At 36.4% G+C, this 57,671-nt stretch carries 56 protein-coding genes (1 of these 56 running past the window's edge); 11 read left to right on the plus strand and 45 right to left on the minus strand.

Features of this window, described 5'->3' with window-relative positions:
- Positions 1 to 20 precede the first annotated feature (20 nt).
- The 4 genes from ACQV18_RS06845 to rplM all read right to left on the minus strand — a co-directional run bounded on the left by ACQV18_RS06845 (position 21) and on the right by rplM (position 1,641).
- Entirely contained in the window at positions 21 to 161 is a 141-nt protein-coding gene (locus ACQV18_RS06845) for a hypothetical protein (RefSeq protein ID WP_428892789.1), read from the minus strand.
- A 153-nt stretch (positions 162 to 314) separates the two neighbouring features.
- The gene (locus tag ACQV18_RS06850) at positions 315 to 668 is read right to left on the minus strand and encodes a DUF5684 domain-containing protein (protein WP_428874019.1); all 354 of its coding nucleotides are present in this window, start codon (positions 666 to 668) and stop codon (positions 315 to 317) included.
- 125 nt (positions 669 to 793) lie between these two features.
- Complete coding sequence (gene rpsI / locus ACQV18_RS06855; RefSeq protein ID WP_090289633.1) at positions 794 to 1,186, minus strand: 30S ribosomal protein S9; 393 nt, start codon at positions 1,184 to 1,186, stop codon at positions 794 to 796.
- A gap of 11 nt (positions 1,187 to 1,197) precedes the next feature.
- Positions 1,198 to 1,641: a 50S ribosomal protein L13 gene (rplM, locus tag ACQV18_RS06860; RefSeq protein WP_090289634.1), complete on the minus strand. Its 444-nt coding sequence runs from the start codon at positions 1,639 to 1,641 to the stop codon at positions 1,198 to 1,200.
- A gap of 207 nt (positions 1,642 to 1,848) precedes the next feature.
- Between rplM and ACQV18_RS06865 the strand changes: the two genes are divergently transcribed.
- From ACQV18_RS06865 to ACQV18_RS06875, 3 genes are all read left to right on the plus strand, one after another.
- Complete coding sequence (locus ACQV18_RS06865; protein ID WP_428892790.1) at positions 1,849 to 2,379, plus strand: 3H domain-containing protein; 531 nt, start codon at positions 1,849 to 1,851, stop codon at positions 2,377 to 2,379.
- Between the two features lie 68 nt (positions 2,380 to 2,447).
- Positions 2,448 to 3,011, plus strand: coding sequence for a hypothetical protein (locus ACQV18_RS06870; protein WP_428874016.1), 564 nt, complete (start codon positions 2,448 to 2,450; stop codon positions 3,009 to 3,011).
- 95 nt (positions 3,012 to 3,106) lie between these two features.
- Positions 3,107 to 4,369, plus strand: a complete 1,263-nt coding sequence (locus tag ACQV18_RS06875) for an NAD(P)/FAD-dependent oxidoreductase (protein ID WP_428892791.1) — start codon at positions 3,107 to 3,109, stop codon at positions 4,367 to 4,369.
- A 73-nt stretch (positions 4,370 to 4,442) separates the two neighbouring features.
- Here ACQV18_RS06875 and ACQV18_RS06880 read toward each other — a convergent pair whose 3' ends face one another.
- Positions 4,443 to 6,389 (minus strand): LysM peptidoglycan-binding domain-containing protein, encoded by a 1,947-nt coding sequence (locus tag ACQV18_RS06880; protein ID WP_428892792.1) that lies wholly within the window; start codon positions 6,387 to 6,389, stop codon positions 4,443 to 4,445.
- Between the two features lie 288 nt (positions 6,390 to 6,677).
- On the opposite strand from ACQV18_RS06880, the gene ACQV18_RS06885 reads away from it, so the two are divergent.
- Positions 6,678 to 7,193, plus strand: a complete 516-nt coding sequence (locus tag ACQV18_RS06885) for a hypothetical protein (protein ID WP_428874012.1) — start codon at positions 6,678 to 6,680, stop codon at positions 7,191 to 7,193.
- Between the two features lie 69 nt (positions 7,194 to 7,262).
- On the opposite strand, the gene ACQV18_RS06890 is transcribed toward ACQV18_RS06885, so the two are convergent.
- The 7 genes from ACQV18_RS06890 to ACQV18_RS06920 all read right to left on the minus strand — a co-directional run bounded on the left by ACQV18_RS06890 (position 7,263) and on the right by ACQV18_RS06920 (position 14,440).
- Positions 7,263 to 8,048: a tyrosine-protein phosphatase gene (locus ACQV18_RS06890; protein WP_428876468.1), complete on the minus strand. Its 786-nt coding sequence runs from the start codon at positions 8,046 to 8,048 to the stop codon at positions 7,263 to 7,265.
- A gap of 5 nt (positions 8,049 to 8,053) precedes the next feature.
- Positions 8,054 to 8,812 carry a CpsD/CapB family tyrosine-protein kinase gene (locus ACQV18_RS06895; protein ID WP_428874009.1) on the minus strand — a complete coding sequence of 253 codons (759 nt, stop codon included), beginning with the start codon at positions 8,810 to 8,812 and terminating at the stop codon, positions 8,054 to 8,056.
- 1 nt (position 8,813) lies between these two features.
- Entirely contained in the window at positions 8,814 to 9,560 is a 747-nt protein-coding gene (locus ACQV18_RS06900) for a YveK family protein (protein WP_428876469.1), read from the minus strand.
- Between the two features lies 1 nt (position 9,561).
- Positions 9,562 to 11,442, minus strand: coding sequence for a polysaccharide biosynthesis protein (locus ACQV18_RS06905; protein WP_428892793.1), 1,881 nt, complete (start codon positions 11,440 to 11,442; stop codon positions 9,562 to 9,564).
- A 237-nt stretch (positions 11,443 to 11,679) separates the two neighbouring features.
- Positions 11,680 to 13,296, minus strand: coding sequence for a chaperonin GroEL (gene groL, locus ACQV18_RS06910; protein ID WP_428874006.1), 1,617 nt, complete (start codon positions 13,294 to 13,296; stop codon positions 11,680 to 11,682).
- Between the two features lie 51 nt (positions 13,297 to 13,347).
- Positions 13,348 to 13,614 (minus strand): co-chaperone GroES, encoded by a 267-nt coding sequence (locus tag ACQV18_RS06915; protein ID WP_428874005.1) that lies wholly within the window; start codon positions 13,612 to 13,614, stop codon positions 13,348 to 13,350.
- 175 nt (positions 13,615 to 13,789) lie between these two features.
- On the minus strand, positions 13,790 to 14,440 hold the full coding sequence (locus ACQV18_RS06920; protein WP_428874003.1) for a redox-sensing transcriptional repressor Rex: 651 nt from the start codon (positions 14,438 to 14,440) through the stop codon (positions 13,790 to 13,792).
- Between the two features lie 214 nt (positions 14,441 to 14,654).
- On the opposite strand from ACQV18_RS06920, the gene ACQV18_RS06925 reads away from it, so the two are divergent.
- Positions 14,655 to 16,625, plus strand: coding sequence for an ABC-F family ATP-binding cassette domain-containing protein (locus ACQV18_RS06925; RefSeq protein WP_428892795.1), 1,971 nt, complete (start codon positions 14,655 to 14,657; stop codon positions 16,623 to 16,625).
- A gap of 40 nt (positions 16,626 to 16,665) precedes the next feature.
- On the opposite strand, the gene tsaD is transcribed toward ACQV18_RS06925, so the two are convergent.
- From tsaD to lepB, 6 genes are all read right to left on the minus strand, one after another.
- Positions 16,666 to 17,688, minus strand: coding sequence for a tRNA (adenosine(37)-N6)-threonylcarbamoyltransferase complex transferase subunit TsaD (tsaD, locus tag ACQV18_RS06930; protein ID WP_428875133.1), 1,023 nt, complete (start codon positions 17,686 to 17,688; stop codon positions 16,666 to 16,668).
- A gap of 12 nt (positions 17,689 to 17,700) precedes the next feature.
- A complete protein-coding gene (gene rimI / locus ACQV18_RS06935; protein WP_428892796.1) occupies positions 17,701 to 18,144 on the minus strand; it encodes a ribosomal protein S18-alanine N-acetyltransferase in 444 nt (147 codons plus the stop codon).
- A 12-nt stretch (positions 18,145 to 18,156) separates the two neighbouring features.
- Entirely contained in the window at positions 18,157 to 18,741 is a 585-nt protein-coding gene (locus ACQV18_RS06940) for a GNAT family N-acetyltransferase (RefSeq protein ID WP_428892797.1), read from the minus strand.
- Positions 18,725 to 19,501 carry a tRNA (adenosine(37)-N6)-threonylcarbamoyltransferase complex dimerization subunit type 1 TsaB gene (gene tsaB / locus ACQV18_RS06945; RefSeq protein WP_428876474.1) on the minus strand — a complete coding sequence of 259 codons (777 nt, stop codon included), beginning with the start codon at positions 19,499 to 19,501 and terminating at the stop codon, positions 18,725 to 18,727. The genes ACQV18_RS06940 and tsaB overlap by 17 nt, the downstream gene beginning before the upstream one ends.
- A 31-nt stretch (positions 19,502 to 19,532) precedes the next feature.
- Complete coding sequence (proS, locus tag ACQV18_RS06950; RefSeq protein ID WP_428892798.1) at positions 19,533 to 20,990, minus strand: proline--tRNA ligase; 1,458 nt, start codon at positions 20,988 to 20,990, stop codon at positions 19,533 to 19,535.
- 265 nt (positions 20,991 to 21,255) lie between these two features.
- The gene (gene lepB, locus ACQV18_RS06955; protein ID WP_428875128.1) at positions 21,256 to 21,873 is read right to left on the minus strand and encodes a signal peptidase I; all 618 of its coding nucleotides are present in this window, start codon (positions 21,871 to 21,873) and stop codon (positions 21,256 to 21,258) included.
- A 211-nt stretch (positions 21,874 to 22,084) separates the two neighbouring features.
- Between lepB and ACQV18_RS06960 the strand changes: the two genes are divergently transcribed.
- Positions 22,085 to 22,840, plus strand: a complete 756-nt coding sequence (locus ACQV18_RS06960; RefSeq protein WP_428892800.1) for a class A sortase — start codon at positions 22,085 to 22,087, stop codon at positions 22,838 to 22,840.
- Between the two features lie 54 nt (positions 22,841 to 22,894).
- On the opposite strand, the gene ACQV18_RS06965 is transcribed toward ACQV18_RS06960, so the two are convergent.
- The 3 genes from ACQV18_RS06965 to ACQV18_RS06975 form a co-directional block, all read right to left on the minus strand.
- Entirely contained in the window at positions 22,895 to 23,377 is a 483-nt protein-coding gene (locus tag ACQV18_RS06965; protein ID WP_428873993.1) for an LURP-one-related/scramblase family protein, read from the minus strand.
- A gap of 125 nt (positions 23,378 to 23,502) precedes the next feature.
- Positions 23,503 to 24,159 (minus strand): phosphate signaling complex protein PhoU, encoded by a 657-nt coding sequence (phoU, locus tag ACQV18_RS06970; RefSeq protein ID WP_428873991.1) that lies wholly within the window; start codon positions 24,157 to 24,159, stop codon positions 23,503 to 23,505.
- Positions 24,160 to 24,295: 136 nt separating this feature from the next.
- Positions 24,296 to 25,504 (minus strand): LysM peptidoglycan-binding domain-containing protein, encoded by a 1,209-nt coding sequence (locus ACQV18_RS06975; protein WP_428892801.1) that lies wholly within the window; start codon positions 25,502 to 25,504, stop codon positions 24,296 to 24,298.
- A gap of 217 nt (positions 25,505 to 25,721) precedes the next feature.
- On the opposite strand from ACQV18_RS06975, the gene ACQV18_RS06980 reads away from it, so the two are divergent.
- A complete protein-coding gene (locus ACQV18_RS06980; RefSeq protein ID WP_428892803.1) occupies positions 25,722 to 27,734 on the plus strand; it encodes an acyltransferase family protein in 2,013 nt (670 codons plus the stop codon).
- 46 nt (positions 27,735 to 27,780) lie between these two features.
- Here ACQV18_RS06980 and rlmH read toward each other — a convergent pair whose 3' ends face one another.
- The 11 genes from rlmH to ACQV18_RS07035 form a co-directional block, all read right to left on the minus strand.
- A complete protein-coding gene (gene rlmH, locus ACQV18_RS06985) occupies positions 27,781 to 28,260 on the minus strand; it encodes a 23S rRNA (pseudouridine(1915)-N(3))-methyltransferase RlmH (RefSeq protein ID WP_428874024.1) in 480 nt (159 codons plus the stop codon).
- 103 nt (positions 28,261 to 28,363) lie between these two features.
- A complete protein-coding gene (locus tag ACQV18_RS06990; RefSeq protein WP_428873988.1) occupies positions 28,364 to 29,656 on the minus strand; it encodes a S1C family serine protease in 1,293 nt (430 codons plus the stop codon).
- Positions 29,657 to 29,771: 115 nt separating this feature from the next.
- Positions 29,772 to 30,662 carry an MBL fold metallo-hydrolase gene (locus ACQV18_RS06995; RefSeq protein ID WP_428873987.1) on the minus strand — a complete coding sequence of 297 codons (891 nt, stop codon included), beginning with the start codon at positions 30,660 to 30,662 and terminating at the stop codon, positions 29,772 to 29,774.
- Between the two features lie 34 nt (positions 30,663 to 30,696).
- Entirely contained in the window at positions 30,697 to 32,616 is a 1,920-nt protein-coding gene (locus ACQV18_RS07000) for a DUF2207 family protein (RefSeq protein ID WP_428892804.1), read from the minus strand.
- 19 nt (positions 32,617 to 32,635) lie between these two features.
- Positions 32,636 to 34,432 carry a DUF2207 family protein gene (locus ACQV18_RS07005; RefSeq protein ID WP_428892806.1) on the minus strand — a complete coding sequence of 599 codons (1,797 nt, stop codon included), beginning with the start codon at positions 34,430 to 34,432 and terminating at the stop codon, positions 32,636 to 32,638.
- Positions 34,433 to 34,563: 131 nt separating this feature from the next.
- Positions 34,564 to 35,451, minus strand: coding sequence for a two-component system regulatory protein YycI (gene yycI / locus ACQV18_RS07010; protein WP_428873984.1), 888 nt, complete (start codon positions 35,449 to 35,451; stop codon positions 34,564 to 34,566).
- Between the two features lie 26 nt (positions 35,452 to 35,477).
- Entirely contained in the window at positions 35,478 to 36,902 is a 1,425-nt protein-coding gene (locus ACQV18_RS07015; protein ID WP_428892807.1) for a two-component system activity regulator YycH, read from the minus strand.
- Positions 36,902 to 38,752, minus strand: a complete 1,851-nt coding sequence (locus ACQV18_RS07020; protein WP_428873981.1) for an ATP-binding protein — start codon at positions 38,750 to 38,752, stop codon at positions 36,902 to 36,904. The genes ACQV18_RS07015 and ACQV18_RS07020 overlap by 1 nt, the downstream gene beginning before the upstream one ends.
- Positions 38,753 to 38,763: 11 nt before the next feature.
- Complete coding sequence (gene yycF / locus ACQV18_RS07025) at positions 38,764 to 39,468, minus strand: response regulator YycF (RefSeq protein WP_428873980.1); 705 nt, start codon at positions 39,466 to 39,468, stop codon at positions 38,764 to 38,766.
- A 150-nt stretch (positions 39,469 to 39,618) separates the two neighbouring features.
- A complete protein-coding gene (locus tag ACQV18_RS07030; RefSeq protein WP_428873979.1) occupies positions 39,619 to 40,302 on the minus strand; it encodes an O-methyltransferase in 684 nt (227 codons plus the stop codon).
- Between the two features lie 70 nt (positions 40,303 to 40,372).
- On the minus strand, positions 40,373 to 41,770 hold the full coding sequence (locus ACQV18_RS07035; RefSeq protein WP_428874023.1) for a hemolysin family protein: 1,398 nt from the start codon (positions 41,768 to 41,770) through the stop codon (positions 40,373 to 40,375).
- A gap of 212 nt (positions 41,771 to 41,982) precedes the next feature.
- On the opposite strand from ACQV18_RS07035, the gene cbpA reads away from it, so the two are divergent.
- The gene (gene cbpA, locus ACQV18_RS07040) at positions 41,983 to 42,615 is read left to right on the plus strand and encodes a cyclic di-AMP binding protein CbpA (RefSeq protein ID WP_428875121.1); all 633 of its coding nucleotides are present in this window, start codon (positions 41,983 to 41,985) and stop codon (positions 42,613 to 42,615) included.
- A gap of 54 nt (positions 42,616 to 42,669) precedes the next feature.
- Here cbpA and ACQV18_RS07045 read toward each other — a convergent pair whose 3' ends face one another.
- From ACQV18_RS07045 to ACQV18_RS07085, 9 genes are all read right to left on the minus strand, one after another.
- Positions 42,670 to 43,299, minus strand: coding sequence for an MBL fold metallo-hydrolase (locus ACQV18_RS07045; protein WP_428875120.1), 630 nt, complete (start codon positions 43,297 to 43,299; stop codon positions 42,670 to 42,672).
- A 9-nt stretch (positions 43,300 to 43,308) separates the two neighbouring features.
- Positions 43,309 to 44,523, minus strand: a complete 1,215-nt coding sequence (gene alr, locus ACQV18_RS07050; RefSeq protein WP_428873976.1) for an alanine racemase — start codon at positions 44,521 to 44,523, stop codon at positions 43,309 to 43,311.
- Positions 44,524 to 44,534: 11 nt separating this feature from the next.
- The gene (gene acpS, locus ACQV18_RS07055; RefSeq protein ID WP_428873975.1) at positions 44,535 to 44,927 is read right to left on the minus strand and encodes a holo-ACP synthase; all 393 of its coding nucleotides are present in this window, start codon (positions 44,925 to 44,927) and stop codon (positions 44,535 to 44,537) included.
- Between the two features lie 16 nt (positions 44,928 to 44,943).
- Positions 44,944 to 46,410: a DEAD/DEAH box helicase gene (locus ACQV18_RS07060; protein WP_428873974.1), complete on the minus strand. Its 1,467-nt coding sequence runs from the start codon at positions 46,408 to 46,410 to the stop codon at positions 44,944 to 44,946.
- A gap of 105 nt (positions 46,411 to 46,515) precedes the next feature.
- Positions 46,516 to 47,922, minus strand: a complete 1,407-nt coding sequence (locus tag ACQV18_RS07065; protein ID WP_428892808.1) for a UDP-N-acetylmuramoyl-tripeptide--D-alanyl-D-alanine ligase — start codon at positions 47,920 to 47,922, stop codon at positions 46,516 to 46,518.
- A gap of 11 nt (positions 47,923 to 47,933) precedes the next feature.
- On the minus strand, positions 47,934 to 49,019 hold the full coding sequence (locus ACQV18_RS07070; RefSeq protein ID WP_428891891.1) for a D-alanine--D-alanine ligase: 1,086 nt from the start codon (positions 49,017 to 49,019) through the stop codon (positions 47,934 to 47,936).
- Positions 49,016 to 49,798 (minus strand): hypothetical protein, encoded by a 783-nt coding sequence (locus tag ACQV18_RS07075; RefSeq protein WP_428876574.1) that lies wholly within the window; start codon positions 49,796 to 49,798, stop codon positions 49,016 to 49,018. Before ACQV18_RS07075 ends, ACQV18_RS07070 begins: the two co-directional genes overlap by 4 nt.
- Before the next feature lie 93 nt (positions 49,799 to 49,891).
- On the minus strand, positions 49,892 to 50,452 hold the full coding sequence (locus ACQV18_RS07080) for a LemA family protein (protein WP_428873969.1): 561 nt from the start codon (positions 50,450 to 50,452) through the stop codon (positions 49,892 to 49,894).
- 125 nt (positions 50,453 to 50,577) lie between these two features.
- Positions 50,578 to 51,285, minus strand: a complete 708-nt coding sequence (locus ACQV18_RS07085; protein ID WP_428875116.1) for a glucosamine-6-phosphate deaminase — start codon at positions 51,283 to 51,285, stop codon at positions 50,578 to 50,580.
- Between the two features lie 183 nt (positions 51,286 to 51,468).
- Here ACQV18_RS07085 and ACQV18_RS07090 point away from each other — a divergent pair, with 183 nt between their 5' ends.
- Entirely contained in the window at positions 51,469 to 52,173 is a 705-nt protein-coding gene (locus ACQV18_RS07090; RefSeq protein ID WP_428892809.1) for a hypothetical protein, read from the plus strand.
- 348 nt (positions 52,174 to 52,521) lie between these two features.
- On the plus strand, positions 52,522 to 53,331 hold the full coding sequence (locus tag ACQV18_RS07095; protein WP_428873965.1) for a helix-turn-helix domain-containing protein: 810 nt from the start codon (positions 52,522 to 52,524) through the stop codon (positions 53,329 to 53,331).
- A 46-nt stretch (positions 53,332 to 53,377) separates the two neighbouring features.
- Here ACQV18_RS07095 and glmM read toward each other — a convergent pair whose 3' ends face one another.
- The 4 genes from glmM to yidD form a co-directional block, all read right to left on the minus strand.
- Positions 53,378 to 54,733: a phosphoglucosamine mutase gene (glmM, locus tag ACQV18_RS07100; RefSeq protein ID WP_428892810.1), complete on the minus strand. Its 1,356-nt coding sequence runs from the start codon at positions 54,731 to 54,733 to the stop codon at positions 53,378 to 53,380.
- Positions 54,734 to 54,790: 57 nt separating this feature from the next.
- A complete protein-coding gene (locus ACQV18_RS07105) occupies positions 54,791 to 55,762 on the minus strand; it encodes a CdaR family protein (RefSeq protein ID WP_428875112.1) in 972 nt (323 codons plus the stop codon).
- Positions 55,755 to 56,618 carry a diadenylate cyclase CdaA gene (gene cdaA, locus ACQV18_RS07110; protein WP_428873962.1) on the minus strand — a complete coding sequence of 288 codons (864 nt, stop codon included), beginning with the start codon at positions 56,616 to 56,618 and terminating at the stop codon, positions 55,755 to 55,757. The genes ACQV18_RS07105 and cdaA overlap by 8 nt, the downstream gene beginning before the upstream one ends.
- A gap of 62 nt (positions 56,619 to 56,680) precedes the next feature.
- Positions 56,681 to 56,926 (minus strand): membrane protein insertion efficiency factor YidD, encoded by a 246-nt coding sequence (gene yidD / locus ACQV18_RS07115; RefSeq protein WP_428873961.1) that lies wholly within the window; start codon positions 56,924 to 56,926, stop codon positions 56,681 to 56,683.
- A gap of 80 nt (positions 56,927 to 57,006) precedes the next feature.
- On the opposite strand from yidD, the gene ACQV18_RS07120 reads away from it, so the two are divergent.
- Positions 57,007 to 57,671 carry the 5' portion of a M24 family metallopeptidase gene (locus tag ACQV18_RS07120; RefSeq protein WP_428892812.1) on the plus strand. 418 nt of this gene lie beyond the right edge of the window, so the window shows 665 of its 1,083 coding nt (coding positions 1-665); it begins with the start codon at positions 57,007 to 57,009; its stop codon lies off the right edge, out of view.

Consider the following 57,671-nt stretch of genomic DNA (forward strand, 5'->3'; position numbering starts at 1 on the left):
GAAGTAACCAGTCGGTTACCTCACCTACTCATCAACCCTATTTGACAAAGAGCCAAGATTTTTCTCAGAAGATGGTCTTCAAGAACGAGTTCTTCAAGGGCATGAAAAGCGATCTGATTACGTGCTTCAAATATTTTACTATCGGCATTAACTGACATCATGGAAATCACCCATTTTCTTTTTATTATACATAAAAAAGCCCTCTAAATCACTATAAGTTGTGATCTAGAGGGTTTTATCTACATACTGATATCTCCCTAACGGAAGATGTTTAAGTATAAATGATATTCATATAATAAAAATAGGTGCATCATTTATTTACGTTTTGGTCCCAAATATTCTGAATCATCAAAGCCTAAAATTACTGAAAAAAGTGGGAATCCGAAAAGAAGCCCGAGACCATATCCAACACCCTTTCCAAACACTTTTGCTAAGTCTAAACAAAACATGATGATAAAATAGATATTTGCTAGCGGAACTAATAGCCATAACACTTTCCATCCATTACCGTATACAATTTTAAATTGAATATATAGTTGATAAATAGGGATCAGTGACTTCCACCCAGCTTCACCAGCCTTTTCAAAAAGTTTCCACATACCTACAATAAAAATAATTACAAATACCATGTATAGTATACTTGAAAAACCGTCTGACATATTTCCCATTTACTCACTCTCCTTCTTATATTTTTTAAGTATACTATATAAAATTAAAAATAACAAATAAAATTTAAAAACAAAAAACACCTTCCAATAAAGGAAAGTGTCTTGAAACGTTGATATAATAACGATTAACGTTTTGAGAATTGTGAAGCTTTACGAGCTTTCTTAAGACCTGGTTTCTTACGTTCTACCATACGAGGGTCACGTGTTAGAAGTCCAGCTGATTTTAATGCAGGACGGAAGTCTGGATCGACGTTTAATAGTGCACGTGCGATTCCGTGACGAATGGCACCTGATTGACCAGAGAAGCCTCCACCTTTTACGTTCACAATAACATCGTAAGATCCTAAAGTTTCAGTAGCGTTGAATGGTTGGTTGATTACTTCGTGTAAGTGAGCAAATGGAATGTATTCTTCCAAAGGCTTCCCATTCACAGTGAATTCACCAGTTCCTGGTACTAAGCGTACGCGTGCTGATGAGTTTTTACGACGACCTGTTCCTAAGTATTGTACTGTAGCCATTTAATCCCTCCTTATATTAATGTATTGATGTCTAATTCTTTAGGTTGTTGAGCGGCATGGTTATGCTCTGAACCTTCATAGACAAAAAGTTTAGTGAATTGTTTACGACCTAAACGATTATCTGGTAACATTCCTTTTACTGACCGTTCGATTAAGCGTGTAGGTTTCTTGTCGCGCATTTCACCTGCTGTAGTGACACGCATTCCACCAGGATGTCCTGAGTAGTTATAATATTTCTTGTCTGTCGCTTTTTTACCCGTTAAGGCAATTTTTTCAGCGTTAATTACGATTACAAAGTCACCCGTATCCACGTGTGGGGTATAGGTGGGTTTATTTTTTCCGCGTAAGATTGATGCAACAACAGTTGAAAGGCGTCCCAATGGGATGTCTGTGGCATCTAATAATACCCAGTTGCGTTCAACTTCGTTCTTTTTAGCCATATATGTTTGACGCACGTTGTTTTCCTCCAATATTTGTCTAGTTGTTTACGGTTACGATGAGTTTCCGGGGCTCATGTGTGGGGTAAACAATACCGTCCATTATTATATTCCTTATTAACCCCTAATGTCAAGCGATTTTCTCACACTGCTTCAAATTTATTTTGCTTTCGATCAACAGTCATTTGCCTTCGTGGTATAATCATTTCAAAGGAAGTGAAATTTATGAAAGCTCAAGAAAGACGCCAAGCCATTTTAGCATTCTTAAAAGAACAAAGCGAAGCGATAACGGCCAATGAGTTAGCTAGTCGTTATCAAGTCAGTCGTCAGATAATTGTTGGAGATATTGCTTTATTACGTGCCCATCATAAAGTAGAAATTTTAGCCACTAATCAAGGATATTTAATTCCTTCTTCCCCGATTAACAATACTGCTACTAAGGGGTATACGGGGGTGATTGTTTGTCGTCATGATGATAGTCAAATGCGGCTAGAGTTAGAAACAATATTAGCCTATCAAGGTAAAGTACTTGATGTGCAAATAGAGCATCCGGTTTATGGTTTATTGTCTGCTACCCTTCATATTCATTCGCAAGCTGATCTTGAAGCCTTTCTAGAACGTATGGCAACTTATGAAGGTGAAATGTTAGCATCCTTAACGGATGGTATTCATTCACATACCATACAGGTGCCTAGTCTAAAAGAATTTAAGCTAATCGAAAATGCTTTGTCACAAGAAAAAATCCTCTATGTATAGACAGGTGTCTTGACACCATTATAGATTGTTGTTAAACTGCTTTTATAGTAAATTTTTTGGAGGTTCTTATGTCTCAAACTACTCGCTTATCTAAAACACGCCAATTGACGTTCGCTAGCTTACTCACAGCAATTGGTATTATCATACCAATGGTTATGCCACTTAAAATTGTGATTCCTCCTGCTTCTTATACTTTGGCTAGTCATGTGGCAATTTTTATGGCCATGTTTATTTCGCCTTTTACAGCTGTTTTAGTAAGTTTAGGTACTAGTCTGGGATTTCAATTAGCTGGCTTTCCTATGATTATTGTTGCAAGAGCTGCTTCGCACGTTGTATTTGCTTTTGTTGGCGCTAAAATGCTTCAACAAAAACCGCAATGGTTAGCAACAAGTCGCAATAAATGGACGTTTTCTTTCATCATCAACTTAATTCATGCAGTTGCTGAAGTATTCGTCGTCTATGTGATCACCCAAGTAGGTTTTAGCCAAGCCAGTGAAAACTTCTTATATGTTTTAATTGTTCTAGTGGGTGGAGGAACTCTTATCCACGGCATGGTTGATTATTTCTTAAGTGATTATTTCGCTAAACAATTAGCAACACGAGCTAAAATTCCTGTCTATCCAATGGTATAGTAAATTCTATATACTAAAAGGCAAGTGGAAACACTTTGCCTTTTATTTTTTTCCTATGATACAATCAAAACAAATGCCTAGCGAGGAGGAAAATGATGAATCGCCCTGATGTTATTGTTATTGGTGGAGGCACTAGCGGAATGATGGCAGCAATCCACGCTGGCATGAATGGCGCGCGTGTGCTGTTACTTGAAAAAAATTATAAATTAGGACGCAAATTAATTCTTACCGGAGGAGGCCGCTGTAATGTCACCAATCGTTCACCTCGTGAAGTATTCATTGACCATATTCCAGGTAATGGTAAGTTTCTTTATTCTGTATTAGAACAATTTGATTCACAAGATATAATCGATTTTTTTCAAACACGAGGTGTTCGCTTAAAAGAAGAAGATCATGGGCGGATGTTTCCCATTTCGAACTCTGCTCGCACCATTCGCGACTGTTTAATTAATGAGATGAGACATTATGCCATTGAAGTAATTGCTGGTGAACCTGTTGAAGAAGTTCTGTATAATCAAGAAACAGCTTCTGTTAGAGGTGTTCAAACCAGCAAAGCGACATATACTGCCAAAGCTGTCATCTTGGCCTCAGGCGGCAAGGCCTATCCTCGCACCGGTTCGACGGGAGATGGCTATCGGTGGGCCAAAGACGCTGGTCACAGTTTGACGGATTTTTATGCCACTGAAGTCCCCTTATTATCCAACGATTCCTTTATTCAAGACAAGTCATTACAAGGTATTTCATTGAGGGACGTTAATGTCAAAGTACTAGATAAAAAAGGGGAAACAATTGTTTCCCATCAAATGGATATGATTTTTACCCACTTTGGTTATTCAGGACCAGCTATTTTAAGATGCTCCGGCCATGTCAATTTATACCTTAAAGAAAGCCAAGAAAAAATTGCGAATCTAACCATTGATCTTATCCCATATATTTCATATGAAGAGCTCAAGAAACTGGCAGAAGAACAAAGAGAAAAGCAAGTTGATAACATTCTGCGCCAATGGTTACCTGACAAACTAAATGGCTTGATTCAAAAACAAGTAGGAATCCAAGAAAAGTCAGCTTATAAGCAAGTCAACCATTCTATTCAAGAAGCGCTGTGGAAACGAGTCAAAGCTTTTCCACTCACTGTTTATGGCAGTCAACCACTTGAAAAAGGTTTTGTAACGGGTGGAGGGGTTAACTTAAAAGAAATCACCCCTCAAACCATGGCGTCTAAATTAATGAAAGGCCTCTATTTCTGTGGTGAAATCATTGACATTAATGGATATACAGGTGGCTATAACATTACAGCTGCTTTTGCAACAGGTGCTGTTTCTGGACAACACGCGGCTTGGTTCAGTCTTTCTTCGTAAAGAGTTTATATTTTTCATTGCAATAAAAAACATCGCAGCCAAGGCTTGCGATGTTTTTTGTCTTTATCTATTTTTATTCAGCACTTGTTTCTTCAGTTCTCTCAGCGTCGCTATCCTTATCTTCATCTTCTAATTCAAAAGCTTTCGGATTCGATACAATTAACACGCCATTTACAACCATTGATTCAGCTGGTAAATCGTTCCACTGTCTCAATTGGTCAATACTTACTTCATACTTGTCTGCTAAAACTTCGAGTGTCTCGCCAGGAGCTACTTGATGGTAGTCTACCCATGGATTAGTGACAGCAATTTCTTCACCAATATAGACCACGTTGTCAAGTAAACCGTTCCATTCACGAAGCGCTTCAACCGAAACTTCGAATTGATTCGCTATACTTTCTAAGGAATCTTCTTCAGTCACCTTATAAATACTCGGTGCCTTTTCAGGATGGGAAAGGGTTAATTCTGTTCCTTGCTCAATTTCTTTACCTTCTTCTAATTCGCTCCATTCAATAATTTGAGCTTCTGTTACTGGGTAAACCTCTAATAAGTCTTGAATTCTTTCGTCTTCCATTAAAGTATGCTTAATTGGATAAATTTCTTCTAATGGGCGAGCTTGTTTAAAGACTGTAATCGCTTGGCTTGGATCCTTCAAGTAAAGAATATCTCCTACTTCAATCGCATCATTTAAGAGGCCGTTCCATTGGCGTAAATCATTTTCATTAATGTCATTAGCCTTTGCAATATCAGCCAATTTTTCCCCTTCAGTCACTTCATGAGTCGGCAAGTCAATACTTTCAGGATCTAGCGCCTTGGTTCTCGGATCAGTGAGTTTATCTTCATCTTTTTGTAAAGTTTTAGGTTTGCGAATATTCACTTCGCGCGGCTCCTTTTTAAGAGTCTTTGGTTTTTCATTATTAATACCTAGCCCATCGCTTTGTGGTTGAGAATCACTGGATGTATCTGGCGTGGTGGTTAATTGATTACCTGTTGAGTTATTAGAAGTTGTGTTAGTTTGACTTGGTACATAATTGGAGCCTGAGCTTGGTAAATAAATCACTTCACCAGGGTAGATCATGGTATCTGTTCGACCATTAAAAGCCATCAGTTGACGGCCAGTCATACCATAGGCTTGAGCAATAGTATCAAAGTTGTCCCCCGCCACAACCGTGTAAGCATTGGATGAGTAAGACGGTTGACTTGGACGGTTGGGATTTGTAAGATCAGTTGATCCGTTAGATGTTACTGCTAGTTTATCTCCCGGATAGATTAAATCTGAAACTAAGCCGTTCCATGCCACTAACTGATTAACAGTCACACCATATCTTAAAGAAATGGTATAAAGGCTATCGCCTTTATTAACAACATACGAACCTTGATTGTTGGATCCTTGATTAGATCCCCCAGGTGTTACAGAAGTAGTTCCTCCATCAGCTACTGCTAATAAGTCCCCTACATCAATAAAGTCGGAGGACAGCCCGTTCATAGCTTTTAACTGACTAACCGTTAAGCCGTAGGCATTAGCAATTTTATAAAGACTGTCGCCTTTTTGAACCACATAAGTGGCTGGATCTTCTTTCACTACCGGTGGCTGACTTGGTTGATCTGTTGTATTTGAACCATTTAAAGCTAACCGATCACCTACATCTATATAGTTACCTGTGAGACCATTAAAAGATCGTAATTGATCGACGGATAAACCGAATTTATTTGCAATGGAATAGAGGGTATCCCCTTTTTTTACGACATAATAACCTGCCTCCTCTTGATTACTACTTTTGTCTCCTCCATCCATACTCACAATCAATTGAGCACCTATATCGATAGTTGTACTTGATAAGCCATTTAAAGCCATTAAGTCTTGTTCAGACAAACCATATTTACGAGCTATGCTATAAATCGTATCGCCTTTTTCGACCACATGGGTGGTATTGGCTGATGCTTGAGTCAAGCCCATTAAAGTGATAACAGACAAGCAAATAGCCGATTTATTGATCAGCTGTTGAATTGTTTTCTTCATCTATGAGAACCCCCTTTTTTAATAGTTTTGTTTAGTAACTATAGTATAACATGCCCCAATAAGCAGGCAAAGTTATTCTAGCGGAAATCATTTTAGATTCATACTTTTGTCATTAATTATTAACACGACAGTAAGATTATCTATTCAATTTATTATTTTTTTATATGAATCCTTATGCTATATAAAATTTTATATAAGTGGCTATTTTGGTTCGCCTTTCTATTGAAATAAGAATTACTATATGGTATTTTCAACTTGTTTGATAAATATTTTTTGGTGGTGATATTCTTGTCGTTAAATTTTAAGATAAGTATTAAAGTTGCTCCGTGTCATCGTCATTATTTTGCATTTCTTCATCAAGCGCTAAGTAAAGCTCATTACCTCCCATCTCATTATTCAATTATCCCCATACTCTTATGCGACTTAAGTTCAGCCCATATCAATGTTAATACTCTAATCATTGATAGCAACGGAGATTTTTGGTACTCCAACCAATCCTTAGAACAAATTTCACACAATATACTCCAAGACCAACACCTCTTCATTCCTTTTAATAGTTGTTTAGATAGCCTTCTTTGGCTCAATTTACGCTATTGCTCCTATTTTAATACACTCGAAGATCATACTAATCGACAAACGGTTATCAAATACGGCTTCTTCTACTATCAATTAAATACTGATCGTAACTTATCTTTTATCTATCCCTTATCCATTCGATACCAAGCTTTATCTTTTAATAGCAATCGCCCTCATAACCCTCCTTCTATCTACTCTTTTAATCGCTTTGTAGATTTCAGCCTATAAATAGGCATAAACTTTTTAGTTAGAAAATAAAAAAACTTGATTGTCGCTACTAAACGACAATCAAGTTTTTTAAAAGAGTCCAAAGAATCTTTTTTTCTTTTTTCTTATTGATTTTGAGTGTTTAGCTTCTAACTTATGAATGGGATCTCCGTTAAAGATATCCCGAGCATTTTGTAAGAAGTAGTCGACCTTTGCCTGACCAAAATCTTGTTCTAGTTGATTAAATGCAGCCTTCATATTAAATGGTCGAAAATCCACATGGTGGACGTCAGAAGCAATAACATGTGCTAAATTAAGTTCAAGCATTTCTCTTGCTGTTTTTTGAAATTTTTCACCATATAAGCCCACATAAGAAGAAGAAGTGATTTGTGATAAACATCCCATCTGAATTAAGTCATATAAATCCTCATAATTTTCAGCTAATTGATGATTTCTTTCTGGATGCGCAATTAAAGGTGTTATTCCCATATCAATTAACTGCAATAACATTTTAGGCGCAAATTCTGGGACTTTAACAGTTGGAAATTCAATCAAATAATATTTATCCGATCCATCTAGAGATAATAAATCACCATTATAATAATCTTCCATAAATTGCTTGGTTAAGCGTATTTCTTGACCGGGATACACTTTAACTTGTAGGCCAGCTCTTTCGTAATCAGCAGATAATTTGTCCGTAAATTTTATAACATCCTCTTTATGATTAATAAATTGACCATTACGATGGTGGGGGGTTAAAACAATATGTTGGACCCCTTCTTCTTGACCCATTTTAGCTAGGTGAATAGAATCTTCTAGCGTTTGCGCCCCATCGTCTACTCCGGGTATAAGATGTGAATGTAAATCAACAATCATTTTTATTACTCACCCTTGCTATCTTTTTCGGAATCATGACCGTAACCATAACCATAATATGAATAATAGCCTGATCCTTCTTCACGCGGAACACCATTCATAACATATCCTAAAATATTCGCATTGACATTATCTAAGATTTCTTTCGCTTGGCGTACTTCCTCACGACGAACATAGCCATAACGTAATACCATCAAAATACCATCCACACGTGTTGCTAAAATTTGTGGATCAGCCACAGCAGTAATAGGTGGCGTATCATAGATTATCAAATCAAAATATTGATTCAACTCATGCATAATGGATGTCATACGAGCTGAACCGAGTAATTCTGAAGGGTTCGGCGGAATAGGTCCACACGGCAATAAGTAAAGACCTGTTTCGGGATTATGTTGAACTACCTGATTAAATTTGACCTCAGGATTGGCAATTAAGGTTGACAGTCCTTCTTTATTATCGATTCTAAAAGTTCGATGAAGGGTTGGCTTACGCATATCCGCATCAACAATCAAAACCTTTTTCTCTGTTTGAGCCATAACAACCGCTAAGTTTGCTGAAACGGTCGACTTGCCTTCAGCCGGAATACAAGAAGAAATTAGTAAACTCTTAAGCTTCCGATCGACTTGAGCAAATTCAATATTCGTACGGATGGCACGGAATTGCTCCGCATTAATAGATTGAGGAGATGTATAAGTAATTAAAGAGGTTCCAAATTCTTGATCTTTTAATAATTTGCTTTCTTTTTTCTTTCGAGTATTAAACATGCTAAACCTTCTTTCTAGTCCGTTTTTGTGATTTACTACTTGCTATACGAGAACTTTTCATTTCTTTATTTGAAAGTTGATAAATATGTCCTAAATCATTCATTCCTAGACTTGCCATAAATTCATCATCTTTGACGGTTGTGTCAGAAATTTCGGATAATAAAATAATTAAGATGGCAATCGCCAGACCCATTAGGGCCCCAATAATTGAATAAATTGGCAAACTAGGAGAAACTCGGTTTGGGTTAAAAGAAGCTGGAGAAAGAATAAAAATGTTGGTATCTTCTCCCCCATAAATATCGCTGACTGTTTCTTCAAAAACTGTAATCACATTATAAAGAACATTTTGAGCAGCTTGAGGAGACTCAAGCTGAACGGAAACATAAAAAGCTTGTGAGTTTGGTGATTGTTCCACCGTAATAGCATCTTTTAAATCTCCTACCGAATAAGCCTTATTGGCATCATCGCTCACTCGATTAAGAACACTGTCACCCGTGATAATATCGCGGTAAGTATTAATCAACTGTGAGTTAGCTTGTAATTCACTGTATTGGATAGGCGATTGTCCCATTCGCTCTTCTGATTGATTCACTAAAAGCTGAGCCGTTGAGCGGTAATTAGGTGTTACAAATAAAATCATAAAAGCAATCGCCAAAATGATCCCTAAGAGAATTAAACTAAATATTTTAAAAGCATGCTTAGTAAATAATTTCCATAAATCTTTTAAGCTAATTTCTTCTTGTTGCATGTTAACCTCCGTATTGTGTGCTATCATTAGCAAATTTTATTATCTTTTCTTTCATAATTTTAGGCTGATGAACCGCCTCTTTCAAACTTTCGACAAATTCCAAAGTCTCTTGTAGTGGAATTGGTACAACTTTTCCAACAAATATTTGATCATTTAATTGATTTTCAACAAGTTCTGATCCGGTCAATAATTCTTCATAAAGCTTCTCACCTGGTCGAATACCTGACTCTCGAATACCGATTTCTTCAACTGTATGCCCGGAAAGGAGAATCATTTTCTTGGCTAAATCAAGAATTTTAACAGGTTCCCCCATGTCAAGGATAAAAACTTCACCATCTTGGGCAAAAGTTCCAGCAAAAACAACTAATTGGCTGGCTTCTGGAATAGTCATAAAATAGCGAATCATTCTAAAATCTGTAACTAACACAGGACCTCCAGCGGCTATTTGCTTTTTAAAAGCAGGAACAACACTGCCTCGACTGCCCAGTACATTTCCAAAACGAACTGCACAATAAAGGGATGCTGACTGCTTGTTCATGCCAGTGATAATTAACTCAGCTACTCGTTTAGTCGCTCCCATAATATTAGGGGGATTGACCGCTTTATCCGTAGATATCATTACCATTTTAGACACTCTAGCTTGATCGACAGCTCGTGCGACATTGTATGTGCCCAAAATATTATTTTTATAAGCTTCGACCGGGTTAGCTTCCATTAAAGGTACGTGTTTGTGAGCAGCCGCGTGATAGATAATATCAGGTTGATATTCTTTAAATATTTCTAATAGACGGTCATAGTCTTGGATATCCGCAATAACCGGAATATATTGAATCATACGTTCGTTATAAGTTTTAATCATTTCATGATAGATAAGATAGATAGAATTCTCCCCATGCCCTAATAAAATAACTTTTGCTGGATTATGTTTAGAAATTTGACGGGTTATTTCAGATCCGATAGACCCTCCTGCTCCCGTTATTAGAATGGTTTTCCCTTCTAATTCCTTTCTCATAGCAATTTCGTCTAGTTCGATTTCCTGACGGCCCAAAAGGTCTGAAATCTTAATTTCACGCATGGATTCTTTTGGTTGATGGATTCCTAATAAAACGTCTTCAACTTTTGGCATATTATAGACGCGCACACCTAATTCGTTACAATAACGAAGTATCTCTTCATATTTTTCTGGTTTCAGGGAAGGAATAGCAATGACAGCTTTTACGATATTGTACTGCTTAGTTAATTCCGTAAGTTGTTCTAAGCCCCCTACTACCTCGACGCCTCCTATGTTCATACCAATTTTAGAGTGGTCTTCATCTAGGATAGCAACCACTTTTTCGTTTCTTGGATGACGTTGGTAAGCATTCATAAAAAGTGATCCACCGTCTCCTGCTCCAATTAATACAATATTTTCTCTATTTTTGTTATCGATATTAGTGACTCTGTTTTTAGTGTGATAAATATATTGCCATAATATTCGTAAAGCACTGATTGCAACTCCTGCTAGACCTGCTACTATAATTAAATAGCGAAAAGAGAGCCATTTAAGCACTGTAGATAAAATCAACCCAGAAACTAAATTGGCAAAAATAACAATTAAAAATAAAAGCGAAAAGTCGACCATAGTCGCATAGCGCTTTATACGTGAATCGACTTTAAAATGCTTAGAGACTGCATAATATAAACCAAAGGACAATAATAAATGTCCCACATAAAACTGCATTGGGACTTTGAATATACCTAAAAAAATGACTAAAGCAACAATTGTTGCTAGACAAAAAGCTAAAAGGTCACTGACTGCCCATATCAATCGTTTGTGGGCAAAAGGTAGGTTTTCTACCCATTGAACGAAACGAAGTGATAACATCTCTTGGTTTCTTAACATGCTTTCATTCCTCACTATAATCTATTAGCTATATAGAACATTATCTTTCTCTAGTACGTCCTAATTTTGATAGCCATATTATCTCTATCATTTTACCGATATTATTAGGCACTTTCAATGTGTTTAAGGACAAATTTCATTAAAACTATCTAATTATAGTCAGGAAAATAAAAAGAGCAAACGATTTAAGGTTAAAACCACCTTAAATCGTTTGCCTAATCAATTTATTTAATTGACTTACATCATACCCATACCTGGTTGGGCAGGCATTTCAGGTTCGTCTTTAGGAATTTCAGCTACGACAGCTTCAGTTGTTAATAATAAAGCTGCTACTGATGCAGCATTTTGTAAGGCTGAACGAGTTACCTTAGTTGGATCAACAATACCAGATTGAATCATATCTTCAAACTGATCCGTTGTTGCATTATAGCCTGTTCCTTCTTTTGAAGAAATAATTTTATTGACGATCACTGAGCCTTCACGACCTGCATTTTCAGCAATTTGACGAACAGGTTCTTCTAAAGCACGAACCACAATCTTCACCCCAGTTGCTTCATCATCAGTTTCTGTTTCTGTGGCAGCTACTTGATCTTTAATGATTAAGTAAGCTGCTCCTCCACCCGCTACGATTCCCTCTTCAACAGCAGCGCGAGTGGCATTTAATGCATCTTCAATACGTAATTTAACTTCTTTTTGTTCGGTTTCAGTTGCTGCTCCGACTTTAATGACTGCTACACCACCAGCTAATTTGGCTAAACGTTCTTGTAATTTTTCTTTGTCATAGCTTGAAGTAGTTTCTTCTGCTTGGTGACGAATTAAAGCTACACGTTCTTTAATAGCTTCGGATGAACCAGCACCTTCAACAATCGTTGTGTCATCTTTAGTCACAGTCACTTTTCCAGCTGAACCTAAGTGGTCGATGGTTGCATCTTTTAATTCAAAGCCTAATTCTTCAGAAATTACAGTAGCTCCAGTAAGAATCGCAACATCTTCTAACATCGCTTTACGACGGTCTCCAAATCCTGGTGCTTTAACTGCAGCTACATTTAAAGTTCCGCGTAATTTATTTAAAACTAAAGTTGGTAAAGCTTCCCCTTCAACATCTTCAGCAATAATCAATAACGGACGGCCAGATTGCATTACTGCTTCTAATACTGGAAGCGCATCTTGAATGTTAGAAATCTTGCGGTCTGTAATTAAGATATATGGATTTTCTAAATCTGAAATCATTTTTTCATTATCGGTTACCATATATTGTGATAAGTAACCACGATCGAATTGCATACCTTCTACAACTGATAATTCAGTCTCAATGGTTTGAGAATCTTCAATAGTGATTACACCATCGTTGCCGACTTTTTCCATAGCATCAGCAATCAATTCGCCAACCTTTTGGTCTCCTGATGATACAGCTGCTACTTGTGCAATCGCTTCTTTAGAAGATACAGGTTGTGATAATTCTTTTAAAGCTGCTACAGCTGTCTTAGTTGCTTTATCAATTCCACGACGAATACCAACTGGGTTAGCACCTGCTGTAACGTTCTTCATTCCTTCACGTGCAATTGCTTGAGTTAAAACAGTGGCAGTCGTTGTTCCGTCTCCAGCTATATCATTGGTTTTTGAAGCTACTTCTTGCACTAATTGAGCACCCATATTTTCATAACGGTCTTCCAATTCTATTTCACGCGCAATGGTTACCCCGTCGTTTGTAATAAGTGGAGATCCGTAAGTCTTATCTAAGACAACGTTACGTCCCTTAGGGCCCATTGTTGTTTTAACCGTATCTGCTAATAAGTCTACCCCGCGCAATAAAGCTGCACGTGCGTCTTCTGAGAATTTCAATTCTTTTGCCATTTATACCGCTCCTTTATATCTTTTTCTATTGAGTTCTTTATTAAATATCTTTTATTCAATAATTGCTAAAGCTTCTTTTAATTCGATAATAATAAATTTTTCACCTTGGTCTTCAATCTCGGTCGCTGAATAAGATTTATAGATAACTTGATCGCCAACTTTAATTCCGTCTTCTGATTCTATTTCAGGACCAACCGATACTACTTCACCAATTTGTTGTTTTTCTTGAGCAGAGCTAGGTAACACAAAGCCGCTTGCTGTTGTTTCTTCGACTTCCTTTGGTTTTAGAACAATACGTTTTGCTAAAGGTTTCAACATGAAAATCCCTCCAAATTTTATTATTTAGCACTCTGTTGATATAAGTGCTAATCACAATTAATATATTAGACCATCTTTGATTAAAAAGCAAGAAATAGATATAAAAATCTCATTATTTTTTCCTAAAACCATAAAAAAACTTCTCACTATAAATAGTAAGAAGTCCAATCATTTTCTATTCTCTTGCTAACTGATCAGCAATTTCTTCTTGGTTAATGAAATAAATCAAGGTCTGCAGTTCATTGGTTAAATCAACATTTTGTACGCGAACACTTTCAGGTACTTCAAAACGTAATGGGGTAAAGTTCAAAACTCCCTTTATACCAGCAGCTATTAATCGTTCCATTATTTCGTCTGCATATTCTTGAGGAACAGTTAAGATAGCCACATCGATTGCTTGGATTTCTAATTGCTCTTCTAACTCATCAATCGAATAGATAGGAATGCCCGAATGGACAGTTCCAATCAAATCAGGATTGACATCAAAACCGGCACCAATTCTGACATTATTAGATTTTCTAAAGTTATAGTTTAATAAGGCATTCCCTAATGATCCAACTCCGATCAAGGCAGTGGTTGTTAGACGATCTTGATTGAGTGTCTTCCCAAAAAACTGAAGCAAATATTCCACATCATAACCATAGCCTCTTTTCCCAAGGGCTCCAAAATAAGAAAAATCACGCCGAATGGTCGCACTGTCAACTTTAACAGCATCACTGAGTTCGGTTGATGAAATGCGCGTCTTACCAGCATTGTATAAGTATCGCAAATAACGATGATAAATTGGCAAACGCTTGGCCGTCGCTCGTGGGATTTCTTTCACCATTCTACTTCCTCCGTTCATCCTAACTTTCACTTGTTTGTGTGTTTTCTCACAATTTGATAAGTCTAGTATATCATCAAACGAAGATAATGCCAATCAGTAGAGAGTCTTTTTTTAAAAAAATTCACAAACTTTTTAAAAAGCCAGTTGAATCGAAACTAGTGAGAGTTTAATAAGCGTGCTATAATGGGAGTGATTGAACAAAGGGGGATGGCCCGTGATTTTACTACAAGCAAACAATATCAGTCGTCGTTTTGCCGATGTGACTTTATACGAAGACGTTAACTTTTCGATTCAAGAACGTGACCGAATTGCATTGGTCGGACGTAACGGAACGGGTAAGTCGACTCTAATTAAACAAATCATTGGTGATGAACCCATCAATGATGGTCAATTTAGTCGTGCTAAAAAGCTAAACATCGGTTACTTAGAACAACATATAGCAGTAGATTCTCTTTTAACTGTTTGGGATGAAATGCTGTCTCTTTTTTCTAAAAAATTAGTTATGAGAGACCAAGCCCAAGAAATTGCTGACAAACTAGCGAATCTAGCTGATCAAGGTGATACTCAATCTATTTTATATCAAGAGACCTTGGCCCAATATGATCAAATTCAAATGGAATTACAAGCAAAAAATGTCTATCAAATCGAATCTACTATTCGAACTGTTCTTCATGGGTTTGGTTTTTATCCGGAGGATTATGATCAACCTATTCAAAGTCTATCCGGAGGCCAAAAGACTCGTATCGCCTTAGCCAGACTCTTATTACAAGACTATGACTTATTAATTCTGGATGAGCCTACCAACCATTTAGACATGCAGACTTTAAGCTGGTTAGAAAAGTTTTTAACCACCTATCAAGGCGCACTTTTAATCGTTTCTCACGATCGCTATTTTTTAGATAAAGTCGCAACTCAAATCTATGAAATTCGCGACCACCATCTACATCATTATCAAGGTAATTATTCTTTTTATGTCCAAGAAAAAGCAGCTCGCATGGAACACGCTCAAAAACAATATCTCAAACAGCAAGCTGAGATTAATCGTTTAGAAGAATTTGTCCAAAAAAACATTGCCCGTGCTTCCACTACTAAAAGAGCCCAAAGCCGACGCAAACAGTTAGAAAAGATGGACCGCATTGAAGCACCTAAACAAGATGCTAAGGCTCCTCGTATTCAATTTTCAATTGCCAAAGAATCGGGTGAAAAAGTTATTCAGGCAGAAAATTTGAGTATTGGTTATTCTCCTACAGATGTTCTTTGTCAAAACATCAACCTTGACCTGACCAAGCAAAATGCTATCGCTATTGTTGGTCCTAATGGAATTGGGAAAACAACTCTTCTAAAAACTCTTTTAGGCTATCTTCCAGTTATCGATGGTACAATTAAGAAGGGAACCAATGTCCAAATTGGCTACTACGACCAAAACGTCAACCATCTGTCTGGCGACGTTACCGTACTCGAGACCCTTTGGCGTGCTCATGATACAACAGATGAGTGGAAAATCCGTTCCATTTTAGGCTCTTTTCTTTTTAGTGGAGAAACGGTGGAAAAGAAAGTCAGTCTGCTCAGTGGTGGTGAAAAAGCTCGTTTAGCCTTAGCTCTTTTAGCGGCTGATCACGATAATACCCTATTGTTGGATGAGCCAACCAACCACTTAGATATTGATTCGAAAGAAGTCTTAGAAGAAGCACTCATTAACTTTAACGGAACGCTGCTATTTGTTTCTCATGATCGTTACTTTATTAATCGGATTGCTACTCATGTTTTAGAAATAGCTGCTGACAAGAGCCAGCTTTATCTTGGCGATTATGATTACTATTTAGCTAAAAAAGAAGAAATTGAAGCCTTTGAAGCAGCTGAGGAAAATAAGAATGGGCAAAAAGAAGAACTTATCTCTGCTGGTCAGCTGTCTTATGAAGAAAATAAAAAAATAAAAAGTGAACTAAGAAGACTACAGAAATTAGCAGACGAAGCTTGGACTGATAACGAAGCTATTGAAGAAATGATCGAAAAAGATAAAGAAATGATGCTTGAAGCAGCAAATGCTAACGATCATCAAGCATTAATTGCTATTGATCAGAAAATAAAAGAAAAGCAAGAAACTAGTAATCAGTTAGTTACACAATGGGAAGAATACAGTCTGGCTATTGAAGACTATCTTGAAAAATACCCCGATTTAAAATAAATTTAAAAACACACACTGAAAATTTCAGTGTGTGTGTTCTTTATAGAGTCATAGCTGGTCTGGCATTGGCTGCTAAATCCGTATATTCTTCCTTTAATAACTTTGGATAGGCAGCTGCTCCAATCATGGCTGCATTATCTCCGCATAATGCTAAAGGTGGAATTAAAAGTTCTACATTAGGGTAGTGAGCTTCGAACAGGCTTTGTATGCTTGCTCTCAATTCACTATTGGCGGCTACTCCGCCGGCTAAAACAAATTGCTTAATCTCTGGACGATTTTCCAAAGCCTTGCTAACTTTTCCCGTTAAAACATCCACACAGGCACGTTGAAAACTCGCTGCTAAATCAACTGGCTGGATGCTTTCTCCTCTTTGGTTAGCGTTGTGAACCAGGTTCATCACCGCACTCTTCATACCTGAAAATGAAAAATCTAAGTTATTCTCATTTAACATGGCACGAGGGATTGAATAAATTTCTGGGTTTCCTTCTTTAGCCATTTGATCAAGATACTTACCTGCTGGATAAGGTAAGTCTAGCAAGCGGCCTACCTTATCATAAGCCTCTCCTACCGCATCATCTTGCGTTTCACCAATGACTTGATAATTATTCGCCGACTTCATAACCACCAACTCAGTATGTCCACCACTGACAATTAAAGCCATTAATGGAAACTCTAAGTTTTTAATAAAGCGGCTGGCATAAATATGTCCAGCTAAATGGTTGACAGCAATTAAAGGCTTTTTATATAAATAGGACAATGTCTTAGCTGCAGTAACTCCAATTAATAGAGGGCCAACTAGCCCAGGACCTTGGGTCACTGCGATCGCATCTACCTGATCAATCGATTCTAGTTGGGCTTCTTCTAGTGCTAACTTCAAAACTTGACTGATTTGTTCGACATGGTGACGACTAGCTACCTCAGGGACAACACCGCCAAATCGCATATGACTCTTTACCTGGGAGGCAACAATATTCGCTTTAATATGACAGCCATTTTCTATCAAGGCTACACTCGTCTCATCACAAGACGATTCAATGGCTAATATTAAATTTTCTTCTTGCATTGGCTATTCCTCCTACTCAAATGTTAACTGCATAACCCAGCCATCTTCAACCGGATCATGATAATAGTTAGGCCGTTCATCAATTATCTTAAATCCCACTGCTTGATATACGGCAATAGCCACCTGATTACTGACTCGAACTTCCAAGTTAACTTTTTCTACTTTATTTTCTTGAAATTGATCTAGAAGAGCTCTTAAAAAAGCTTTTCCCTTCCCTTTGCCTCTGTATAGAGGACCAACCCAAAAATAATGTATGTTTGCTTCTTCAAAAAGGACTTGTCCGCCACAACAAGCCACTAACTCTTGGGCGTCGGTCCAAATCCATAATCTAGCATAAGGACTCTGCCATTCTTGAATGGTGGCATCCGCTGACCAATTAAAACTTTGAGCAATGGCTAAGATTTGCTGAAGTAAAGCAGGTTCTTTATCTGCTTTTGCGATTTCTTTAAGCATCATTTCTTTATCTCCTTACAAATGACAGCGGAGAAAGAGAGCCGTTTCGCCATTATCTTCATAGTAGAAAGGTTTTTTGTTCTCAAGGACAAAGCCTTGTTGATAATAGATTTTTTGGGCATGCGTATTGCTTTCTCTTACTTCTAAAGTTACCGACTTTCTATCCAATTCACGACTGATTTGAAGCCAAATCTTTAATAAATAAGAACCCAAACCGTGTGATTGCCACTCAGGATCAATGACTAATTGGCTAATATGGGTATTATTAATTAAACACCTACCCGTAATCATTCCAATAATTTTTGACTTATCAGTTGCTAAGTCTTTTGCTTCAATAACTAAGTATAAAATCTGTGGATTTTTATGCCAATCCCTTTCAAAATCAGATAAATCCCAAGCAATATAACCTGCGTAACCTTTTTGCTCTAACTGCACTAAAGCTTGTAAGTCAGTCTTTTTGGCTAATCTTACTCTGCATTGGATGTTTTTTTGTTTTTTTTGCCTTATTAGCGCTAAAGCATCAATATAAGGGCTAATTTGAGTCATTGCTTTATGTCTTACTTTAGTTTCCTCTTTAAAAGGATTAAATACTCGTTTCATTAGTTTGCTCAACATAACTTTCATTCTTTTCTTGGATTTGATTAGTTTGTTTGGCTGCCCATTCTTGTTCTGCTAAAGTCAAATGTGCATAGAAAGGCTCAAAAATATCTACATCTTCAACATGCTTTCGTTCAATGTAAGGCACTTTACCAACCTTTGGCCAAGCATATTGACCTGTTACAAATCGATGCTGAATACTTTGCTGAGAAAGACTTTCTTTAACAAAATTAGTAAGATTATTTTCATGGGCACTCAGGAATATTAACTGCTTAAGGTCTGTCTCGTTAAATTGTGGCAAGAGTTTCTCTTGAATCCAATCTTGCCAGTCAACATGATCATCTTTAATTTTATTTTTCAATAAACCATCTTGCCAGTGATAGGCCGCTGTGTAGGCTGTCCCTCTTCGCGCATCCATAATAGGAATAATCCAAGATTTCCCACCATCATCGGCCACTTGACCTGCCATAATCGCTAGACTGGAAAAACTCTCTAAATGACTTTTTTTGGTGGAAGTCCAAACCTTCGCCATTGTTGCTCCAATCCTCAAGCCTGTATATGAACCAGGACCTCTCCCTAACCAAATTTGGTCAATAGTTTCCCTCTCCCACTTAACAGCAAGTAATAGCTGTTCCACCAAGGGTAGAAGGAAGGCCCCGTGTTGCTTGGAGACATTCGAATTGACTTCGATGATCAATTGATCCTCTTCAAAAAGAGCTAGAGATAAAACATCGGATGAGGTATCTAATGCTAAACTTCTCATCATGGTCTCCTTTCAACCTATTGGTTATTTTTTAATACGCTCTTGCAATCCAAACTGTTTCTTTAGCTGGCTTCCCAGATACAAGGCATTTATCTTTCTTAACCAGAGCATTTTCACCTACAAAATAATTTTCAAACGGTAAATTACGTGTTGTAAAGCCTGTTAATTCCTTAATCTTAGCTTCTGATTCCTCACTACCATCCCAGCCAACTAATACCCAACCTGGGGTTTCATTGGCTGCCTTTTTATTTTCAATATGGTCAATCAATTCATCTAGAGTATCAATATGAGTATACATATTGGCCTGATTGCGTTGGCGAGCTTTTTCTAAAAGACGATTTTGCATTAAGGCTAAAGCTTGATGAACTTGTTCAGCCAAGCCATCCATTGTGATGGCATTTTTTTCATCTTCATCTCTGGCTTTCATAATCACTTGATTATTTTCAATGTCTCTTGGACCCACTTCTATACGAATAGCCGCTCCACGCAACTCCCACTCATTAAACTTATAACCTGCTGAGTTATCTGAATCATCAATATAAGTTCTAACACCTGCTGCTTTTAATTGAGCGTCTAAGTCTTTTACTTTTTCAAGCACTTGGTCTAATTTTTTCTTAGGTCCAACGGGAATGAAAACAACCTGCTGAGGAGCTATGGCTGGTGGTAGAACCAATCCTTGATCATCTGAATGGGTCATAATCATTGAACCGATTAAGCGGGTCGAAACACCCCAAGAAGTGGTATGGGCATAAACGTGCTCATTATCTTTATTTAAATAACGAATATTAAAAGCTTCTGCAAATTTAGTTCCCATATAATGAGAAGTTCCTGCTTGCACAGCTTTACCATCTTGCATCATGGCTTCAACTGAAAATGTTTGCACCGCTCCGGCAAAGCGCTCCGAAGGAGTCTTCTCACCTTTGAAGACCGGTACTGCTAATAATTCTTCTAATAATTCAGCATAGATTTCTAGCATACGCATGGTTCTATGACGAGCATCTTCCTCATCAGCATGAGCAGTATGTCCTTCCTGCCATAAAAACTCAGAAGTTCTTAAAAAAGGCAAAGTGCGTTTTTCCCAACGGAAAACATTGGCCCACTGATTAATTTCATAAGGTAAATCACGGTAGGAATTAATCCAATTAGAAAACGCATCGCCTATCATGGTTTCTGAAGTCGGTCTTAAGGCCAATCTTTCTTCCAAAACTTCACCAGCTGCTTCAGTTACCCATGGCAGTTCTGGACTAAATCCTTCAATATGATCTTTTTCACGAGTAAAGAAAGACTCAGGAATAAGCATTGGGAAGTAGGCATTGCGAATACCTTCTTCTTTTAAACGCTTATTAAAATATTCTTGAATATGTTCCCAGATTTCATAACCATTTGGTTTAAAGATTATACAGCCTCTGACTGGTGAATAATCCATTAAATCTGCTTGTTGAATTGTTTGTAAATACCATTTCGAAAAATCTTCTTTACGAGTAACCATTATTTTCCTCCTATAAATAAAAAATAACTGCCTTCATCCTATCAAGGACGAAGCACAGTCAGTCTCCGCGGTACCACCTTATTTGCATCTTAAAAATGCCCACTCAAGGCGATAAAGGAGCCACCTGATTTCAATAAGATAGTAGGTTCATTTGCTGAGTGGGGAGACACTTCCATCCTCTGCCTCTTGCTGGGGACCATCTACAAATTACTAGTCTATTTTCACTTCTTATTATAAAGAATCAAGGAATAAAAACAAGCCTAAGTTATTCTAAAACAATAGCATCACCTTGAGAATTGAGATCGTAATCAGGCAATTTACCAAAATTCTTTAGTGGCCAATAAATAAAAGTAGCTTTACCAATTACCGAATCAGAGTCTATCAAGCCAAAAGTTCGTCCATCAACAGAATTTTGCCGATTATCCCCCATTACAAAAAACTTGCCTTCAGGAACTACATCTTCACCTGTATATTTATACATTTCAAAATCTTCGGTAAAGTTTCCACCACCATTCGCTTGATACTCTTGCGCCTTTTCATCTAAGTAAAACTCATCCACCCTCTGTCCATTAATTATCAGCTGATCATCTTGATAAGCAATTTTATCGCCAGGAACTCCAATCACACGCTTCACATAAAGCTTGGGTTCTTTACCGGGTAGTGGATTAGGTTGAGGGAAAATCACAACATCAAAACGCTCGATATCTGATAGTTTCCACATCCAAACCTTTTCGCCATCTTCCAAAGTATGTTCCATTGAGGAACCATCTACCGAAAAGGGTTGTGCAACATAATGATAAAAGGTAAATAATACAGCTAACCAAATAGCCATATACATTAACCAAGAAAAAATCTCTTTAAAAAATCGTTTTGTCTTCTCCATAAGTCACCTCTAAACTTTCTGTTTCTTATTTTATAACTTTTCCACCAAAAATGCATCTTGTATTGGTATTCTTGTAAAAAAATATGCTATTATGATTTTAATTCGAAAATTATGAATTAAGTGTGTTATTTGAGCTGTTTTATTTTATTTGACATTCAAAAATGTTAAAATAAGTTTAATTACTTTGTTGATAGTATTGGAGGAATAAATAATGAATCGTAAACCTAACCCTGGCCCTTCGCGTAGCCGGATGCACCAAAAAAGAAAACGTCGTTTTTCTTTTTCAACTCTTATCGGTGTTCTATTAATCATTGTGGCACTAGGGCTTTTATTAGTGAACCCCTTAAAGAACTACCTCATTCAAAATAAAACCAATGATATTCAAATTTCTAATATGACGCGTGAGCAAATTCTAGCTAACCAACAAAAAGATGTCACTTTTGACTTCGAGGATATTCAACAAGTAGATCCTTTTACCGTTATTTCTAGTAGTGTGAATCCTAAGGACCTACCCGTTATTGGCGGAATTTCAATCCCTGAATTAAAGATTAACTTACCAATTAATAAAGGAACATCTAATGAAGGCATGTTCTTCGGAGCAGGAACGCTCTCGGCTGATCAAAAAATGGGTGAATCCAATTATGCCCTAGCTAGCCATCACATGTATGATCAATCTTTACTTTTTTCTCCACTTAAAGACGCAAAAAAAGGACAGAAAATTTATATGACTGATTTAGATAATATCTATGTTTATGAAATTTCTTCCATTTTAGTAGTAGACCCTTCAGCCGTTGAAGTGCTAAACCCTTCATCTGAACCAATTGTTACCTTGGTTACTTGTACTCAGGATTTTGTTAACCGAATCATCGTGCAAGGAAAACTAAAGGAAAAAGTTCCAATTGACGATGCAAGTAATGAAATGATGAACGCTTTTAAAATTGAAAGAAAAATAGCAAACAATACTTAAGCAATAATTAAACTGCCTATTCACTTTATAAATGGAGTGAGCAGGCAGTTTTTATTAATTAGAATCTAAGTCCATTGCTAAATCGATGGCTAAAATAGTTGCTAAAACCAAAACTGTATCTACACTTTCAGCTAGGATGTCCATTTCAAAGGTATCTGACCAAGAAAGAAACTTTTTCTTTATACGAGCTATTGGCTGTCTTTTAGAGTCTTTAATCATGTAATCATGTTGAAAAATACTGCCATCAACTACCCAATCTACCCCTTTTACCACATACTGAGGCTTAAAGAAGGTAAATTTTTTATGAATTCGACAAAAGAATTTACCCTCTTGGATGACATCGACTGTCGGTAAAAGTGATAAAACTTTTTGATTAACTTCACATAAAACTTTTCCTGATTGAACATCAAGAATTTTTGTTTTTCGACCGATTGAAATTAATTTACTATCTACTCGATATATTGGGCTTTTATTTTGATCATAAATATCAAAATCTTGTTTAAATGACCACATTTTTTGTTTCATATAAAGCTTCATAAAATCCCTCCTCCTATTCTTATTTTATCACACGGACCTAGTTCTGCTCACCTAATTAGACATAATCAAAAAAAACAGTAGGTCTTTTGAGACCTACTGAATCTTTCTGCTCTAAGTAAAAATAATTAATTTAAGTATACAGTTGAACCGGTTTCTAAATATAAAACATGTTCACAGATATTGGTAATATAATCACCTATACGTTCTAAACTAGATACTAAATCAATCGTAAAGATTCCTGCTGGAATACAATCTTCGTTGGTAGCCATTCTTAAAGTAACTTCTTCAAAAACAAGATCATACTGTTTGTCAATTTGGCTATCCATAAGGGCAATCTGACTAGCCTCTTGAATATCACCATTTTCGATGATACCTGCTAATGGTTCAAACATTAACTGTAAACGTTCTACCATTTGATTCACAATAATCATCACGTCTTGATAATTTGAAAAATCAGGCTTATTTCGCTTGATACGTTTAGCAATTGTAGTAGTATGTTCTGCAATACGCTTCAGTTCAACACTTGTATTTAGCAATGCAAATATGTAACGAAGATCTGCTGCAACGGGTTGCTGTAAAGCGACTATAAGATAGGCATCTTTTTCTAATTCAACAGATAATTCATTAATTTTCTCATTCATTTCAAGCGTTGAAACTGCAAGCTCATTATCTGAGGCAATAACTGCTTGATGGGTGTTATCAAAAATACTTTGCGTTAAATCAAACATTTGGTTAATTTTTTTAAACAAACCTTGTAATTCTTGTATATAAATTTTTCGCATATTTTGTCCTCCCTTCTAGAATTTATTTTATCATCTACTTATTATAACAACATTGTAAGCGCTTGTCAAACTTCCTAGATTGTTTTTAAAATAAAAAGTTCTCACCATTAATTATAGCGAGAACTTTAATTATCAATTAGTTTTTAAATGAGACATGTACGTGGTCATAATGGTTTTGTGTCACACTACCACGATCTTCCATTTGTTGCCATTGGCCGCCTGTCCAATGGCCATAGATTTGTTGTTTCCAGATAACATAAGCGATATTACTATTACCCATATTAGCTACTGCATCTGCAGCGATTTGGTCGCCTAATGCTGAACCTACGGGCACCATAAAGTCAACAGCTAATCCTTTACCATGGTCGCCGCTATCTCCAGGTCTTAGCCCGTATGCAGCAACTCCATATTGATTAGCAATTCGACTACCATAATTAGCCGCTGATTGTGATACACCAGCTAAGGTCGATGGTGTCGTATAATCATTACTTACTTCTTCAATGACTTCCTCTACAACTTTCTCAGTAACAGGCACTTCTTCTACTATTACTACTTCTTCAGTGACCTCTTGAATAACTGTTGTTGTTTTTGTCAACTCTTCTGACGCTAGTGGTTGTTCAACTTCCTCAATAACACTTTCTATTTCAACAGCACTAGATTGTGTTGTCTCAACTTCAAGCTCTTCAGCTTCAATAACTTCCTCTTCACTTACAGGGTTTACTGTAACTTCTCCAGTAGTTGAAACTTCCTCAATAGTCCTGTCCACGACTTCGTCAGTTAAGACTTCTTCTACTAGAGGGAGCTCGTTTAATAACTCTTCAGATGATTCAGCAACTTCTTCTAATTGGACTGTTTCTTCAGCTATTGCTAACTCTTCTTCCACATCAAAATCATCTGCTTCACTGACATTTAAAATGATCTCTTCAACTACAACTTCTTCTTCAAGAACAACTGCTTGATCTTCAGTTTCAACTTCTGGAGTTAGACTGACTGGAATGTCCATTTCAAATGTTTCCCCAGCGGATGTTTCAACGTTTAACTTTTCAGCTTTATGATTAATATCATATTGAGCGACTAGTTTTGTTTTTGGGTAAATAAGGTTAACATTTTCAATTTGGTTAGCTTCAGCAAGAAAAGCTAAATCAATATCCATCGCTTCAGCAATTGCTCCAAGGGTGTCTCCATATTTAACAATGTAAGTCATTTGATTATCTTCATCTACCATTAGTTCAGCACTTATTTCTTCAACCGTGCGCGCATTCCAATTCTGAGCAGATGTAATCGCCACAGGCGTAAGCATCAGCATTAGAGAAGCACCTAAACTCACTTTCTTATTAAATTTCATTTATATACACCTCAATAGTTTATTTTCTTAAGTAATTGTAGTTTAAATCAACTACTTTTCTTAAACAAGCTTTGAACAATCAAATCAAAGAATTGATTTGGATCTGTAACCTCTCAAACATATTAGGCCGTTTTATGTAATCTGTTTGTAAAATTTCACCTTTCTTTCAAATTTTTATGCTAGAATTATTTCAACAAATCAATAAAGGAGGGTTATTATGGCTAGAATTAAATCGTTTGATGGTATTAAAGGAATTGCAATTCTTTTTATTATTCTCTATCATTTATGGCCAACTATTTTCCCCGGTGGATTTTTGGCAGTCAATCTTTTTCTCGTTTTAGGAGGTTATTTTTTTACTATAAAACTTTACCAAGATAAAAGGGTAGAGTCTTGGCAATCATTATTCTTTCTTTTCAAAAAAACAGTCCAACGCTTGTTCTTTCCGATGATGTGGTTAATTATATTAATTTTATTTTTCCTTCAAATTTTTAACCCTCTCATACTTAAGTCTATGCGCAACGAACTGTTTGCTAGTCTCCTTTTTGCCAATAATTACTTTCAAATTCTAAACGGTCGCTCTTATTTTACGGATATGGCTGTAACTTCTTATTTAACACACTTATGGTATGTAGCCGTTTATCTCCAATCCTTTTTAATAACTGGACTCTTAGTCTTCTTAAGCAAAAAAATAAAAGTACCTGCTATCTATTTAGGCCTATTTTGGCTCTTTATCTTTAGTCTATGTACTTTCTTAACTGCAAATGGTTATTCCTATCAAAAGGATCCCTCAAACATTTATTATAGTTTTCAAACGCGGTATGCTTCTTTTGCGATAGGGATAGCGACTTATTACCTTATTCTAGTAATCCAAGAAACAGTTGAAGAACTTCAAAGACGACAATTAAGGATCCATTACTTCTTTATCGTGATAATAGCTCTAATTCTATTGCTTATTCAGTTTCTTTCTCAATCCGATCAAGAAGCAGCAGGCTATTTATTAGGACTTCCTTATTCTAATTTATTTACTGCCCTATTTATTTTAGGTGCTGGGCAGAAATTCATCGTTTTTGAAAAGTTATTAGGTAACAAAATTTTCACTTGGTTAGGTAGAAGATCTTATAGTATATATCTTTGCTATTATCCTTTATTAGTTGTCACTTTTAGTTTTCAACGTTTATTTGCTAATCACATGAATATTTTAAAATTAATCGGCCTATGCTCAATTATCCTTTTTTCTTCTATTTTTTATTATATTTTTGAGTCTAATCGTTTCCATATACTCTTCTCAAACAAAATCAGCCTAAGAAGGAAGCTCTACTGGGTTAAAAGATATTTACATTTCCCAAATAGCAACAAAAAAGATTTTGCCTTTGCAACAAGCTATCTTTTTTTAATAATTTCTAGTTTGATTGGCCTGCTTCGAAGTGATAATCATATACCACTAGCTTTATTTGATCTCCAATATGGAATCTACGCTACCAATCCCAATCCATTTAGTCCTTATTATAAAGTGGATCAGTCATTTAAAAAATCTCAAAAACGTTTAAATGATTTTGATCAACTAGCAGCTAGTAATTTTTCATATTCCATCAACCAAACAACACTAGCGGATAAAGTCATACAATCTATCCAAAAAGACTCTATCTTAAATCAGATTGCCAGTCTTTCTCAAGAAAAAAGACAAAGATTCGAAGAAATTCAACAGCAATTTCCTAAGCTGGCAACTATCCTCAGCCCGCAAGAAATACTCTATGCTAATGACCTTCCAGTCACATTATTCGGTGATTCAGTGGCTCAATTTATTGGAGCTAATATTAACACATTTTTTGATCAGGCTAATGCATTTGGTTATGTTAGTTTAAACATTTGGACATCTTACGATAAATTCCAAGCGCTTATAGACCAGGGTTTAGTGAAGGAAAACTTAGTCGTTAACTTAGGAACTAACGGGGGGTTGGATGTTCCGGCCGTTGAAAAATTGATAAAGATGGCTGGTGAGCGAGAAATATACTTAGTTAACTCAAACTCTGACATCGAATTTTTAGATCAAATTGATCAAGTGATTCAAACACTTACTCAAAAATACTCTAATGTTCATTTAGTTGATTGGCGAGCTATCTCAACAGGTCATCCGGAATATTTTCGAGAAGACGCTATTCACCCAAGTGTGGAAGGTGCGGAGTTTTATCTTTTAGAATTGGCTAAAACAGTCTATCAAAATCGTCTTTAATACATTCAACCTCAGATGGAAACTAGCCATCTGAGGTTTTTTGTACTTATTTATGATAGGCATGATTGTTTAAAATGCGGAAAGCTCGATAGATTTGTTCAATTAAAACTAGTCGTATCAACTGATGAGGAAGCGTTATTCTACCAAATGAGATAGCTTTATCACTTGTTTTTTTTAATCGTTCAGCCAATCCTAAAGACCCGCCAATAATAAAACTAATGTGCGAGTGTCCATAAGTAGCAAATTGATTGATTGATTCAGCTAAATCCTCTGATGATATTAAGTCTCCCTCAATAGCTAAAACAAAAACTTTACTTTGTTTATTTAATTTCTTCTCTATGCGCTCAGCCTCTTGTTCTAAAAGCTGTTCAACCTCCGTGTCAGTCATTTGCTCTTTAGTTGATTCATCGGCTACTTCATGAATTGAAACCTTTGCATAAGCTGACAATCTTTTGAGATATTCAGACATTCCTGCTTTAATGTATTTTTCTTTGACTTTGCCCACACAGATTATATCAACACGTATCATTCCTTACTCCTTTCATTAGGTGGATAACTGTTAATAAAACAAAGACTTATCCACAGTTTATTTTAAATGCTGTGGATAAGCCTGTATGTTTGTGGATAAACTAGTAAGGAACTGCACTATTCGATTCTTCAGACTCTTCTTCGGATGGGAAAGGCTGAATTTCTGTCGGGTTTTCAACCGCTGCTTCTAAAGTGATTTCTATCTCCATGTCTTCTTTAGCACGGCGGATAGATAATTTCACTTTATCGCCAACTTTATATTCATAAAGGAATTTTTTCAAGTCATTAATCGTCTCTATTTCCTTGCCATCAATAGCACGTATCAAGTCGTACTCTTTAAGACCAGCTTTAGCAGCAGACCCTTCAGGTTCTACTTCACGGATAAAGGCCCCTTTTACATCTTCATCATTCAAGCCCATTACTTGGGTGCGATAATCTGGATGGACTAATCTCAAGCTAGTATAACGGATGCCCAATACAGGTCTAACGACTTCGCCGTTTTTCTCAAGTTGGCCAATAATATCCACTACATCTGAAGATGGAATGGCAAAGCCCATTCCTTCGACATCGGTCGCTGATAGTTTGCTTGAATTAATTCCAATTAATTGGCCGGCAGAATTTAAAAGGGCTCCTCCTGAATTACCAGGGTTGATGGCCGCATCCGTTTGCAGTAAACTCATATCCCAGTCTGGTACACCATCGCCATTTAAATCCACTGGCACAGATCGATCTAAACCAGAAACAATCCCTTTAGTTACTGATGTTGCAAACTCACTACCTAAGGGTGAACCAATTGCAATAGCGACTTGTCCAACTTGAACATTATCAGAATCAGCAAATTCTAAGGATTTACTTGCTGCAGAAGCATCAATTGTTATTACAGCTAAATCACTTAAGGCATCACTTCCAATAATTTCTGCTTTGACAGTTTCACCATTTTTTAAACGAACTTCTAAAGCATCTGCTCCTTCAATTACATGATGATTGGTAACAATGTATGCTTTATCGCCATCTATGCGATAGACAACTCCTGACCCTTCTCCAATCACTTGCAAATCTTGATCTTCTTCATCTGGTATGAAGTATTGGTTATATTGATATTCCCAAAAAGGATCTAATCCTTGATAACTTTTTTGCATGTTTGCAATGGACACCACTGCCTCACTTGCCTGATCCACTGTGTCTACCATATTCTGTTCATTTTCTGGTAGTTGAACAGAGTCGGCAGTTTTAATGGTGCTTTCCACCTGAGAGGGTTCTTGTGAAAAGGCCGAAAAATCATTATTAAAACTCAAACTACCTGCCAATAATAATGATAGAGTCATGCCTGAAAGACCCACAAATATTTTACGCCAACGTTTTGTGCCATCATTTTGATTATATTCTTCTCTCATTTTACTATACGTCCTTTCTATTATACTTACAGAATGAACTATAACACTGTTTTTTTAAGAAAGTATGAATTATCATCGTTAATTTTAAAGTGAATTGTAGAAATTTGAGATCTGTTTATATTTTTTTAATAGGTGTGGCCTTAATTGGATCTGTCATATGAAGTTTTAAATCCCTTACAGTATCCACATCATAAGCTTGTAAAGTGTCTTCCATCGTTAACATGGCTAATTCTTTGGTATTATTATCCTGACTTAAATGTCCGAGGTAGATATCTTTGGTTTTGGATCCCATTAAGTCTCGGATAGCTAGTGCTCCATCTTGATTAGATAAATGACCTTTATCACTAAGAATACGTTGTTTTACAGACCAAGGATAAGGACCGTATCTCAAAAGTTCAATTTCATGATTAGCCTCTATTAAATAGGCATCCGCATTCCTAAGTTGACTGCGCAATCGATCGGAAACATAACCTGTATCCGTCAACATTACAAATTGTTTATTGCCTTTTTGAAAGGCATAAAACTGTGGTTGGGCTGCATCGTGACTCACATTATAACTCACAATATCAATATCACCCAATTGTAACATGGTCTCCGGTTCAATATACTGTTTGTTTTCTGGAGCAATCTCACCAATCATTCGATCCATGGCCTTCCAAGTTTCTCTATTAGCATATATAGGAAGATTGTACCGTCGAGAAAGAACTCCCACCCCATGAATATGATCTTTGTGCTCATGAGTGACGAAGATAGCATCGATTAGATTAATGTCTCGATCGATTTGTTTAAATAAAGCCTCAATTTTTTTCCCACTTAAGCCTGCATCAACTAGAAATCTTTTTTGGCCCGATTCAATATAAGTGCAATTGCCAGTTGAGCCACTTGCTAAAATTGAGAAGCTTAAATCAGTCCGTTGAGCTGAAATATCTTCTATCTTTTCTTTAGCCGTTTGACTTTGATAGTTGGTATATAATTGTTGCTCAAATTTTAACTTTGCTTCTTTCATTTGCGTTCACTCCTGTTCCGTTCTACACACTTACCTAAAATCCTCCAGAGAAAGTTCCACCGCCGGAGCCACCCATCGATCCACCAGAGAAACCACCTCCGAATCCACCCTTATTATTCCCTGCAAAACCACCTTGAGCTGTTGTTTGAGGGGAAACAGAATGAATAGTTTGAGTCACTTGATTGCGGAATAAAGACCCATAGAAATATGGGTGCGCCAATGTATAGGGCCTGTGCTCTTGGGCATGAATTTCACTCGGCTTAAACTCCATTTCAATCGCTTTAACAACCCTGTCCGCTACTCCTAAACTAGTTGCAAAGACCAAATATTCTTCCCAAAGAGGTAAAGAGGCAATTTCTCTAACATTAAAACGCCCAATATCTTTTAACATCTTGCTGAAAGCACGCCATTTATCCCTCATTTCTTGTTGTTCGGTGGTCATAAGTGGTCGTTTTTTCATGATTATTCGCATATAGATGTATAGTCCAACTGATAAGACTGTTCCAATTCCGATAATCACCCCGATAAGTTTCATTGGTAATAACCGAGCGATATCCAAACTATATAGAAAGAGTAAATTAATAATAATTCCAGCAATTATTAAAATAAGAGCTGTATTATTGGCCATTTCAATCTTTCGTGTTTCAGCTAAGGCGTGGCCTAAAAATTGTTCACCTTCTACTGCTAATTTATTTTTAAATCGTAACCAATAACGATATTGTTTCTTACGAAATGAAGGATTATCTTCAGCTAACTGGTCTAATTGTGCTAAAGTAACACCCGCTCCTTCATTTGCTTGAGTAAAGTAATCCCAAACAAATTTCTCATGCTCTAATATACCCTCAGGATAATCTGGACCCCAGTAAAGAGGAATAATCTTTACAGTCTCAGCAGACTGTTTCTTACCTGGTAGGGCCTCTATTTTCAACCAACCTTTTTGAACTAAGTGTAAAAGGGTCGCAACAAAGTCATCTTCATTTGGCCATTCACGAAGATATTTAGTTGCCATCTGACCAGGTGTGGTAGCTTCAGGTAGATCATAAAAATAATCTGGTACATAAACGGGGTGAGGATTTAACTGCTTCGATTGATGACGATATTTCATTAAACTAATTAAAAGCAATAAAGACGGTCCGACTGACCCAAGTATAGCCATTATATAGGCAATCATTTTCATTTGATTTACATTTTGAGCATCTTTTTCGACTTGAGCTTGGGCAGCTGCTAAGAGTTGGTCTAATCGCTTTTCATCGATCTTATTCGAGTTAAGGGAGGTCCACTCCTTAGGAAACACAATCTGTCCTTCAACAAACTGACTGGCAGTGTGCTGAGGAACGTCTAGATAGACAACTGTTTTTTGGTCTTCTTCAACAATTTTCACTTCCCCTTGAGGAGCCCCATAACCCCATGCACGAACCTCTTCTTTAGTTTCAGCTTTTTGTGGCAGTTCAATGCGAATTTGAACATCTGTTGTAAAATCTGAGCGTCCAAATTTTCTAAGGAACTCTGCAGTGTCCTGATAATTGGTGACTAATTGTTCGAGGGTATATTGAAAAACAAAATACCTGCCTTCTTTTTCTAAGGGATAAAAGATCTTACTTGTAAGTCTACCGTTTTCTTCATGCATTTGATAGGTCCCTTTATTTTCATTGTCTGCTATGTCTAAAATTTCAATAGAGCTTTCTCTATCCTCACTAACGCCAACCGAAAAGTTTGAAAGTTGATAGCCCTCATGATCTAAATCAAATAAGACACCGTTCATAAAATTTGCATCATAATATTGATAATCTGTAAATTCAACGCTTCCATCTTCCATTACCTTGGCATTAATGAATTGCTCAGTAATTGAAAAATCAACTTCTTGTGCACTTATTATTGGGTTTAATGGACAAGCGAAAATACAAAGCGGTGTGACTACAAAAACCAAGATTTTTTGAAGGAAATGCTTAAACATTAAAATACCTCCCCTTTTACTAGTCACCTTCTGAAAAGCGACGTAACCAGTTGCCTTTAGGATCAATTAATTCAATCCATTCTTTAATAGCTGGTTGTAATATATTCGCAACGGACCCTCGGACACGATAAAAATCAGCATTTTGACTTCTACTAACTTTCTCTAAGTCTGCCATATCAAAGTGATGGGTAAAGGCTTGTTGAATGGTTGTTGTTTCATCTAAACAGACAGCATAGATCACTATTTTCTCCCACTGATCAATAGTTGAAAATCGCCTTAAATCAATTTGATTGATGTTACGTAAGTCTTGCTTAAATAAATTCCAAACGAGTCTTTGTTGATTATTTGATTTTTGATGTTTTTTTTGCTTGCTTAATAAGAAAAGGAAGACCAATTGAATAATGAGCATACTTGCAAGCGCTAATAAAATCCAAACTAACCATTGACTTCTTTGCTGATTAAACATGTCGTAAGAAATTCCTATAGCAAAGAGGACTGTCAAAACATTACTGGCAATGGCTAAAAGAGGTGAAAAATTTTTGTGTTTATTTTTTAAATGATCCGCTGAAACACTTTTCACTTCAATGGCATCAGTATATTTTTTCCACAAATCTTGATATTTCTTCTTTATTTGTTTTTGTTGGCGAATTTTTACAATAATTTCTTCTAAAGTTATGACTGCTCCTTCCTTCATACTTAAGCTAATTAACTCTAATGCATAGCGTTCATGGCTCGGAAGGTGGGTGTATCTTGATCGGTCTTCTAACAATTGAAAAGCCAGAGTGTAACCGCTTCTTATTCGACTGTGACTCCTATTTTTCATTCTAACCGGAAGAATCTTCAAATACCCTTTTCTTCCTAATTCTAACAGACTAGCCGCTAACTCATTAGACCCAGGGGCTTGATCATAAACAACCGCATTAATCAAACAAACATCCATCGGTTCAGGTATCATTCCTAATCTAGTCTTCTCAACCATGGGAATTGTGTCGTTCTTTTTATTTAATTGGTAGCTACGATAAAGAAAGAGGGTCGCAATAAGAGGAATAAGAATGGCTAAGAAGGTTCTTAATAATAATTGATACTCCTTTTGTTTAACTTGATCAGCGATATCTTTTTGAATTTGAGCTTCTCTAATTTCAATCGATTGTTTCCCTTTAATATCGATTATATTGGTATTATTAGGAGTAACCGATTTAGGGAAAAACATATGAAGAGAAAGAAGGTCATTATTCTCTGTAGGGTGATTGATGAAAAGATTCAAAGTAAAAGTGGTTTGACCTTCTTGATTAAGCATTTCGCTGTTTTCTACTTTTCCTCCTTGTAACCAATAAGAAAGTGCTTCCTCCTCAATCAAGCCAGCAAAAGACATCATCAACTTCAGTTGGCTTTTTCTTTCTTTGGCTGTATCGACTAAAGGAATCCAGCTTCCTTCAAAATAAGCACCATCTTGGTAGTTAGTCACTGATTGCTCCAAATCATATTCAATAATATACTCCACTGTATCATTGACAACCGGATAGCTTATAATCAGCCTTGCTTCTTGTGGGGTTTGAGTCATTTGATAGCTTCCTGCTACTCCACTAGAAGTTTCAGCAAGATAATTAATGGATTGATCTTTTTCGATCATTCCCATTCGATAAGACGATAAATTCTGATTTTCAGTAGGAATACTTAATTCTAATTGATTCAGATACTCAGCCTGGATTTGATAATATAGACGTACTTGGGTCCTACCTTTAGCATCTATTGTCGCTTCAATGCTTTGTTCTTTGACTTCATAGGCATTTTCTTGAGCAATTACTGTTTGATGCAAAGCTCCTCCAATTAGAAAAACAGAAAGAATGATGCTATAAATTATGTGTTTTCGTAATGTCTGCAAACAAAAATAAGTCTTCATATCTCACACCTTTACTCTTTCACTACTAATTTTTAAAAAGTTCTCTTTTAATTTTTGGGTTTTTTGTTAACAACATTACCCTTAATAGCATCCACTAATACTGAGATCGTCTGACCACTCTCTTTACGATAGTAGATTAATTCCCAAGCGGGTAAATATAAATTAAATTGCTTGGTTTCAACTGAACGAAAATAGCCTAAAGTCATTGAAACTATTTCAGCATCGTTGGGCAAGGTGGTATCAATTCGGTTTTCTACAACAGCAATTACCTCATTGGTTGAGATTAATTGTCTTTGATCTTCTAAACGTACAAAAGGCTCTTGATAGGTCTGCATATAAGAAATCATGTCATAATTTTCATCTAATAAAATACGAATCTCTGCTGTTCCATCAGAAATTGGTACTGCCGATTTCATGGAAGAATCTTCTAAACTTCCCCCTTTTTTAGTCACCATCCGAATGATAATCATTCGCTCTTGCGGAGAATACCAATGATTTAAATAAAATTCTCCATTAATAAAGTAAGTAGGGTCTTTTAAAATATTTTCATGAATCCATGCAAAATCTTCATTAGTTAAACTGTATGTTTCCTCTCCAAGAGAAATGTCTAATTCGACCGGACTTGAGAATTCACTAACCAAGACGCCATCTGGATCAAGTGAAACAATTTGATTTTGTAATTGTTGTCTTTTACTCCACAATTCATTGTTAGGGGTGTTTTTTAACACTGCCAATTCAGGAGCATTATCGTTCAATTCAACAGCATCCTTGAATTTAATTCCCCGATCTTTCATTTCCTGAACGGGATTAATTTGAGCTGTCGGGTCTTGAAAGTTGAGGCCAAATGCTCCGCGCTCTACTAGGAGATAGGCTAAAAACATATCAAAAATTACAAAGAAAACAAGCAATATAATTTGTATCCTTTTGAAATCCATTTTTTCTCCCTTCTATCCTCAGTCAGCTAAGCATTGGTCCTGGCGTCTCTTTGCTGCAGCATAATGCGTAGACTGCCATCTTTTAATTGATCAATCGAATAGACTTGAGTCCCTACTACAAAAAACCACTTTGGTACCAAATTCACTTTCTTGAAGTTTTCCATATCTTTTTGCCATTCGAAGCCTAAAATAACTTGATTAAATTTCGAGAATTTGAGATTCTGTTCTTCTAAAAGCTCAGCAATTTCTGCTCCTGATTCAACAAGCTGAGGTGAAGATAAATCTGAAATGTTTACACCTAAAATCACTAAAGACATTTGTAACTTTTCTAATTTTAATTGACTGCGTTGCGAAGTGAATCTCAATTTGCTTGCTCCATAATCCGGTAAAGTAGGATCTGAAAAGATAGGCATCCCTGCTAAAAAGCGACGCAAAATCAACTGGTTATTTTGCTCAGAAAAGACTCTTACATCTTCCCCCCAATAATTAAACCGCTCAGCTAATTCTAAGCTTTTTTGCAATAAATCCTTTTGCGTTACTAAATCCTTTTGCGTTACTAAATCCTCTTCACTCCTTAAAAGACCGTTAATTTGATTATTATGATGGTTTACAGTCATAATATTGGTGTCATCATCAATCATCAAACTACTATTATAAGTATGATAAGAACGCACATTATTTAAGTCGGGTTGAGTAATATCAAAGTTAGCTCCTTCAAATACTGGATCAATAAAATAATTTTCAGGTACTTTTTCAAGAGAATACACTTGACTTGGAGAAGCTAAGGATTCTTTAGGCAGATACACTGTGTCTCGATTAATCTCATATTCAGCCATTTCAATTCGATCAGCAGATCCTGTAGCAATAGCGGCAAACAATTGCTCAATATCTATCGATCGTCTAATTCTCCCTTCCAAGAAGGATTTATTGACAGAATCTACAAAATAAACTTTTCCTGGCTTTTCAACGGGAAGGATGACACGGTTGACCTTGAATTGAGTAGATGCACCCTCTGGTATTTCGACCATATCTTCTAATAAAAGTAGCGAAATTTTTGTCAAATAGATAAATTGGATATGATCTTCGCCCATGATCTCATCCAATTGAATCGGATCAATTTGTGGTTGATTATCCACTAGCACAGTGATGGGCTCATCAGTTAATTTATGAACTTCTTGAAGAACTTGAGATTGATAAGCATGATAGTACTTACCTTCATTTTTAATAATAAGTTGGTAAGGGGCGACCAAGTCGGTAAGTTCTAACTGATGCGTTTGAAAATAGGGTTGATCAATCGTTACCTCACCTATCTGCATATCTGACTTAGGTAAATCAGCATATTTTTGATAAAGCATTTTAAAAGCTTGATTATTAATTAGAAAATAAGAAAAAACAATATTTATGAGAATAGCCACTATTAAAGAAACTGAAATCCAAATTCGTTTTTTCATTAGGCATCCTCCCAATCATCTTCGAACTCAAGCTCAGTATATGGAAGAGAGAAAAGGAATATTGAACCTTTATTCTCTTCACTTTTAACCCAAATTTTACCGCCATGAAGTTCAATTACTTCTTTAGAAATGGCTAACCCCAATCCAGTACCTCCCTGTTGGCGCGAACGTGCTTTGTCTACTCGGTAAAAACGATCAAACAGATAGGGAAGATCTTTTTGCGGAATTCCTAGGCCTGAGTCTTTCACACTAAATACAACATGGTCACGATAATCCGCCAAGGTTACAATTATCTTACTACCATCAGGGGAGTATTTCATCGCATTATTCATTAAGTTATCAATCACTTGAGTAATACGGTCTTGATCTATTTCTACATAAATTTCTTTTGAGGTTAAATGACGAACAATTTGGTACTTAGGTTTATCTTCACTTTCTAAGGTAAACTCTGCCCGGTCTAGGATATAGTTAACTAAACGCTTAAAATCGATATATTCAAAGTTTGGCTTCACTTGACCGCCATCTAGCTTAGACAAATCTAGCAAATTACCAATCATCCGAATCATGCGATTAGATTCTGATTGTATAACCTCAAGAAACTCCGGAGCAAGCATTTCATCTTTCCAAGCTCCATCCACTAGGGCTTCCGAATAAGACTTGATACTTGTCAGCGGGGTCCTTAATTCATGAGAAACATTGGAAACAAAGTCACGACGTTCTTGTTCATTTTTCTCTTGTTCAGTAACGTCTTGAATCACACAAACTAGGCCCGTTACAAAGCCTGTTTCTCGCCTGATCACTGAAAACTCACATTTTAAAACCGTCTTCATCCCATCGACGAAGCGATTAACCAAAACCTCATGATCCCCTTTTAAAAACTTAGCTAAGGTATAATTTTCATTAATGCCTAGAGTTTCTAAAATCGGCTGACCTACAGCTTCGTTTTGATACATGTCTAATAAGAGTAAGGCTCGATCATTTACTAAGAGAATATTTCCTCGACGATCGGTACCAATTACGCCATCAGTCATATGTCTTAAAACACCATCTAAGCGTTGCTTTTCCGATTCAGTCGATTCTTGCGCATCTCTAACTTTTACAGCCAGGTCATTAATGGTTACAGCAAGGTCTCCTATTTCATCATGTCCAAAGACTTCAGCCGGAAAATCATATATTCCTTCCGAAATGCGTAAAGCTTGTTGCCGCATATTTTCAATCGGGGTAGTAATCCCTTGCGAAAGCACAAAGGCTAAAATAAAACCAGCTAAAATGGCAATTAAAATGGCTCTTAAAAAGAGATCTGTTACCTTCTCTCTTTGTTCATTTATCCGGTCCATTTCTGTTTGCACAGCAATAGCCCCTAGCATGACGGTTCGATCTCCCTTGTTCGAAAGAATCGGCTTCACCACATGATAAGGTTGTTGAAAACGAATGAAATAATCATCCTCTAAGGGACGTTGGTTAATTAAAACATTACGGACTAATTCATCATTCGTGCGAGTTCCAATCGAAGAACGCTCAGCCAAGTCATTAGTAGCTAATAGATAGTCTTGTGAATTAACAATTTGAATTTTAGTGGAATAGGTTGAACTGAAAGAATCCAGCGCCTGTTCTAGGCGCTGGTTACGGTCTTCAGTCGTCAATTGTTGATCTTCTAAAATGGGGACAACATTATTGGTAAGAAAATCGATTTGCGTATTTATCTGTTCCTTCATTGCAGTAACGGTCTGTGTTTCCAACTGATCAATAAAATAGATACTGACAAACTGAAAAACGATTACTAAAATCACTACAAATAGCAAGGGAATTTTCACATAAATCGATTGTATCCATAAAAACGAACGATTCATTAAACTGCTCCCTACTCTTGATCTGGGTTCTTAAGAAAATAGCCAACCCCTCTTCTGGTGATAATATAGGTCGGATGACTTGGTAAATCTTCAATTTTTTCACGTAAACGTCTTACAGTAACATCCACTGTTCGAACATCACCAAAGTAATCATAGCCCCAAACAGTTTCTAATAAATGTTCACGCGTCATCACTTGGCCAATATGTAAAGAAAGGTAATGTAACAATTCAAATTCTCGGTGAGTTAGCTCGATTTCAACTCCATTTTTTGAAACAATATAGGCATCTTGATGAATAATCAAGTCTCCCACTTCGATGTCATTATTTTGAGCAGCTTCTAGTTCTTCTTCTCTTACGGTATTTCGACGTAAATTAGCTTTAACACGAGCAACCAACTCACGGTTTGAAAAAGGTTTTGTCACATAATCATCTGCACCTAACTCTAAGCCTAAAACCTTATCGATTTCAGAGTCTTTAGCGGTTAACATAATAATTGGCACAGAACTGGTTTTTCGAATCTCACGGCACACCTCGAGTCCCTCAATTTTAGGGAGCATTAGATCTAACAAAATGAGATCAGGTGATTTTTCAGCAAACTTTTCAAGAGCTTCTTCACCATCATAAGCTGTCTCTACTTCAAATCCTTCATTTTTTAAATTAAATGTAATGATGTCTGAGATTGGTTTCTCATCGTCCACAACAAGAATTAATTTCACGCTGTTTCACTCCTTATCTCCTTCTCATAAAAAAATTAACGAGGAAGGGTTTATTATTGAGCTTGCGACTCCTTTTTTCTTCTATGCATATTATACCTTTATCATGTAAATAGTCAAAATACGACACTTTTAATTGCTTTGTTTTTGGCTTTAAAAATCAATCTTATCTGATTCTTTACGAATCATTAGCAAACCATCTCCTAAAGGAATTAAACAAGAACGGTGTTCTTTGGAAGTTAAAACTACTTGATGCAACTCATTGAGTTTACGATGAATTTTACGAACCCGTTTGGGAATCTCTTTTTCGTCGTGTAAAATGGTTCCTCCTTGAAAAACATCGTCAATAATCAAGATCCCTCCAAGTCGCAAAAGACGCATACACTCAGGTAAAAATTCGATATATTTTGCCTTGGCGGAATCCATAAATATAAGATCATAAGCCTCATCTAGCTGGGGCAATAAGTCTGCTGCATCTCCTTCAAGAAGTTCAATACGATTATTTAGCCCTTGTTTAGCAAAATTTTCTTTTGCCCTTTCATACATATCAGGGTAGCGGTCAATGGTGGTTAAGTGTCCATCATTTCGTAAGTGCTGAGCCATTAAACTTGCAGAAAAACCAATAGCTGTTCCGATTTCTAAAATGCGCTGGGGTTGAAGACTTGCACATAAAAAATCAATAAACTTTGCTGTTTCATGAGGAATGACGGGTATTCCTCTCTCGTTAGCATAGGCTTCTATCTCTGCAACTTGTCCTTCAAAAGGCAATTGACCCTCTCGCATAAATTGAACGATGGATTCCATCACTACCGGTCGATGCATCATTTCATTTAACATATTTTCATCTCCTTATAAATAAAGAGTGAACGAGAAGGTCTTTTGACTCACTCGTTCACTGCGGTTTGTTTTATTTTTTTTCAGTATCTAAACCATAGTCATTATCCCGACGATCGCTATCGTGCTCAAATTCATAGAGACTATAATCTGTTTCTAAAGCATAGGCTGAATCATGAGTGACTTGAATACCACGGATTCTTCCATTTTCAACATTACTGGTCGTTAAGACATAGTCATTCATTCTGACTGATGTACGCTCGTCATCATCTGGTACATAGCCAATCACTTGAATCATCAAACCAGCGATAGTATCTACTTCCTCTGAGTCTAAGTGCTCATCAAAATAATGATTGAACTTTTCTAAGGTCATAACGCCATTAATGTAATAATTCATATCATCGATCTTGCGAACGACAGAAGCGGTAATATCGGACTCATCATTGATATCACCTACTATTTCTTCAATTAAATCTTCAAGAGTAACGATTCCCTCGACACCACCATACTCATCTCGTAAGATAGCCATATGGGTCTCTTCTCGACGGAATTCCAACAGCAAGTCATCAATATAGGCCGTAGAAGGGACAAATAGAGGATCGTTAGCAATTTCTAAAAAATCAATCTGATCAAAGCCTTGTTGACTGGCCGTTTTTAATAATTGCTTAACATGGAGCACACCAATGACATTATCTTTACTTTCTTCATAAATAGGCAAACGTGAAAAAGGACTATTTAAAATAGTTGTGAGAATTTCATCGTACTCATCTTCTATATCAACCATTTGTGTGTCGGTCCGTGGAACCATGACCTCTCTTGCAAGCTTAGAGTCAAGCGACAGGACTCCTTCAAGCATTGAATACTCCGCTAAATCGATTGTTCCTTCTTGTTGGCTTTGGGTTAGAATAGCCACCATTTCTTCACGGGTAAACTGGTCGTTATCAGCATTGAAATCAATAGGTGTTAATCGCTTTAAAAAGCCAGTAGAAACCGATAATAAGGCAACAAATGGAGTGAATAGTTTTTGAACCCATTCAACAATGGCGCTAGTAGCCATAGCTACTTTGTCAGGCATTTGTAAAGCGATTTGTTTAGGGTAAAGCTCACCCAAGACCAAGGTCACATAAGAAAGCAAGACCGTTACTATCACTATTGAAAGTGACTTCGCACCCGGAAAAAATGGTATCCATCTTACTATATAATCTGCAAAACTTGTTGCAGCTGACGCAGATGAAAGGAAACCTGCCAAAGTAATTGCTACTTGGATGGTCGCTAAAAAATCATCTGCATTATCGATTAATCTCAGCACTCGTTGTGCTTTTTTGTTCTGCTCTTCTTCCGCTAACGTTCTCATTCTCGATTGGTTAATTGAAACAAAAGCAATTTCTGCTGCAGCGAAAAAAGCGTTAATTGCGGTTAAACATAAAATTAAGACTAATTGCGCTATCAGTGAATTCTCCGAAGAGTCCATAGTTAAGTTCATTTCTCCTTTATGCATCTAAAAATTTCGACTACTTTTATAATAGGTAATTTCAATATAAAAAGCAACACTTTATCTGGATAGAAACTAGCAAATTATTAAAAAACTATGAGAGAACGATTGCGCATTTTAATTACTATGATAAAATAGGAGAGTAGATGCCAACTTTTACCTAAATAATTAGTAAAGAATTGGAGAAACTAATGATTGAAGACTTAATGACACCCAAAAATGCCCTTCTCACTCTACCGGAAACATGCACTTGTCTAGAAGCTATTGAATTATTAGAAAAAAATAATCTTCGTTGCGCCCCGGTGGTAGATGATAGCCAATCCATTTTCCGTGGTAACATTTACCGCTTCCATATTTATCAATATAAATTTCATCATCCTGACGCTGATCTTAGTTCTTTACCCGTGACCCGCTTTTTAAAAAACACCACCAAAATTATCCGTATTCACCATTCAATTTTGGAATTGTTTTTTGCCATAAAAGACCTACCCTATGTTGCTGTCTTAAGTAAGGAACATACCTTTTTAGGGATTGTGGAACACACAAACTTTCTGAGCTTTTTAAATCAAGCTTGGGATATGCCGGTCGTAGGCTATATATTAAAAGTAGAAGCCCTCGGTAAAAAGGGCAATCTCACTAAGATTGCTCGTCTAGTTAACCGTTATTGCGATATTTCTTCCTCAATGACCATTGATAAGACCGATTTTAACAACCGTTCCTATATCCTCTTTCAAATCCACCAAGATACTAGCCGTCTTACCTTTCAAAACCTCGTTCAAGATTTGCAACGCCGTAAATACACGGTTGAATTCTGGTACATTTAAAATATTTATCCCCGCTAATCTCTAATCGAAGAAGAGTTAACGGGGATTTTATAATTATTTAGGAAAATAAGGATTATTCTGGCGCTCTTGGGCTACAAACGTTGGGTTGCCATGTCCAGGGTACAACTGATAATTATCACTCAAAGGTAAAATTTCGCGTTGAATACTTTCCATTAATTGTTGATGACTAGCATTCGGTAAATCCGTACGTCCAACACTGCCTGCAAAAACAAGGTCACCAGATATCACAAATTCATCCTCATCAAATAGATAAATCACATGACCTGGACTGTGTCCGGGTGTATGCTTCACTTCAAACTTAAAAGAAGCGATTGAAACTTCCCCCATACTTTCCCAAAGATGATCAGCTTTACGCTGAATAATCGGTTGAGTAAGCATTGTAGACAAGTTTAAGGCTGGATCACCGAGGAAATCAGCTTCTAATGTATGTACATAGACTGGAACGTGATAATAATCTCTCAATTGGTCTAAACCACCAATATGATCAAAATGGCAATGGGTTTGAAGAATAGCTTTCGGTTTCCAGCCTTGACCATCAATCCATTCAATCAATTTATCCGCTTCTGCACCCGGATCAAAAAGGATGACCTCTTGATTGGGATGAATCACTACATAAGTATTTTCCTGCATAGGACCCACTGTTTTCATAGCTACTTCTAACATATTATCCTCCTATATATAAATTCGAGGAACTCTTTCACTAATACATGATAATATTTCATAGGAAATAGTTCCTGCCATATGTGCCAACAAAGAGGGGTGATTATAATATTTACCATCTTGACCGATTATTGTCACTTCCGTTCCCACAGGGAATTCCTTGGGTAAACGAATCATTAATTGATCCATATTAATCACACCTAAAACAGGGCATGCATATCCTTCTACCAAAATAGGAATTTTAGCATAAGCGCGAAGCCAACCATCGGCATAGCCAATCGGAATAGTACCAATCCATTCATCCTCTGGACTTTCATAGCTTGCTCCATAAGAAATACGCGTTCCTTTTTCAACTTTCTTCACATAGGACAATTCAGACAACAATTGAAATGCTGGCTTCAAATTAAGTTCATTTGTAGAATTTTTACTGCGTAAACCCTCTTTATCTAAATGATAATCAGTAATTTGCTGGTCCGTCACTAAATCTTCAGGGACACAGTCTCTACTATTGAGACCATACATGGAAATACCTAAGCGTATAATATCTGATCGGTCGCCAATTGCAGGATAAAGTCCCATGGCTGAATTATCAAAGTGTCTTAAAGACACAAAATCAGGAATATAAGAAATTAAAGCTTGCCAACGCTCCCATTGATAGTCAATATAACTTAAGGGGCCACCACCAGCCGTTGCAAAATGAGTGAAAACCCCTTGCCAATTTAGCCACGAATAAGCTTTAACGCCTTCAACAAAGGCTAGTACTTCTTCTTTGGTCCTTAACCCCACTCGTGACATCCCCGTATCCAGCTTCAAATGAAATTTTAATGGATTCTCTTTCAACAGATTCTCTTGCTGATTCTTTTTAAGCTGGTGGAAAGACTGGTCAAAAAAGCTTAAATCTGAAACAGTAATCGTTAAATCATAATATAAAATCTCGGCTATTCCATAGGGTAATGTTAAGCCCATTACTAAAATTGGTATTTTAGTCAGACCCAGCTTGCGGAGTTGGATTGCTTCATCTACTGTGGCAACGCACAATCCATTCACACCTGCTTCAATGGCTGCCTTAGCAATTGGAATTGCTCCATGTCCATAAGCGTTGGCTTTAACTACTGCATATATTTGTTGATGTGAAGCTTTCTTATCTTGGTATAGCTTGATATTATGTTTAATGTTTTCTAAACTAATGACTGCTTGCGTTGGGCGGTGCTCACTTGCTCGATACATTTTTTGACTCCTTACGACTTGTTTATAAATTTTTGATAGGCTTGGTCAATCGTTTGCTGATCACAGTCCATTACAACCATAGCCGTTGCGTAATCTTGACCATGACTAATCGATACTTTGGCATGTTTTATTATTGGACCTGCTGTAATCTTAGGTCGTCCTCTCTCGTCATTGATAATTGAAATATCAGAAAACTTCAAGTGTCCAATCCCTGTACCCATAGCTTTAACATAAGCCTCTTTAGCACAAAAGCGGCCAGCCAAATAAATGAGCTGCCGCTGAGAGGAATATTTATCAAATACTCGTAGTTCTTGATCTGATAATATTTTATTTGGAAAAGCTTTGTGTCTAGCTAGGGCCTTAGCAATCCGATCAATTTCTACAATATCAATTCCTATCTCCATTATAATACCTCAAATATTAACGCTCTTTTTTCTTCATCTTAAAATTTTTCTTGTTAGACTTTGAATAGTTGCCTTTATTACCACCGGAATATTTATTGCGGTTTGATTTGCCAGACTTTTTGCGATAGTTGTCACGATTATTCCGTTTTTTGCGGTCTGCATTTGGTAATGGTTTTTGCGGTGAAATCGAAACAGCAATTTCACGGCTTTCTGAAACAATTTGTCCTAAAAGGGCTGCTACTAAATCTTCCGCTTCATAGTTAGCTAAAAGTAGTTTAGCATTTTGCCGACTATGATTCACCTGGTCGCCTTCTAATTGCTCATTAATCTGTTCGATAATTTGGTGGATTTGTCCTTGTTGTGCTTCTTGAATGGTTGGTGGTTTCATCGGTTGCATTTGTTTACCGACTAATTTTTCGATGGTTCTTAAATAAGGCATTTCAGTCGGTAAGACAAAGGTTAATGACAAACCTTCATTGCCTGCACGCCCTGTACGCCCGATACGGTGAACATAAGACTCAGGATCTTGCGTAATATCATAGTTATAGACGTGAGTAACGCCTGTAATATCTAATCCTCTGGCGGCAACATCAGTTGCGACTAAGAGTTCTACATTGCCTTTTTTGAAGGCGTTAATCACGCTAGACCGTTTTTGTTGAGTAATATCACCATGGATCACTTCTGCATTGTAACCTCTTAGGTTTAGACCACGGCCGACTTCATCGACACGCTTTTTAGTCCGACAGAAGATAATCGCTTGCTTAGGCATTTGAACGTCAAGAAAACGTGATAAGGCATCAAATTTCTCATCGTCACGGCACTTAGCATAAAATTGCTCAATCAAGTCTGCTGTTACATGTTTTGTTTCAATATGTACATGAGCTGGTGATTTAAGAAATTGATCTGCTAAGTTTCGAATTGCTGGTGGCATAGTCGCTGAGAAGAGTAACGTTTGTCTTGCTTGAGGTGTTTTAGAAACAATCGACTTAATATCTTCAATAAAACCCATATTTAGCATTTCGTCGGCTTCATCTAAAACCAAAGTTTGTACATGCTCTAATTTCAAAACTTTTCGATTGATTAAGTCTAATAGTCGTCCTGGAGTCCCCACAATAACTTGTGGTTTATTACGTTTAATACGCTCAATTTGCTTACCGATTGGTGAGCCACCATAGACCACATAAATACGCGAACGAACGCCTTTTCCTAAACGAAATAACTCTTCCTGAACTTGGATAGCGAGTTCTCTTGTTGGAGCTACCACTAAACTTTGAATATTATCATGGTTGGTTTCCAGTTTATTTAATAAAGGCAGACCAAAGGCTGCTGTTTTTCCTGTTCCTGTTTGCGCTTGACCGATTAAGTCACGGCCCTCCAGTGCTACAGGTATTGCTTTTTGCTGGATGGGAGTTGGCTCTTCAAAACCTAACTCATCAAGTGTTTTAACTAATCGTTCATCTAATTGTAAATCTTTAAATTTCAAATAATTCTTCCTTTTCTTCTATTGATAAGAATTTCAACAAGGGACTGGGTATTTACCCCAGCCCCACTATCATCTGTTTATAAAGTTTTTAAACCTTATGGTTGATCATTGTGTTTTGATTCCAGTTAACGCCGTCACAACGCTCAGTAAGTCAACACCGAAGCTAGACTTAACTAGGATGACATCTTCATTTGATGTCTCTATACTAAGAGCGTCTATCAAACGTTGATGATCTGCTTTTTCATAAAACAACTGTTCCTTTGCAAAAGTTTTTTGCAATTCATCGTATAAATAAGCCATCTGGTCGCCAAACAAGTATACCTTATCTAACACGCTTACGTCCAGTGAATCTTTTAAACTACGATGATATTCTTCACTTTGGGCTCCTAACTCCCTAATATCACCCAAAACAGCAATTTTACGGCCCGCACCTTCTACTTCAACATCAGCCAAAGTATTTAAAACAGCTCGCATGGAAGTTGGACTGGCATTGTAAGCATCATTTAAAAGTCTAGCGCCATTTTTAGTGGTTAACCATTGTACCCGATTGGCTGTCAGTTTAAATTGTGATAATTGGAAAATAGCTTGTTCGGTAGGAACTTCTAATAGTTTAGCAATGCTTAAAGCAATTAAAGCATTAGTAACATTATAGGCTCCAATGATTGGGATCGAACATAACACATTTTCATCAATATTCGTGCGGAAAAAAGTTTTATTATATTCTTGATTAATAGCGTAAGCATAAAAATCGTCACTTTTTTCAAAACCAAAGCAGTAACTTTTAATTTTAACCTGTTTTTTTTGCAACTCTGCTTCAATTAAAGGCTCTTTGCCAGGGTATAAGAAAATACCATTGGAAGTGAGACCATCTAATATTTCTAATTTTGCTTGTGTAATGCCTTGCCGACTCCCTAAAAATTCTAAGTGGCTCTCTCCGATAATAGTCACTACAGCAATATCAGGCTCAGCGATTTTACTTAATCGACTAATTTCTCCAAAGTCACTCATCCCCATCTCTAAGACACATACCTGCGTATCTTCAGGCATTTGCAATAGTGTATAAGGCATACCAATTTCGTTATTATAATTCCCTTGGGTTTTATGGACACTATATTTTGAAGTTAAACTCATGGCTGTCATGTCTTTAGCAGTTGTTTTACCATTACTCCCTGTGATACCTATCACAATAGGCTGAATAAGATGACGATAATAATTTGCTAATTGATGAAAGGCCGCTAATGTATCTTCAACCTTGATAACAATTAATTGTTCAGAGGGTGCTTCTTCTATAGGACGTGACCAAAAACAAGCGATGGCACCATTATCTATTGCATTTTGAATATAGTCATGACCATCCGTAGTACCCCCTACTAATGGGACAAAAAGACTAGCCTTTTTGACCTTACGTGAGTCAAACTCTACACTGGTAATTTCTTGACCTAAGACTGGCTGATAATTAAACGGATTTAGTTTTAAAGTCTTGATGATTTCGTTAATTTGAATTGCTTTCAAAGACTCGCTCCCTAACTTTTATAACTTTTCATTTGAGACTTTGTTTTATGTCGGCTCAACCCTAATTGAATGAGTTCTTCAATTAAGTCCCGATATTCTAAGCCTGTTGCTTTCCAAAGACTTGGATACATCGAGTATTGGGTGAATCCTGGCATGGTATTTAGCTCATTAATGTAAATATCATGGTTAGCAGTGACAAAAAAGTCGGCCCTTGCTAATCCAGAACCATCAATCACCCGATAAGCTTTTTTCGCATAGTTTTGAATTTCTTCAGATAGACTTTCAGGTAAATCAGCTGGAATTTCCATTTCAACCGTATTATTAATATATTTTTCGGAATAATCGTAGAAATCTTGGGTTTTTACCAATCGTCCCACACAAGACACGTGAATATCTTCATTACCTAAAATGGCTACTTCACACTCATCAGCACTAATTCCTTGCTCAACCACAATGCGACGGTCATACTTCAAAGCTTCATTAACTGCTTCAATTAGCTGATATTTATCTTGAGCCTTAGAAATCCCAACACTCGATCCCATATTAGCTGGCTTGACAAACATTGGGTACAGTAATGTTCCTTCAGCTTTAATAATTAAGTTTTCTTGCTGATTTTTCCACTCTACATCATCAAAGGAAACATAGGGAACTTGAGGAATGCCTGCTTGGGTAAATAAAGATTTAGAAATGATTTTATCCATACCATTTGCTGAAGCGGTAATCCCTGCTCCAACATATGGCATATCTAAAACTTCTACAAAGCCTTGAATAGTGCCATCTTCACCATTAGGACCGTGTAAAACAGGAAAGACTATGGCATCCTCCTCTTGAATCTCTCCCGGTTTTATAACCACTCCTTTTGAAGGTGTGTTTGTGGTTGACCACTTTGCATGATCTGATTCATTAAATATTAATTGCTGATCACCTAAAGAAGGTTCATTCATTTCCGGCCCTTGAATCCATTGCCCATCTTTGGTGATATAAATCGGCTGCACTGTATATAAATTGTACATAATTGCTTGCGAAATATTATGAGCTGAAATAATAGAGATCTCATGCTCAGCACTTTGCCCACCATATAGTAATATTATTTTCATTGAGTTCCCTCCGTCTTGTCTTCCAACTGTTGGCTTAAGTCTTCGATGCGCCATTGACTGGTTGATTCTTGGTAAATTATCTGTCCAACAGCATCTTTACGATCGAAATTACGTGTTAAATAAGTTAATTCATCCTCAATTATATATAGAGGGATACTCCAAGTATCATTTTCTTTAATGGCTTGTTTTAAATCAATTTTTAACCCATTCATAAATAGGGGGCTTAATTCCTCTACTAGTCTAACAGGCATTGGTGCTATTACTTTTTTCCGTCTTGTAAACCACCCAACATTTTCATTGATTATGTTAGACAGATGTTCACTTAGAGCCCGAGCAAAGCGCCCATAAAAGTGAGACATATGCCGATAATATGTTTTATTTAAGCCATTTGACATGGTTAAATAAACATAGTTATTTTGCAACTTATAAAAGAAAGGTGATCTCAAGGCTTTATTAGCGTGAAAAAGGTAGAGTAGTTCTGAAATTTCAACGGGGGTTAATTGGTGCATCAATTCCATACTATCGAAATCAATCCAATTAGACATTCGACGCCCTTCTTTTTGACAAAGTTCAAAATAGTTTAAAACTTCTGTCTGATTGCGTAGAATTTTAAAATCCGTTTGAACGTCAAAACGACCGAATTCTTCCGGTGCATTCGCTAAAATAATATTTTGTGGTAAATATTGACGATTGAAATCCATTATTTTTAGACTTATTCCTCGCGTCATAAAATAATTAGTAACGGCATCATAATGCACATAAAGATTAATCCGATTCATTCTCTACCTCCTTTCTTTTAAAGATCGGTAACTCACATTCTACTCTCTTTGATTTCCAATGCAAAGCCTAATTTTAAAGAAGGCATAAAATTATTAGTCAAAAGAGACTTGAGGTGCTTGACGAGCAGCTTCTGGAGCTTCTAAATAAGTTTTCTCGCCAAATCCATGGACTCCCGCTACCACATTGTTAGGAAAAACTTGAACCTTCTCATTATAGGTTTGTACACTTGAATTATAAAGTTGGCGAGAAACTGCAATCTTGTTTTCTGTATCTTCAAGTGATCTTTGTAATTCTTGAAAATTAGCGTTCGCTTTTAGATCAGGATATTGTTCCGCTACGACAAGCAAACGTGATAATGCTGAAGTTAAGCTGTTAGATTTGCTATTGATCATTTCTGGACTTGCATCAGCAGGTAGATTAACTAACTGCTGACGCGCTTTGGTCACATTTTCTAGTGTTTGGCGTTCGTGCTCAGCATATCCTTTAACTGTTTCAACCACATTCGGTATCAGATCGTTTCTTCTTTGAAGTTGAACGTCAATTTGACTAAAAGAACCTTCTACCCCGTTACGAGCTTTAATTAAATTGTTATAAACACCTACCCAAAAAAGAGCGATTATACCTATTACACCTAACAAAATATACATAAACATATCCTTAGCACATCCTTTCATATAAATCTATTATAAGCGATTGCAATAAAAGAGTGAATATAAAGCTATTATCTTTAACACCTTAATATCAGCGAAAATGAAGAACCATTGTTTATTCTTAGACTTTAACGAGTCAATGAGGATGCCGCTTCTCTATCTAAGAGTACGTAAACATTCCGATGCTTTTGTAAAACACTAGCCGGTAAGTCTGATGTAATAGGGCCTTCAATCATACCTCGTACAGCTTGAGCCTTTTGACTACCAAAGGCCATAATTATTATTTTTTTAGCTTTTATAATAGCTCCCACACCCATCGTAATTGCTTTGGTAGGCGTTTCTTCTTTAGAACCAAAAAAACGTTGATTATCATCAATTGTAGATTGCGTCAGACTCACTAGGGATGTGCCAGCTTCTAAATCGGACCCAGGTTCGTTAAACCCTATGTGGCCATTCGAACCCAAGCCTAATAGTTGCAAATCAACCGGATTGTCTTTAATTACTTGATCGTATCGAGCTAACTCAGCATCGATATCTTTAGCCTGTCCATTCGGAATAAAAGAGCCTTTAAAGGGTTTGTTTTTGAAGAGATGGTCATTCATATAGAAAGCATAACTTTGAGGATTCTCGTCATCTAATCCAACGTATTCATCCAAATTAATTGCAACAGCCTGACTGAAGTCCATATCCGACTGACTTAAAAGCTCATATAATCTTTCCGGGGTCGATCCAGTCGCCATACCATATACATCAGCCCCCTCTTGCTGACTAAGCTTGAATATTTCTAAAGCTCTTAATGATGCCTCTTCTGAACTGTTATAGATTTCAACTCTCATAATAAATCCTCCTTAAGTATTAGGCTTTTTTCTTTTAAATAGTTTATCATTAAATATATATTTAACAAAGCAACATTAAATGACATTCTTCTCAAGCTGGCAACATTCAGGTAACAAACCACATAAATTAAATAATTAATGATAAACTAGTATTAACAAATCATTAGGGAGGAGAGCATAAAAGTGTGTGAGAAAAACAAGCTAAAATTAAACCATTCAAAGACTATTCTATGCTTTATAATGTTGATGTGTTTTTTTATCATCAGCATCAAATCTCCCTATATTGAAACGCAAGCTTCAGGCTTCCACAGGCTATCCAGTCCAGTTGAGACTAATCCCGTTAAAAACCCAAGCAACAAACAAACCACCAGCGTTGAAAAACCCGAGGGTGAATCAACAACTACCACCCAGGAAGTGATTGCTCCTACTCCACCGATTACTTTCGATCCGAATGAAAGTACTCAAACAAGTCGTCAAGCTAGTAAAGATGAGTCAACAATCACAAGCAATCAATTAACAACCGTCACTAACGATCAAGAAGATAATGATAATCGTAATCAAGAAAAAATAACGACAACTCAGGAAAAATCCGAAACCTCTGAGCTGTCCGAGCAAACTACCACTTCTAAAGAAGTGGCCTTCGAAGCTGGTAAATTAACAGTTATTAAAAAAGATACCGTCCCATTGGCGTATATTCTCACTGAATTCGCCACCACCCTTTATGAAAATTCCGATTTTATTCAATCAATCTATTATCAAGGGGCCTTTCTAATTCGCCATCTATTAATTATTCCCGATGCAGACATCTTGACATTATTTGATCATAAAATTATTCGCTGGCTCAATCTTTATGCAGAGTATTTTATGCAAAATAAAACGACTCCATAATCCTTGAAGCGCTACTAAATAAAAGAATATTTTTTCTTTTAACAGTTGATTTTAAAGGATTTTATTAGTATCTTATTTCTATTTTAAATAACCCTTATTGTCCATCTATTCCATTTTTTGATTATATAAGATTTTCTTATTGTTTTAATAAGTTTTTCAAATGATTTCTCATTAAGTTTTAAAAAATTTATATCACAAAGCTTAATCTTATATGGTTAAGCTTCTTTTTATTAATAAAATATCATATAAAATTTTTAATACTCTAACTATACCAATCGGAATAAAATTAGTGTATAATATTGTTAAAATGATATATTGTAGGGAAGATATAAAATAAGGAGGGTCGCTATGTATATTTCTAATATTAATTCAGCTTCTGTTAAACTAGACAGTATTCAATCCGAAAAAATCACATCCAGTCAAAGATTCACAGTCCAATCTTCAGATAAATTGGTTTTAATTTATGTTCATAAAGGGGCAGCTGATTTCATCTCTGAAGAGAAAATAGGTGGTTTTAAGAAACGTGATATCATCATCCTAAATCCTAACCATTCGATTGAAATCCAACCAATCCGTAAATTAGAATGGTTTCGTGTTGAAATTTCCGGAATTTTGTTTACTTCATCTGCTGAAATTGAATCAATGGATAATATTTTTATCGTTTGCGATCAATCGCAGACCATTAAAAATTACTTAGATCTTGCCCTTATCGAATATAAACAACCCTTTAGAGGGTCTGAACTTGTTTTAAGAAAACTAATTGAGTGTGTCATGGTTCATGTGCTGAGGCACCATGAACTGTCCATTAAAGACTCCTCTATTCAAGTGCGTCACCAAGAAATCGAAATAATCAAAAACTATATTCGTGAACATTTTTCTGAAAAAGTAACTCTTGAACAGCTTTCTGATATTGTTGATATCAATAAATACTATATGATTAGACTGTTTAAACAACAAACAGGACTTTCTCCCATTGATTATCTAATTCATGTGCGACTGTCTGAAGCAGAAAAACTGTTAGCTCAAACGTCTATTACGATTTCAAAAATTTCTGATATAGTTGGCTTTCATTCTCCTTCACACTTTTCAAAAACATTTAAGGAAAGTAATCATATGACCCCTTCAGCTTATCGACGAAAGTTTTCTAGTTTAGCTTAATAAAACAAAGCGCTCCATGAAAATTCTATTTCATGAAGCGCTTATTTTATTCAATCCCTCTAACTTGGCGAATAACATCTGCAATTTTATGCACATACTTATCCACTAATTCGTCGGTCGGAGCTTCGGCCATTACTCGCAGTAATGGTTCCGTTCCACTTGGGCGAACTAAAATTCTTCCTTCACCGGCCATTTCTTTTTCAACCGATTCAATGACTTGTTGAACTTTTGCTTCTTCTAAAACAGTATGTTTATCTCTAACTCGAACATTGACTAACTTTTGCGGATAGATGATGACCTCTTCTGCTAATTCCGATAGTTTCTTCCCCGTTTCACTCATAACAGCCATTAATTGTACGGCTGTTAATAGACCGTCTCCTGTTGTGTTTAAATTTAAGAAAACGATATGTCCAGATTGTTCACCACCTAAGGTATAACCACCTTCACGCATAGCTTCTACAACATAGCGATCTCCAACATTCGTTTTTATTGCAACCATTTCATTGGCTTCTAAAGCTTTATGGAAACCTATATTACTCATAACCGTTGAGACAATCGTATTATCATTTAATCGTCCTTTTTGCTTCAGATGATTTCCACAAATAAAGAGTATCTTATCTCCATCAACTAGATTTCCCTTTTCATCAACTGCAATTAAACGATCTCCATCACCGTCAAAGGCTAATCCTAGATCCACTTCTTTTTCCTTAACTAGCTCTTGCAAAGCTTTTGGATGAGTTGATCCAACCTGATCATTAATGTTTATCCCATTAGGTCGATCACCCATGGTGTAAAAATCAGTGTCTAAATCAGCAAATAACTGATTGATTAAGGGTGAAGTGGCTCCATTTGCCGCATCAATAGCGACACTCAATCCACTTAATTCAACTGAAATAGTTGATTGTAAAAAGTTCAGGTATTTTATAGTTCCTTCATGGAATTCGTCTATTAAGCCTAAGCCTTCAGCGGCTGGTCGAGGCAAATTATCTTCTTCTGAATCTAGTAGTTCTTCTATTTCTTCTTCTTGCTGATCAGATAGTTTAAAACCATCGCTACCGAAAAATTTAATCCCATTATCTTCTGCAGGATTATGTGAAGCAGAAATCATGATCCCCGCTACAGCATTTTGCGTTTTAGTTAAATAGGCTACGGCTGGAGTGGGTACAATTCCCAATTGCATCACTTCAATCCCAACTGACAAAAGACCTGCGGTTAAAGCAGCTTCTAGCATTTGTCCAGAAACACGTGTATCTCTTGCAACTAAGACTCTTGGTGTTTCAACAGATTCAGCGTGCTGTAAAAGAACATATCCTCCATATCGACCTAATTTGAATGCTAGTTCTGGACTTAATTCCTGATTAGCAACTCCTCTAACACCATCCGTTCCAAAAAATTTTCCCATTTTCTTCTCCTTTTTAAATCTTATAAGTGAGCTTTCTTAAATCTTTTCATTACGTTACTATTGACTTAATTTCACTGGCTCGATTATAACTTCTACTTTAGCCTCATTGATACTCGCGCTCGAAATACCACTCGGTAAATTCAGTAACCCTATAACTTGACCTGATTCTGTCTGTTCGGAAACATCTACAACAAGTTCTACTTCTTTAATCGGATTAAGGATTTTCTGACTACCAAATAATGTGACTTTATCTTGACCAACAATGGAATAACGATAATTATTTTTTGTATTATCTTCTCCTATAGCAGTAATTTTCAAAGGAAATTCTTTCGAGTTTTGGACAATGTTCACTTGTGCTTTAATATCCATTGTTTCTGAGTTCACATCGAGAGGCTTTCCATCTTTGTCTAAAATTTGTAAGCGATAATTACCTGCAAAGGATTCTGCAACCGGTTGGTTAGAGCGAATACTAATGCCCACAAAATCAATGGCATTAATGGCTCTTTGACTGCCTACTAATTTAACTTCTTTTGGATCAATATTAACAGACTCTACCTTAAAATCTGATTCTAATTGAAGATCATCAAGTGAAACTTCAACAGCAACCGTCACGACTTTACGCTGTTGGACCTCTACTTTTACTTTAGAAGGCGAGATGGTATAAGTGATTTCATCGGGTAAGCCGTCTATTAATAATAATAGTTCTCGATCACCAATTTGACCTTTAGAAATTTTCTCAGTTTGAACCATAATGTTTTCGCGTGTCACTTGGTTCAAAATATTTTTAGGGCCGTCAAGACGAACGGTCACACTTTCTTTAAGATCACTAACGTAAATATCATCGGGATGATCGCCTAAATATAATGGCACATTATACAAAGTCTCCGATGTATTAAAACTAGAAGCTAATTGAGAATTCACGGCTGCATTACGGGCATTGTTTTCGTTAGTAACAAAAGTATAAATAAATAGAGCAAAAATTAATGAAATAATTCCCACAGCCCAGTTTTTTTCAAATATCTTATTCATTATTTTTGCCTCCTTTACTTGAGCGCATCCTGTTAAAGAGGGTTTTAAACATATTAGAATCTTGACTTTTTGAGTCTTTTTTTTCTATCTCTGTATAAAGATATTTGTTAAGCAAATCATGTAGTTCTTCTTTATCTAGATCACGATGTAAAAAATCATTCTTTACAATACTAATTGCGCCCGTTTCTTCGGATACTATTAATGTCAAAGCATCTGTTTTCTCTCCCAGTCCAATTGCCGCCCGGTGCCTTGTTCCTAATTCCTTAGGAATTAATTTACTTTCCGAAAGCGGTAAATAACAAGAGGCAGACGCAATTCTAAAGTCATTGATAATGACTGCTCCATCATGCAAAGGCGTGTTGGGAATAAAGATATTGATTAATAATTGACTAGAAATTTCAGAATCTAATGTTGTCCCAGTACTAATATATTCTTCTAAAGAATCTTCACCTTCAATAGAAATGAGCGCTCCAATTTTACGCTTTGACATATAGAGTAAGGATTTTTTTAAATCCTCAATTAACTCTTCACTCGGATTTCTTGAAGATTGTCTATTTCTAAAAAGGATTTTCCCTAAACTTTCTAACGCTTTTCGCAATTCAGCTTGGAATAAAATAATAAGGGCGACTACTCCCCATGAAATAACTTGCCCCAATAGCCAATCGATTGTTTGTAAACCAATTCCTTGACTTACAAATTTGGCAAAAATAATTAAGCCTATTCCTTGCAAAAGATTCATTGCCCGAGATTGTTTAGCATAGCCTATTAATCGATAAATAATGAACCAGACAATGAAAATATCCAGTAAACTCACAAATGGATGGTTGCCTAGGAACTGATTGAGCCACTCTAGCATCCTTTCACCTACTTTCAACTTAATTACTATTTTACCATAGTCTCATTAACCCATGGTAAAATTTATTTATTGACCCGCTGCCTTCTTAAAGTAAAATGATCCGGTATAGGATCTAATCCTCCTTCACGGAAGGGGTGACATCTTAAAATACGTGCTAAACCCATTAAAGAACCTTTAAGTGCTCCAAACCGCTCAATCGCTTGAATGGTATAACTTGAACAAGTTGGTGAATAGCGACACGAAGGAGGCGTTAAGGGGGAGATGTATTTTTGGTAGAATCTTATCATTCTAATAAATATCTTTTGCATTTTTTACCTCCAATCATTACAATAACCATTTTCTTCTATTATAATAGTTTATGTAGAAGTTACCAAGTAGGAGGAAAAATATGAACAAATTAGCTACAAAAAAACTACTAGACGCTATGCAGAAAAAAGATATCTCACAATTTTTAATATCTGACCCCTCTACAATTGATTATTTAGTAGGATACCATACAGATCCTGGTGAAAGACTTTTATTATTGTCAATTAAGCGTAATGGACAAATGCAACTGATTCTTAACCAATTATTCCCTACTTTTAAGGAAAAAGATAATCTAGCTATTAAATATTATAATGATGGAGAACCCATTATTAGAGAATTAGCTGAAGCTTTAGAGGCTGGTAATATCGGTATTGATAAAAACTGGCCAAGTCATTTTTTAATTCACTTGATGAAACAACATCCTAATGCTGAATATGTAAATGGAAGTCCCTTAGTGGATAAAATTCGTGCTATCAAATCAAAAGAAGAAATTGATATCATGCGGGAAGCATCACATCGGAACGATCAAGTCATGCAAGCACTGATTAAAAAGATAGATGCAACCACTAGTGAAAATGAAATAAAAGAACAACTAGCTTCATTATATAAAGAGTACGAATGCGACGGCTTTTCATTTGAACCGATTATTGCCTATGGACCCCATGGTGCTGACCCCCATCATAGTACCGATGATAGTTTACCTCAAGTGGGACAAAATATCATCATTGATATTGGATCAAGTTATAA

The organism is Facklamia sp. P9177 (genome assembly GCF_050409585.1).
In the GTDB taxonomy this organism is placed as follows: Bacteria; Bacillota; Bacilli; order Lactobacillales; family Aerococcaceae; genus Facklamia.

Excerpts from the sequence above, each read along its gene's own strand:
- ACQV18_RS06845 (WP_428892789.1), bottom strand. The coding sequence starts at position 161 with ATGATGTCAGTTAATGCCGATAGTAAAATATTTGAAGCACGTAATCAG.
- ACQV18_RS06850 (WP_428874019.1), bottom strand. The coding sequence starts at position 668 with ATGGGAAATATGTCAGACGGTTTTTCAAGTATACTATACATGGTATTT.
- rpsI (WP_090289633.1), bottom strand. The coding sequence starts at position 1,186 with ATGGCTACAGTACAATACTTAGGAACAGGTCGTCGTAAAAACTCATCA.
- ACQV18_RS06865 (WP_428892790.1), top strand. The coding sequence starts at position 1,849 with ATGAAAGCTCAAGAAAGACGCCAAGCCATTTTAGCATTCTTAAAAGAA.
- ACQV18_RS06870 (WP_428874016.1), top strand. The coding sequence starts at position 2,448 with ATGTCTCAAACTACTCGCTTATCTAAAACACGCCAATTGACGTTCGCT.
- ACQV18_RS06875 (WP_428892791.1), top strand. The coding sequence starts at position 3,107 with ATGAATCGCCCTGATGTTATTGTTATTGGTGGAGGCACTAGCGGAATG.
- ACQV18_RS06880 (WP_428892792.1), bottom strand. The coding sequence starts at position 6,389 with ATGAAGAAAACAATTCAACAGCTGATCAATAAATCGGCTATTTGCTTG.
- ACQV18_RS06890 (WP_428876468.1), bottom strand. The coding sequence starts at position 8,048 with ATGATTGTTGATTTACATTCACATCTTATACCCGGAGTAGACGATGGG.
- ACQV18_RS06895 (WP_428874009.1), bottom strand. The coding sequence starts at position 8,812 with ATGTTTAATACTCGAAAGAAAAAAGAAAGCAAATTATTAAAAGATCAA.
- ACQV18_RS06900 (WP_428876469.1), bottom strand. The coding sequence starts at position 9,560 with ATGCAACAAGAAGAAATTAGCTTAAAAGATTTATGGAAATTATTTACT.
- ACQV18_RS06905 (WP_428892793.1), bottom strand. The coding sequence starts at position 11,442 with ATGTTAAGAAACCAAGAGATGTTATCACTTCGTTTCGTTCAATGGGTA.
- groL (WP_428874006.1), bottom strand. The coding sequence starts at position 13,296 with ATGGCAAAAGAATTGAAATTCTCAGAAGACGCACGTGCAGCTTTATTG.
- ACQV18_RS06915 (WP_428874005.1), bottom strand. The coding sequence starts at position 13,614 with ATGTTGAAACCTTTAGCAAAACGTATTGTTCTAAAACCAAAGGAAGTC.
- ACQV18_RS06920 (WP_428874003.1), bottom strand. The coding sequence starts at position 14,440 with ATGGTGAAAGAAATCCCACGAGCGACGGCCAAGCGTTTGCCAATTTAT.
- tsaD (WP_428875133.1), bottom strand. The coding sequence starts at position 17,688 with ATGCAAGAAGAAAATTTAATATTAGCCATTGAATCGTCTTGTGATGAG.
- rimI (WP_428892796.1), bottom strand. The coding sequence starts at position 18,144 with ATGATGCTTAAAGAAATCGCAAAAGCAGATAAAGAACCTGCTTTACTT.
- ACQV18_RS06940 (WP_428892797.1), bottom strand. The coding sequence starts at position 18,741 with ATGAAACGAGTATTTAATCCTTTTAAAGAGGAAACTAAAGTAAGACAT.
- tsaB (WP_428876474.1), bottom strand. The coding sequence starts at position 19,501 with ATGAGAAGTTTAGCATTAGATACCTCATCCGATGTTTTATCTCTAGCT.
- proS (WP_428892798.1), bottom strand. The coding sequence starts at position 20,990 with ATGGTTACTCGTAAAGAAGATTTTTCGAAATGGTATTTACAAACAATT.
- lepB (WP_428875128.1), bottom strand. The coding sequence starts at position 21,873 with ATGGAGAAGACAAAACGATTTTTTAAAGAGATTTTTTCTTGGTTAATG.
- ACQV18_RS06960 (WP_428892800.1), top strand. The coding sequence starts at position 22,085 with ATGAATCGTAAACCTAACCCTGGCCCTTCGCGTAGCCGGATGCACCAA.
- ACQV18_RS06965 (WP_428873993.1), bottom strand. The coding sequence starts at position 23,377 with ATGAAGCTTTATATGAAACAAAAAATGTGGTCATTTAAACAAGATTTT.
- phoU (WP_428873991.1), bottom strand. The coding sequence starts at position 24,159 with ATGCGAAAAATTTATATACAAGAATTACAAGGTTTGTTTAAAAAAATT.
- ACQV18_RS06975 (WP_428892801.1), bottom strand. The coding sequence starts at position 25,504 with ATGAAATTTAATAAGAAAGTGAGTTTAGGTGCTTCTCTAATGCTGATG.
- ACQV18_RS06980 (WP_428892803.1), top strand. The coding sequence starts at position 25,722 with ATGGCTAGAATTAAATCGTTTGATGGTATTAAAGGAATTGCAATTCTT.
- ACQV18_RS06990 (WP_428873988.1), bottom strand. The coding sequence starts at position 29,656 with ATGAGAGAAGAATATAATCAAAATGATGGCACAAAACGTTGGCGTAAA.
- ACQV18_RS06995 (WP_428873987.1), bottom strand. The coding sequence starts at position 30,662 with ATGAAAGAAGCAAAGTTAAAATTTGAGCAACAATTATATACCAACTAT.
- ACQV18_RS07000 (WP_428892804.1), bottom strand. The coding sequence starts at position 32,616 with ATGTTTAAGCATTTCCTTCAAAAAATCTTGGTTTTTGTAGTCACACCG.
- yycI (WP_428873984.1), bottom strand. The coding sequence starts at position 35,451 with ATGGATTTCAAAAGGATACAAATTATATTGCTTGTTTTCTTTGTAATT.
- ACQV18_RS07015 (WP_428892807.1), bottom strand. The coding sequence starts at position 36,902 with ATGAAAAAACGAATTTGGATTTCAGTTTCTTTAATAGTGGCTATTCTC.
- ACQV18_RS07020 (WP_428873981.1), bottom strand. The coding sequence starts at position 38,752 with ATGAATCGTTCGTTTTTATGGATACAATCGATTTATGTGAAAATTCCC.
- ACQV18_RS07030 (WP_428873979.1), bottom strand. The coding sequence starts at position 40,302 with ATGTTAAATGAAATGATGCATCGACCGGTAGTGATGGAATCCATCGTT.
- ACQV18_RS07035 (WP_428874023.1), bottom strand. The coding sequence starts at position 41,770 with ATGGACTCTTCGGAGAATTCACTGATAGCGCAATTAGTCTTAATTTTA.
- cbpA (WP_428875121.1), top strand. The coding sequence starts at position 41,983 with ATGATTGAAGACTTAATGACACCCAAAAATGCCCTTCTCACTCTACCG.
- ACQV18_RS07045 (WP_428875120.1), bottom strand. The coding sequence starts at position 43,299 with ATGTTAGAAGTAGCTATGAAAACAGTGGGTCCTATGCAGGAAAATACT.
- alr (WP_428873976.1), bottom strand. The coding sequence starts at position 44,523 with ATGTATCGAGCAAGTGAGCACCGCCCAACGCAAGCAGTCATTAGTTTA.
- acpS (WP_428873975.1), bottom strand. The coding sequence starts at position 44,927 with ATGGAGATAGGAATTGATATTGTAGAAATTGATCGGATTGCTAAGGCC.
- ACQV18_RS07070 (WP_428891891.1), bottom strand. The coding sequence starts at position 49,019 with ATGAAAATAATATTACTATATGGTGGGCAAAGTGCTGAGCATGAGATC.
- ACQV18_RS07075 (WP_428876574.1), bottom strand. The coding sequence starts at position 49,798 with ATGAATCGGATTAATCTTTATGTGCATTATGATGCCGTTACTAATTAT.
- ACQV18_RS07080 (WP_428873969.1), bottom strand. The coding sequence starts at position 50,452 with ATGTTTATGTATATTTTGTTAGGTGTAATAGGTATAATCGCTCTTTTT.
- ACQV18_RS07085 (WP_428875116.1), bottom strand. The coding sequence starts at position 51,285 with ATGAGAGTTGAAATCTATAACAGTTCAGAAGAGGCATCATTAAGAGCT.
- ACQV18_RS07095 (WP_428873965.1), top strand. The coding sequence starts at position 52,522 with ATGTATATTTCTAATATTAATTCAGCTTCTGTTAAACTAGACAGTATT.
- glmM (WP_428892810.1), bottom strand. The coding sequence starts at position 54,733 with ATGGGAAAATTTTTTGGAACGGATGGTGTTAGAGGAGTTGCTAATCAG.
- ACQV18_RS07105 (WP_428875112.1), bottom strand. The coding sequence starts at position 55,762 with ATGAATAAGATATTTGAAAAAAACTGGGCTGTGGGAATTATTTCATTA.
- cdaA (WP_428873962.1), bottom strand. The coding sequence starts at position 56,618 with ATGCTAGAGTGGCTCAATCAGTTCCTAGGCAACCATCCATTTGTGAGT.
- yidD (WP_428873961.1), bottom strand. The coding sequence starts at position 56,926 with ATGCAAAAGATATTTATTAGAATGATAAGATTCTACCAAAAATACATC.